Here is a 57,063-nt window from a genome sequence, read left to right on the forward strand (position 1 = left end):
CTGCGGTTTTTGTGTCGCAGGCTCATACCGCTGTCGCGCAGGATCATGCTGCGGGTGATCTGGACATGGTGGTTTCCGGGGCCGAGTTCACCTTGTCACTGGCAGTCCCCGCCGCCGGCATTCTTGGCACCGAAAAGCCTGCGCAAAACGATGAAGGGCGGGATTCTATTGCCGTCGCCATTTCCGACCTGTCCAAACCTCTGGAGTTGTTTGTTGTGCCCGAAGAGGCCGAGTGTTTCGCCGCGATGGCCAATGTCACACTTTCGGCCATAGGTTTGGGGCAAGACACAGACACCACGCGGACGGATGGTGATGACACCAACGAATTTCAAGCTGAATACCTGATAAGATGCAAGAATATCGACGTAATTGAGGCCATCCACTTTGCATATTTCGAACGATTCCCGACGGCCGAAAAGCTGGCCGTGCGTGTTGATCAAGCTGGTAAAAGCCGCACGCAAAACGTCACGCGCGACGCACCTGATCTGACGTTCAAGTAAGGTGGGTTACGTCAAAACGCCCTGACTTAACCTAATCTTCGAACCGCAGGGACAGCTCCTTTTGTGTTGCGACGCTTTGACAGCACAGGATCAACCCCTTCTCGACGTCACGATCCTCCAGAGCCATCCGATTGCGCATATGAACGGTGCCGCCCTCAAGCTGGGCGGCACAAGCACCGCACACACCAGATTGACAACTGAACGGTGGGTTCAGTCCGGCCGCAATCGCCGCGTCAAGGAGGGTTTGCCCAGCAGCAACAGGCACCTCCGAGACCTTGCCGTCAAGCCTGATCCGGGCGGTTGCGGCCATGCCGGGTTCGCTCAGGTCGTCTTGGGCGTCTCCGCCGAAGCTTTCCTTGTGGATGCGATCGTCTGGCACATCCAGATTCCGCAACGCCTCCCGGATATCCGTATTCATACTGCCGGGGCCGCAAATCCAATAATGAGTGTCTTGCGCCACGGGGGGCGTTTCAGTGATTGCCGCCTGAATGGTATCTGCGTCCAACCGCCCCGTGCGCCACGGTGAAAACCAGCTGAGCATGGAGGGGTGCGACAGGACATGGCGTAGGGTGAACTGGTTCGGATGTTGTTCCAGCAACTGCTCAAGCTCATCCTGGAAAATAATGCTGTTCGCATTGGTATTGCCAAAGACCAGATGGGTCACGGAATGGGGCTCAGCTGCCAGAACGGTCTTGATCATTGCATAAAGCGGCGTGATGCCGCTGCCCGCCCCAAAGAAATAGTGGGTGCGGCGTTTCAGGGCTCCGGGCTGTAAGGTGAAATGCCCGAATGGAGGCATGACCTCGACCGTGCCACCGGGCGACAGGGTGTCGCCTATGTGGTTGGAAACGATCCCATCCTTTACGCGCTTGACCGTGATACGCAGCGCCGATCCCGGCGGGTTCGAGATGGTATAGCTGCGCCTTTGCTCCGCACCGGCAATCTGAAACCTGAGCGTCAGATGTTGCCCGGCCGTCCATTGAAACAGATCGGTCAGATCGGGCGGGACGTCGATAGTTACACTGGTGGCCGCGCCGCCGATCTCTCGGCGAGTGTCGGACACGGTCAGGGTATGAAAGTCACGTTGCATAACAAGGTCCCGTCATCGGTAATCATAGGTCGTGGTCAAGGACTGGATCACCGTCCCGCCAAGATAAGGCGCAAAGACAAAGTTGTCTGTCTGACGCATTCTGCCGCTGTATCCCTGCCAATCATAATCGACATCGGTCACGGCTGTGACGTGCGACACGCCATCCTCGGTGTGCGATGAAATCACGGGCGCTGATCGGGCTGTTTCTGAGTAACCTTCCAACGCCTTCGCGATCTCGGGGTCTTCCGCGTCGGTGTCATCCCCGACACGGTACGAGAACACGTTGTCCGGCTGCCCCATCCCGTATTTGAGGATGATCTGATGCGTGGCATCGGGGTGCCAATCGCTCCAGGTGGCAAGCAGGCTTTGTTCATCCTGCGCTTGTAGGATACGCGTGGCAATGTCTTCCGGTGCGTCAGCTTGCGCCGTCAGCACCAGAGCCGATGCAAGCGCAACTCCGATCAGGGTGGCTTGGATTGGTTTCATGATCAATCTCCAGGGCATTCAGCTGTCTTGCATGAAATCCAGCACCACTTTCTGGTGCAGCGTGATCGGGCTTTCGCCAATCCCAGCGGGGCCGATTTCCAGATACGGACTTTTCAGCGATTTCTGCTGCTGTTCGCAGGCATAGATATCTTCGGTCGTGAAATCGCCCGATGCCATCGGATCATCTGCGCCTGCTGCATCGTCGCCTTGATATTTTGGGCCGCCAAAATCTCTCCAAAAGCCCGCGCTTTTCCACTGTTGCTTCTGGAACTCCCAGTTCGAAGCGTTGGCAACCTTTGTGCGGTTCTCGATCCGTGTCAGATCGGGGGCCAACGGTGTGATGATGAACAGATTCCAGCTTTCTTCGCTGGCCCCGATACCAATGCCGGGAAACAGCATAGGAACCCACGCACCGGTATGAGGTTCAGCGATCACACGCGGCATAGGAAGTTTGGCTTCGTGGTCCTTCGCGTAGGCCTCGGACGGGGGTTCCCAAAAGTGGTAATGCGGCCCCTTCCATCCGTATTCCGCCTTGGCATGGTCATACATATGCAGCGTATTCGAATGCAGATGGCTCAAGTGGTAGACGTCGATGTAATTCTCGACAACGATCTTCCAGTTGGCCTTGATCTCATAGGTGTTGCGCCCGTCGGTATACTCGACCAGTTCCTCGGGCTTGTGCGGGCCCAACAGGGGATCGACCTCTCCGAACCATTCGGCAAGGGTGGGGGCGTCAGGGTCCGGATGCACGAACAGCATCCCGCGCCAGACATCCACGCTGGCCGGTTTGAGGCCAAGGCAGGATTTGTCGACGCCGCCGGGAAATTCAGAGGCCTCATCCGGGACCGAGATCAGGTTGCCCTCAAGATCATAGGTCCAGTCGTGATAAGGGCAGGTCAGCGCTTTTTGTGTCTTGCCGACCGCGCGGATCAACTGGGTACCCCGATGCCGGCAGATGTTGTGAAAGGCGCGCAGCCGGTGATCGCGCCCCATGACGATGAACAGATTGTTCAGCCCGGCCTGAACCGACAGGTAGTGGCCCGGTCCTTCGATATCTTCGACCAGCCCGGCAAAACGCCAAGTGCGCGAGAAAATCTGGCGCTGTTCGCGGTCGAACCAGTCCTGCGAGGTGTAAGCCTCGACCGGTAGATGGTGATACATTTTGGTCATCATAGTACCTCAGGCAAGAAGATGGGCATATTGGGGAAACAGGCTGGCGGCGATCATCATCAGACCCAGCACAGCCCAGAGGCCGACGATGGCCCAGTACAGAATCGGGTCATCATCGCGGTTAATTTCGAACACCAGAAAGGCTTGTCTGTTCATGATGGTTGGGACGATCCACCAGACAAAGAGCAGCCCCCAAACCCAGTAGAGACCAAGCACAGTGGCCACCAGCAGGATGGGCAGGGCAATGTAGTTCACCGTTCGCGTCGGGGTCATACTTTAGCCTCCAGTGTCGATGCCAGTAGAGAGGCGGCCAGTTTCAATTCGGCGCGCCATGCTTCGGGCGGGTCCAGCGGGGACAGGGCGTCCATGCTGACAAAGATTGCCGAAATGCCCTGTGTTGCTGCGCGTAAGGTTGCGTCTGATGTCATTGGGGCCGCGCGCCGCAGGATTGCTTCGACCACGTCGAAGAAATCCGTGAGGCTGTCCATCAGACCTTGGCGCAGATCGGGGCGATCGGGCACTGTGGTGACCAGTGCCTGATAGGCCAGCATCAGCCGTGGATCGGTTCCGCTATCTTCGGAAAACAAGGTGTCCACTAGGTCCGAAGGTGTCGCCGTGTCTGGCAAAGCCTGACGCAAACCGTCCAATGACGCGGTAAATCCGGCAATCACGTATTCGGCCAGCGCGGTTATCATTTCGTCCTTGTTTCCAAGGTAATGGCGTAAGAGCGGTCGCTTGACGCCGGCTTCATCGGCGATCCGCGCCTGGGTCGCGCCTTCCAGCCCGAACCGCGCCACGCAGGTTAGATAGGCGTCGAGTATTTCGTGCGATCTTTGGTCTTTTAGCGAAGGTCTGGGCATCAGGATCTCGTTTATTGTCACGAATGACAAATAATCGAGAAATATACTTTGTCAACCATGACAATTTATTTTTCGAACTGAGAGCGGTGAAAACCCGATCTCGGTTAGTAATGATGAAAAGCGGAAAGGATCGTTAGTTGCGCCGGGCCGCATCGGGCTGCACCGGCAGTTCGTTGAAATGCTTGGCCGTTAACCGGTCACGGAACGGCCAAACACAGGTCAGATATCATTTACGCGGGATCGAACGCAAAGTTGGTTTCGGAGGTTTGGCCGGTCACAGATTTGCTGGGCGCACCCGATACATAGACCTCTTCAACAGCGCGATCGTCTCCCATCATCTGCAGGACGAACAATTCTTCTGCAAGACTGCCAACGCGATCCATACGCAGGGCCATGGCGGGGGTGCTGCGGGCGTTCAGAACAACGACATCGGCCTCGGTTCCGGGGTCGAGGTTTCCGATTTTGTCTACCAGACCCAGAACGCAGGCATTACCGCGCGTAGCCCAGTGGAAGGCCTGCAGGGGATGCAGAGCCAGCCCTTGCAATTGCAGAATCTTGTACCCTTCGTTCAAGGTTTGCAGCATCGAGTAGCTGGTGCCAGCACCGACATCCGTTGCGATCCCGTTTGAGATACCGCGCGCGCTCAGCCCGCCATGATCAAAGAGGCCGCTGCCCAGGAACAGGTTCGAGGTCGGGCAAAACACGGGATGTGCACCGGTTTCTGCAAGCGCGTCGATCTCGCGTGCCTCCAGATGGATCGAGTGCCCCAACAGAGTCTTTTGCCCCAGCAGACCAAAGGATTGGTAGACATCCAGATAATCGCGCGCCTGCGGATAAAGCTGCTTGGTAAAGGCAATCTCATCTTTGTTTTCCGACAGATGCGTCTGGACGTGACAATCCGGATGCTCCTGCGCCAAGGCCTGCGCCATGGCCATCTGTTCCGGCGTCGATGTGATCGCGAACCGAGGTGTGATGACATAGCCGTTGCGGCCCTTGCCATGCCAGTCGGTGATCAAGGCTTTGGTGTCATCGTACCCGGTTTGCGGCGTGTCCTGCAGACCTTCTGGCGCATTGCGGTCCATCAGGACCTTACCACCAAGCATGCGCATGTTTCGTCTGGTTGCTTCTGTAAAGAACGCATCCGCCGAGGTTTTGTGGACCGAGCAATAGGCCACGGCGGTCGTGGTGCCGTGGGTGATGAGCTGATCGTAGAATGCCCGCGCCATATTCGCGCTGTGTGCATCCGAGGCAAAACGGGTTTCTTCCGGGAAGGTGTAATTGTTGAGCCAGTCCAAAAGCTGAGCGCCCCATGAGGCGATCACCTGCACTTGGGGGAAGTGAATATGCGTGTCGATAAAACCGGCCATCATCAGGTGCGGGCGGTGGTCTGTCACAGGCACATCCCCGGCTTTGGCGCTGATCTCGGCGAAGGGTCCGGTATCCTGAATGATTCCGCCATGGATTAGCAGAGCGCCGTCCTCAAGATAGGTATACGCGCCGGAATCTTCGCCGCTTAGGGGTTCGCGATGAAAGGTCAGCAGACGACCGCGAAGCAATCTCTGTGTCATGAAAGGTCTCGTTTGTAGGATAGGGAAAGAGTAGGGGGCAGCCCTGCGACTGCCCCGCTATGGATTAGGCCTGTTGTGCAGGTGAGTCGTCGTCGATCAGATCAGGCTCATCCGGTACGATCACACGATGCTCAAGATCCTCTTTGGGTGCGAACATCGGATAGACGTAGAGGAACGCGCCGATGATCAAGTAACCAATGGTGATCCCGTCGAACTGAGGCACCTGCAACGTGTAGGAATGGATGATCCCGACAGAGGACATCAGCCCACCAGCGACAGCAAACGCGCCCGCCATCCGGAACCGACCGTCGATTACGTCGGCCACAATGGCACCCCAGACCAGACCAGTGATGATCGCGCCTTGGCTCAGGGCAAGGTGTCCTTCGTAATGGGCACCTTCCATCAGTAGTGCTGCGGTCAGGCCTTCGTCACCCAGTGAGGGCAGTCCCTCGACACCGGTGCTGCGCAGAGCGTTCATCAGAGACCCCCACTTGACCATCAGGAAGGCTGAGATGTGAGGCAGGATCGCAAAGGATACGGCAGCCATGTGCATTGGCTTTACAGCCCAGGCCGTGTTGGTGATCAGGCTGACCGAAACAAAGACCAGGACCGGAGCCGCGGCGGCAATCGGGATCAGGCCCGCAAGGAAGGACAAGAAACCCAGGAAAGCGGCGGCAGCGATCACAACAGCCACACCAACGATGTAACCGGCATGTGCATCAAGCCGCTTGTAGGCAGGGTGCCCGATGTAAACGGTTGTCGGGAAGGGCGAACCAAAAAGCGCACCCAACATTGTGCCTGCGCCGTCCGTTACTTGGCACAGTCCAACCGGGTAGTGGTCGCCTGCGGCCTCGGCCGATTCCACGTTGTTCATGGTTTCGATGAAGTTGTAGATCTGTACCGGGATCAGCACCAGGAACAGCTCGGGGTTGGCGAACAGGTATTGCACACCGGCGATGAGGTCACCGAAATAGGGGACCGGCGGGTAAAAGCCGATGCCGCTGACGTCGATTTTGGATTCACCAAGGATGATAGCAATCACCGTACCGGCAGCAATTGCGACCAGACCGGCCGGAACATTGCCCGGCAGGCGAAAACGCCCGATCAGACCCCACAGGATAAACAGCAGCGACGTGAAGCCGATGATGGGGTTTTCGAACACCTCGGCCAACGGAACGGAACCGATAAAGACCAGCGCAATACCGCACAGCGTGCCCAGCATCCCGGCGCGCGGCGTGATCCGCTTCAGATAAGGCCCGACAATGGCACCCAAGGCCGCAACGATGCCGCCCATGAACCCGGCGCCAATGCCCACTTGCCATGCCAGCATGGGATCATTGGTTGCCCAGTAGATGGGTCCGATCACACCGAACAAGTAGACGAACATAACCGGCGTCGAGATGCCGTAGGGCAAGGCGGTGACGTCTTCACCCCGTTTGTTTGCGGCCCATTTGGCGAGGTACGTATAAACGGCAACACCGGCCAAAATCGCGACGGCGGCACCGGGAACAATGCGGCCAAACACGATTTCGGCGGGCATCTGAAACACGAACTGGCAGACCCCGGAAAGGATCAGCAGATTCACGAGGTTGTCAGTAAACAGCGCCCAGAAAGCGCTGAAGTCGCTGCGGGTAAACAGCTTGTATTCGTAGGTCCTCCCGTCCATGACGGTCTCCTCCTCTGATGTGACCGGAATGGCCCGACAGATGTCAGGCCGATCTCCCTTTCCGGTCGTGATGGTGGCCCCGCAGGGGCGCCTGGTTTGCCCCGGTCGGGGCGGTCGCGGCAGTTTCAGAGGTCAATTCAGCCATCACCTCGGCCACCACGAAGGTGGCGATGACGCTGGGCCGCTTGTCGCGGCTACCGCTTGCCCCGATAGGGCATTTCAAGTGTTCGATAGACTGTCCGTCACAGTGTTTGTGCGCCCAGTTCCTGAGCTTTACCCGCTTGGTGGCGGACCCGATCATCCCCACATAAGCGGCGTCCTGACGTTCCAGTGCGGCGGATGTCAGCAGGAAATCCAATCCATGATCGTGAGTCAGAACGATAAAGGCGCTGCCCGCAGGCGCACCCCAGATATCCGTCTCGGGGATCGCGCTGACGCGGGTTTCGACATTGGCTGTGCAAAGCTCGACCTCTTCGGGTCGGGTGTCGACGAGGATGCAGCGCACCGGCAGATGCTGAAACTGATTGGCCAAAGCGCGCCCCACGTGACCTGCGCCCATGACATAGACGTGTGGCAAAGCCTCGTCGCGCTGGGTCGCGCGTTCTGTGGCGGCCCATTTGTCGGACGCACGCATGCGGGTCAGTTTCATCTCGACCCGCCCACCGCAGCACTGGCCGATTTCCGGGCCAAGCGGCACATCCAGATCCTGATGCAACACCCCGTCGCGCAGCATGTCGCGGGCGGCGTTGATGGCCATGAACTCCAATTGGCCACCACCGATGGTTCCCCACAGCGCCCCGGGTGCCACGAACATCTCTGTCCCTTCATTGCGCGGCGACGACCCGCGCACACGCGTCAGTGCTACGCGGATCACGCTGTGCTGCGTGGACAGGAATTCGCTAAGGGAACCGGGGGCAGTCATGGCTCAGGGCCCCGCTTGCAGCCGCGCAACTGCCATCAGCACACGTTCGGGGGTGGCTGGCGCGTCAAGGCGCGGGCATTCGCGGTAATCAGCGACAGAGGCCACGGCCATCGACAGCGCCTCGAACACCGAAATGCCCAGCATGAACGGCGGTTCTCCGACAGCTTTGGAGCGTTTGATGGTCAGCTCGCGGTTTTCCGACCAGTCGGCGAGGTTCACATTGAAGATGCGCGGACGGTCGGACGCGAGCGGAATTTTGTAGGTCGACGGCGCATGGGTGCGCAGACGGCCCGCGTCGTCCCACCAAAGCTCTTCGGTGGTCAGCCACCCCAAGCCCTGTATAAACGCGCCTTCGACCTGGCCCTTGTCCAGCACAGGGTTCAACGAGCGTCCAACGTCGTGCAAAAGATCAGTACGCTCTACCCGGTACTCACCGGTCAGGGTGTCAATTGTCACTTCCGAACAGGACGCGCCATAGGAGTAATAGTAGAACGGGCGGCCTTGTCCTTTGGCCCGATCCCAGTGGATTTTCGGCGTCTTGTAGAACCCGGCCGCCGAAAGTTGCACGCGTGCTAGATAGGCCTGTTTGACGAACGTGTCGAAAGGCAGAACTTCGTCGCCGATATGCACCTGATTGGCGTGGAAGGCCACGTTCTCGGGTGTAACATCCCAGTTCTCAGCGGCGAATTTCACCAGACGCGCTTTGATCTGCTCGACCGCGTTCAACGCAGCCATGCCGTTCAGATCAGTCCCGCTCGAGGCAGCCGTGGCTGAGGTGTTGGGAACCTTCTCGGTGGTCGTTTTGGTGATCTTGATCCGGCTGAAATCGACCTGAAAGGCTTCGGCCACGACCTGCGCGACCTTGGTGTTCAGGCCTTGCCCCATTTCGGTGCCACCGTGGTTTAGGTGGATCGAACCGTCATTGTAGACATGCACCAGTGCGCCAGCCTGATTGTACCAAGTCGCTGTAAAGGAAATGCCGAACTTGACTGGTGTCAGCGCGATGCCTTTTTTCAGGATCGGCGACGTCTTGTTGAATTCGATGATCTCCCGACGGCGCTTGCGATATTCCGATGTCTCTTCCAGCTCTCCGATTAACCGGTCGAGAATGCTGTCTTCGACCTCTTGGTGGTAGGGGGTGATGTTGCGGTCCGTGGTGCCGTAGAAGTTGGCCTTGCGTACATCCAGCGGGTCTTGCCCGGTGGCATAGGCGATCTCTTCGATCATCCGCTCTGCCGCGATCACGCCTTGGGGGCCGCCAAACCCACGGAATGCGGTATTCGAAACCGTGTTGGTTTTCATCGGATGGCTGTTCAGGCGCACGTTCGGATAGAAATAGGCGTTGTCCGCGTGGAATAGCGCCCGGTCGGTCACGGGCCCCGAAAGGTCTGCTGAAAACCCGCAGCGCGCGGCAAAGCTGCCTTCGACAGCCTGAATGCGGCCATCATCGTCAAAGGCGACGTCATAATCGATCACAAAGTCATGGCGTTTGCCGGTCGCCGTCATGTCCTGATCCCGGTCGGGGCGGATTTTCACGGCGCGGTTCCACTTTTTGGCAGCCATGGCAGCAACCGCGCAGAACAGGTTCATCTGGCTTTCCTTGCCGCCAAAGCCACCGCCCATACGGCGCACGTTGACCACAACGGCGTTGGATGGCACGCCCAGGACATGCGCCACCATATGCTGCGCCTCGGACGGGTGTTGGGTTGAGCAATGCACGACCACATCGTCGTCTTCGCCCGGAATGGCAAAGGCGATGTGACCCTCGAGGTACATGTGATCCTGGCCGCCAACGCTCATGCGGCCCTTGATCCGGTTGGGGGCGGTAGCCTGCGCCGGGGCGACATCTCCGCGCTCCAGCTTGAGCGGTGCCGTGACATGCGGGTAACCGGCCTCCTGCGCGGCAATCGGGTCCAGCGCATGGGGCAGAGTTTCGTAGTTGATTTTTGCCAGTTCTGCGGCCCGGCGCGCGATGTCGCGGGTTTCGGCAACAACGGCAAACAAAGGCTGCCCATGAAACTGAATGGCATCGGTCGGGAAAACCGGTTCATCGTTCAGATGGGTCGGGCTGATATCATTGGCCCCCGGCACATCATCCGCGGTCAACACTCCGACAACGCCGGGCGTGGCCAGAACGTCGGTGAAGTCGATGCCCAATAGCTTGGCGTGCGCTACGTCCGAGACGCCGAGATACGCGTGCAGCGTGCCTTCGGGCTGGGCAATATCGTCGGTGTAATCGGCCCGTCCGGTGACATGCTTGATCGCGCTGTCATGTTTGACATTGGTGTGGGCCGCCCCGGTGATGGAAACGTTATCTTTCATTTTTTGTCTCCTTATCAGGCGCAAGCCAGTTGAACGGGGGCGTCGGTTTGGGCGTCGTTTTCAAGGTAGAAGCGACGCAGCAGGTTTTGGGCGGATAGCATTCTGTAGTCAGACGATGCGCGCCAATCGGTGAGAGGGCTGAAATCTTCAGCCAGCGCCTCGGCGGCGGCCTCAAAGCTTTCCCGCGACCAGGATTGACCGTTCAGCGCCGCCTCGGCAGCAGCGGCTCGCTTGGGCGTGGCAGCCATACCGCCGAATGCGATGCGCGCATTGCTGATGGTGCCGTCCGTGACCGTCATGTGAATGCCAGCAGCGACCGAGGAGATGTCCTCGTCACGACGTTTGGAAATCTTGTAGGCTGCATTCAGATCATCGGGTCCGGGCAGGGGCACATGGATGCTTGCGACGAACTCATCGGGTTGGCGGTCTTGCTTTCCGTAGTCGATGAAGAATTCAGCGAGAGGCAGCGTCCGGCTTTCAGAACCGCGCCGCAGCGTGATTTCCGCTCCAAGCGCGATAAGAACCGGCGGCGTATCCCCGATGGGCGAGCCATTGGCGATATTTCCGCCGACGGTTCCCATATTCCGCACCTGCCACCCTGCGATGCGATCCCAGTAGGAGGACAGGTGTGGCAGGTGTTCAGACAGAAGTTCCTGGCAATCGGTGTAGCTGGCGCCAGCACCGATCAGGAGGAGGGAACCCTGTCTTTCGACTGTTTTCAGGTCTTCGAGATGACCGGTGAAGATGGCAGGCCCGATGTTACGCAGGAATTTGGTGACCCAAAGACCCACATCCGTGGCACCGGCCACGATCGTGGCCTTGGGATAGGTCTGCAGGCAATCGGCAAGGTCATCAACGCTGGAGGGGATAATGCTCAGGTTGTTTTCCGGTCCGGATACAACGCGCCGATCGTCCTTGAGCGCGGCCAGACGTGCGGTCATGGTTTTACGTTCGGTATTCAGGTGGTCCGATGCCGGGGTGCCATAGCGGCTGACGGCAACGGCGGCACGGATGATTGGCTCATACCCGGTGCAGCGACACAGGTTGCCCTGGAGCGCGGTTTCAACCTGCGCTTTGGTCGGCTCGGGCGTTTGCATCCACAGTGCATACAGCGCCATGACGAAGCCCGGCGTGCAGAACCCGCACTGGCTGCCGTGGTGATCAATCATCGCCTGTTGTACCGGGTGCAGACGACCGTCCGGGCCGGACAGGTGTTCAACCGTCACGACATGGCAGCCATCGACCGAGGCAAGAAACCGGATGCAGGCATTCACGGGAACATAGGCCAGCCCTTCACCACCAAGCCGTCCAACAAGAACGGTGCACGCGCCACAGTCGCCCTCGGCGCAGCCTTCTTTTGTGCCTGTCAGCCGACGCTCCAACCGCAGGAAATCCAGAAGCGTCTGGTCTGCGGATACGTTTGGAACGGACACATCCTTGCCATTCAGGACAAATTGGATGTCGGTGCGATGCGTCATGGTATTCTCCCTATGCCCCTGCCTTTCAGGTGGGTGATCGGGGGGACCATAGGCGCAACGATTGAGTCTTAAAATCGCCGGAAACGGCAAATACTTTCAACAGATCGTTGAAAAAGAAGACGCCATGGCGCAGTCTTTCCGCAAGGAGAGGATCGAATGTCGTACATCGAAAGCCTGCGTGTTTTTGTCAGAGTGATGGAACTGGGCAGCATTACATCCGGCGGGCGCGACCTGCGGTTAACCCCGGCGGTGGCCAGCAAGCGATTGAAAGAGCTTGAGAACCATTTGGGTGTGCGGCTGTTCAACAGAACAACCCGGTCGATGACCCCAACCGAAGTTGGATCGGTTTTCTACGACGAGGCCAAAGCCGTACTGCTGGCGATTGATCACGCCGAAGCGCGCGTTGCCAGCTTTTCAGACGCCCCGCGAGGTGCCATTCGCATCACCGCGCCGCTGGGTGTCGGGCGTAGAATCGTCGCGCCTCTGGTGCCGGAATTCTCGGAACTCTACCCCGAAACAGAGATTCGCATGCGTCTTTCGGACCGCAAGGTGGACATGATGGCCGACGGTTTGGACATAGCGTTCTTTATCGGTGAGCCCGGCGATTCCACCATGAAACTGCGAAAGTTTGCGGATTGCGATCGCGTGCTGTGTGCGTCTCCGGAATATCTGTCGAACTTTGGCGTGCCCAATACGCCGGATGACCTTCTGCATACGCCCCATAACTGCCTTTTGCTGCGGTACCCCAGATCGCCCGAATACTTCTGGACCCTCAACACCGACATGGGACCGCGAAAGCTGGAAGTTCACGGTAAATACGATGCGGATGATGGGGACGTGCTGACGGACTGGGCGCTGGCGGGCAAAGGGATCGTTAACAAACCACGCTTTGACGTGCGGGACTATCTTGAGGACGGTCGACTGGTCGAGGTCCTACCGAAGACACCCCCCGTGCCGACGATTTTCGGGTGCCTTTATCCGCATAAAAAGCTTCAGGACCCCAAGGTGCGCCTGTTCGTCGAACATATCGCGCAGCACAGCAAACGCTTTTTCGCGCCGGGCTGAAAAACAAAAAAAACTGGGTATGAAAACCCAGTTTGCCTGTCACTTATTTCTCTGTTGGTGCTATTGATCTCTGACTTCGTTGATCCACGCAACAATGGTCTGGCGTGCTTCTTCATCCATCTGAACCGCCGATGGTGGCGGCATCGCGTGGCTGATCCCGGCCTGCAGATAAATCTGGTCGGCCTGCCGGGCCACGTCACCGGGGGTTTCAAGGTAAACCTTCTTGGGGGCCCATTTCATGGTGCCATAGACCGGCTCGCGCGCATGACACATGGAGCAATTGCCCAGCACCGTGTCATACGCGGCCTCAAAACCGGCGGCTGACGCATATTTCTGTTCATATGGCGTCAACTCGCGGGCTTCGGCGTCTTCCCATGTTTCTGTTGGCCTGACCGAAGACAGCCAAGCGATTATAACCATGAGAATGACCGTGACAGCCCAGGTCCAGTGCGGGCCTTTCCCGGTCGAGTGCATGGTGTTGAAGTAATGCCGGATGGTCACGCCTGTCAGGAAGATCAGGCTGGCAATGATCCACGAATACTCGGTTCCGAAAGCCAGCGGGTAGTGGTTCGACAACATCAGGAACACGACCGGCAAGGTCAGATAGTTGTTGTGCGTCGAACGCACCTTGGCGATCTTGCCGTATTTGGCGTCGGGCGTCCGACCAGCCTTGAGGTCTTCGACCACGATCCGCTGGTTGGGCATAATCTGAAAGAACACGTTGGCCGTCATGATCGTTGCCGTGAACGCACCAAGGTGCAAGAGCGCAGCGCGGCCAGTGAAGATCTGGTTATAACCCCAAGACATGATCACCAGGATCACGAACAGCAACAGCATCAACACGGTCGGGTGGTCGCTGAGCTTGGATTTGCACATCTGATCGTACAGCAACCATCCGATAGTCAGCGAACCGCCAGAGATCAGGATGCCTTGCCACAGCGCCAAATCCACCTTGGTTGGATCAAGCAGGAACAGCTCACCGCCGACCCAGTAGATGATCATCAGAAGGGCCGCTCCAGATAGCCAGGTCGTATAGCTCTGCCATTTGTGCCAGGTCAGATGTTCCGGCATCTGGGCAGGCGCCACAAGGTATTTGACGGTGTGATAGAACCCGCCGCCATGTACTTCCCATTCCTCGCCATAAGCCCCGTCCGGTAGGGTAGGGTTCGGCTTAAGCATGAGGTCCAGCGCGATAAAATAGAATGACGCGCCAATCCACGCCATCGCGGTGATCACATGCAGCCAGCGGACAGAAAAGGCGATCCACTCCCACATTACGGCCAAGTCGTACATGGCATTGCTCCTAAGATTCTAAGTTCTTCGGCACTCTATGCGATAGAGTTTTCCTCTGGTATTGCTACGAAAGACCAAGCAGTATCAAAAAATGCAAAAAAATGTCCTACTTCGATAACATCCGCACTTTTGTCCGTGTCTATGAATTAGGCAGCATGTCTGCCGCGGGCCGCGATTTGCGGGTTTCACCGGCGGTAACCTCGGCTAGGATTTCCCAGCTTGAAGAACATCTTGGTGTACGTCTGTTTCAACGTACAACGCGCAGCCTGACGCCGACAGAACAGGGAAAATCGTTTTATCGGGGGGCGACGGAAATTCTTGAAGCCGTCCAGAACGCCGAAGCGCAAATCGTCAATATCACCGAGAACCTCAAGGGATCGCTGTATATCGCCGCCCCCTTGGGGGTTGGTCGGCGTCTGATAGCACCGCAGGTGCCAAAATTTCTGGCTGAATACCCTGAGGTGAATGTTCGGCTAAGGCTGACTGATCGAAATGTGGATATCACGACCGAAGGCCTGGATTTGGCTTTCTTCCTTGGTCAGCCCGAAGACAGCAATTTGCGCATTCGAAAGATTGCTGACGTGGAACGGGTTCTGTGTGCTTCCCCGAAATACGTCAAGAAACATGGGATGCCAGAAAGTGGCGACGATATTGTCGCCAACGGGCATGAATGCCTCAGCCTGCGGTTTCCCGGTGCAACTGAATTCCAGTGGCTTTTGAGAACCGAAACCGGACCAAAGCGATTCCGTGTTTCAGGGCGGTACGAGTCAGACGATGGCGACGTGTTGACGGATTGGGCCCTGGCCGGGCACGGCATCGCGTTGAAGCCGGTATTTGAGATTTCAAAGTACCTCAACGCCGGTACCTTGGTTCCGGTCGCGGTTAAAACACCACCGGAACCGATTCAAATGGCGTGTTTGTTTACCCACCGTCGTATGCAGGACCCCAAGACACGCCTGTTCATGGAGTTCATAATCGAGCGTATTGGTTCAACGATTGCTGAGACGAACACGCCTTAGAAGGACACTTAGCTGCCGCGATATGTCGAATAGCCGAAGGGCGAAAGAAGCAACGGCACATGATAGTGCGAGCGTTCGGACATTCCGAAGCGGATTGGGATGACGTTCAGAAACCGCGGGTCTTCGAGCGGGGTCCCACAGGCGTCGAGGTAGTCTCCGGCGTAAAAGATCAGTTCGTATTCGCCCAATGAAAACTCGGCTTCGGGCAGGATTTGTTCATCCGTGCGGCCGTCGTCATTGGTGAACAGGGTTTTCAGCAATGTACGGCCAGTCCCCTCAATTCGAAAAAGTTCGATTTTCAGACCCTCGGCAGGGCACCCCCGCGCCGTGTCCAGAACATGTGTAGTTAGGTAACCTGACATTTGCGCCTCTCTATAAAACTTGGAAATTACTAATCCGAATACTCCCCAAGAGGCAAAGGCTGACTGGCCGAAACTCTTTGTTGTATTTTTTGAAAAACATCGTCGATTATCTGGGGTATTCATCATTTCAAGAAGAAGGAAATTGATGTGACGCGTTATCCACGAGATATGACCGGCTATGGTGGGCAAGTGCCCACAGCCAATTGGCCCAATGATGCCAAAATCGCGGTTCAGATTGTGCTGAACTACGAAGAGGGCGGTGAAAATAACATCTTACATGGTGATGCCGCGTCCGAGGCTTTTTTGTCCGAGGTCACCGGTGCCGCCCCTTGGCCGGGCCAAAGACACTGGAACATGGAGACGATCTATGAATACGGCAGCCGTGCCGGATTCTGGCGCGTTCACCAGCTTCTGCAAGACCTCCCCATAACTGTTTATGGCGTGGCCACTGCGTTGGCCCGCGCACCGGCACAAGTTGCGGCGATGCAGCACGCAGGGTGGGAAATCGCCAGCCATGGCTTGAAGTGGATCGAACACAAAGACATGAGCCCAGACGAAGAACGCGCGCAAATCCGCGAAGCGATCCGTCTGCATACCGAGGTCACGGGCCGGCCGCCGCGCGGTTGGTACACGGGCCGTTGCTCGATGAATACAGTCGATCTGGCTGCCGAGGAAGGCGACTTTGCCTATATCGCAGACAGCTATGCCGACGATTTGCCCTATTGGACAAAGGCCAGTGGCAAAGATCAGTTGATCATGCCCTATACGCTGGATTGCAACGACATGCGCTTTGCGATTCAGGCGGGGTTCACCACTGGCGACCAGTTCGAAAGCTATCTGAAAGACAGTTTCGACATGCTGTATGCCGAAGGCGAAGCCGGTGAGCCCAAGATGCTCTCAATTGGTCTGCATTGTCGGTTGATTGGTCGGCCGGGCCGCGCCATGGCGCTGAAACGCGCGTTGGAGCATTTCATGAAACATGACGGTGTCTGGTTCGCGACGCGCGAACAGATTGCCGATCACTGGGCAAAGGAACACCCCCCGATGCAACGCCTCACCCCGTCCGAAATGGACCAGCCCACCTTTGTTGCCGAATTCGGCGGCATATTCGAACACAGCCCGTGGATTGCCGAAGGTGCGTATGATCTGGAGCTTGGGCCGACCCATGACAATGCTGCCGGAGTTCACAACGCGCTGGCGCGGGTGTTCCGTACGGCCTCTGCCGAAAAACGTCTGGGTGTTCTGACTGCCCACCCGGATCTGGCGGGCAAGCTTGCCGCGGCAGGTCGTCTGACCAAGGAAAGCACGGCTGAACAGGCCGGGGCCGGTCTGGATATGCTGACGGACGAAGAACGCGCGAATTTCACAGCGCTGAACGAGGCATACACAACCAAGTTCGGCTTTCCCTTCATCATTGCGGTCAAGGACAACACGAAAGCCAGCATTCTAGACGCCTTCCACCGCCGTATCGATAGCGACCGCGACACCGAATTTGCCGAAGCCTGCCGCCAGGTAGAACGGATCGCGGAACTGCGCCTGATCGAGAAGTTCGCGGGATGACGACTGTCCTGAATCTTCTGCCCCTGACGTCCGAGGCCTTTGCGCCATTCGGCGATGTCATCGAAGTGGCTGGTGACGTGGACAAATACATCAATCAGGGCAAGTGCGCGCGGTATCATGACCGCGCCGCGCTGGATTTCCATGACGGGCGCGCCGGGATCAGCGTGTTTCAGTCCGAGTCGTTCAGCCTGCCGATCAAACTGGACATGGTCGAACGTCACCCGGATGGAAGTCAGGCCTTCCTGCCCTTGTCGGACAAACCCTTTGTTGTGGTCGTGGCGCCCGACGAAGATGGAGTCCCCGGACAGCCTATCGCATTCAAAACAGCACCGGGGCAGGGCGTGAATTACCACCGCAACACGTGGCATGGGGTTTTGACCCCTCTTCAAGCGCCCGGGCTTTTTGCAGTGGTCGACCGAATTGGAACCGGGCCCAACCTTGAGGAGCATTGGTTCGAGGAGCCCTTCACAATCACAGAATGAGAAACCTAGCCGGAAGAGGAGCCGGTTGACGTCTCTCAAGGGAGGAAAGACAAAATGTCAGATGCAACCATCGGAACGCCGGAGCAGCTCCGCGATCCGAATTACTCACCACCACTTATCAAAGCGGTCCCACTGGGCATTCAGCACGTGCTGGCGATGTTCGTCTCGAACGTTACGCCAGCCATTATCGTTTGCGGCGCGGCCGGATTTGGGTTCGGCTCGAACAGTCCTGATTTTCCGCAGATGATCTATATGATCCAGATGTCGATGTTCTTTGCGGGCGTCGCCACGTTGTTCCAGTCCATTGGTGTGGGTCCTGTCGGAGCCCGTTTGCCCATCGTGCAGGGGACATCGTTCGCCTTTATCCCGATCATGATCCCGCTGGTGGTTGGAAAGGGCGTTGATGCCATTGCTGTCCTGATGGGCGGCGTTGTTGTTGGTGGGCTGTTCCATGCGTTCTTAGGGCTGTTCATCGGACGTCTTCGATTTGCGCTGCCGCCACTGGTGACAGGTCTAGTGGTGACCATGATTGGTTTGGCGCTTGTGAAGGTCGGCGTTCAATACGCCGCTGGCGGTGTGCCCGCCATCGGTACCGAAGAATACGGCTCGGGCCTTAACTGGTTCATGGCAAGCACCGTGATCGTGGTCACGCTTGGTCTGAAGTTCTTTGCGCGGGGTATGTTGTCTGTGTCGGCGGTGCTGATCGGCCTGTTGGTCGGGTACGCGGTGGCATTTGCACTTGGTCAGGTGAATCTGGGCAATGTTGGCAACGCGGCTTCCTTCGCACTGCCGAACCCGCTGCATTTCGGCATTGAATTTTCGGTCGCGGCGATCATTGGCTTCTGCGCGATGTCCTTTGTATCAGCGGTCGAAACGGTGGGCGACGTGTCTGGTATCACCAAGGGCGGCGCTGGACGAGAAGCGACCGACAAGGAAATTCAGGGCGCGACCTATGCCGATGGTGTCGGCACCGCAATCTCGGGCCTTTTTGGCGCGTTGCCAAATACGTCGTTCAGCCAGAACGTCGGTCTGATCGCCATGACCGGTGTCATGAGCCGCATGGTTGTCACCATCGGTGCGCTTTTCTTGATCATTTGTGGTCTGATCCCGAAAATTGGTGCGATTATCTCATCCATCCCGATCGAAGTGCTTGGCGGTGGCGTAATCGTTATGTTCGGCATGGTGGTCGCGGCGGGTGTCTCGATGTTGTCGGACGTGAACTGGAACCGTCGCAACATGGTGATCTTTGCGATTGCGCTGAGCCTTGGCCTTGGATTGCAGCTTGAGCCCGGTGCTTTGCAGTATCTGCCCGGCACATTAAAGGTTCTGGCCACCTCGGGTATCCTTCCCGCCGCCGTCATCGCGATTGTTTTGAACCTGGTTCTGCCCGAGGAACTTTCGGACGAGGCAACCGAAGAGGTTTCAGGTGGTATGGCGGGTCACGGTCAGGGGTCGATTGGACATGACGATCACGTCTAATGATGCCTGAAATGGCATTCCACGCGACACAGTAAAAAAGCGGCGTGCCGAGGTGCGCCGCTTTTGTTTGTTCCTAAATCCTACTGTCAGGATCAGATTTGAGGAACCAGAGGCCGAACGACCAAGCCGCCCCGAAATCGAGGCGGCCCATCGTATGTTCCTGGCTAAATAGTTGCTATTTAGCCGCCGTACTGAGGCGCTTTTGCTGAGGGTAGGCAACCGATCCCGGTCTCAGTGCCATGTGTCGATTTACATCCTTGTAAAGAAGATACCGGAACTTGCCCGGACCACCAGCGTAACAGGCCTGGGGGCAAAACGCGCGCAACCACATGTAATCGCCGGCCTCAACCTCGACCCAGTCATTGTTCAACCGGTAAACAGCTTTTCCTTCGAGGACATAGAGCCCGTGCTCCATTACATGCGTCTCGAGGAATGGGATGACTGCACCCGGCTCAAACGTGACAATCGTGACATGCATGTCGTGACGCAGGTCACTTGGGTCGACAAACCGTGTTGTGGCCCATTTGCCGTCTGTGCCGGGCATGGTTGTCGGCTCAATATCGTTTTCGTTAAGGATCAGAACATCGGGCTTATCCAGCCCTTCGACCGCCTCATAGGCTTTTCTGATCCAGTGGAACCGCAGCGTTTCTTTAGCGTGGTTGTGCAGCGTCCATTCACTTGCACAAGGCAAATAGGCATAGCCACCAGGGGTCAATTCGTAGGTTTCGCCTTCGACGTTCAACGTCGCTGTTCCTTCGACAACGAACAAAACGCCTTCGGCCTCGGGGTCGACCTCAGGCCGGTCAGAACCCCCGCCCGGCTGCACCTCCATTATGTATTGCGAGAATGTTTCGGCAAAGCCGCTCAGCGGGCGCGAGATTACCCACAAGCGCGTGTCGTCCCAAAACGGCAAAAAGCTGGTCACGATGTCCCGCATTGTGCCTTTGGGAATGACGGCATAAGCGTCCGTAAAAACAGCGCGGTCAGTCAACAGTTGGTCCTGCGCGGGATGGCCCCCGTGCGGCGCGAAATACTTGGTGTTCATGTATGCTCCTGAAGAATAACCGTTTGCTCTAAAATATGCGCCAGTGACATCCATCGACCACCCGCAAAGAGGCGACAGCTCTATTCGAAAAGATTTGAAAGTGCCCGTTGATGCACTGCCCGGACCAAGCAGTATTGCTGAGCGACCCTGAAGGGTTGGCTATTCTGGCGGCCATGACAATTGATCTTCCGGTTGGGGTAGGTCCAACCCGCAACCGTTTCATGGTTATCATCACGGTTGTTATCTTTCTGAACAAAATGGACAAAGTTATGCCAGAAGCCTTCATGCAAAAAATTCAGACGTCACAGCCATTCGATTTGCAAAAAAGCGAAACTAACCTACGATAATGTCGTATTAAGGAATTTGTCGCGCGAAGCTCTTGATGGGCGGCGTGCTGGCATGTTTGAATTTTCGGGCAATCCCGGAGTAGCAAGTTGTTTACCTAAGAAGACAGGTAATTCGGCTTTCCGGCATTTGTTCGAAAGGTGCGTCTCGGTCAGACCGGGGACAACAATAAGCACTAAAGACGACCAACATGGAGATATCAGATGAAAAAATTTGCAACGCTACTGGGAGGCGCATCAATGGCGATCGCCGGGCCTGCTATGGCCGCGGACATCGTGATCGGTGTGCCGAACTGGCCATCGGTGAATGCGACAGCGCATATCCTGAAGGTAGCGATTGAACAGAACCTCGGGCTTGAGGTCGAACTGCAGAACGGTACCAACCCAATCGTTTTCGAGGCGATGGATTCCGGTGCGATGCATGTTCACCCCGAGGTTTGGATGCCGAACCAGCAGAATCTGCACGACACTTATGTGACCGACAAAGGCACCGTTGCGTTTAACCCCAATGGTGTTGAAGCGTTCCAGGGCATGTGTGTCGACAAGGCGACAGCGGATGCCAACGACATCCGTTCGATCGACGATCTGACCAACCCCGACATTGCCGCGCTGTTTGACAGTAATGGTGACGGCCAGGGTGAAGTATGGATCGGTGCGCCGGGTTGGGCCTCGACCAATGTCGAGAAAATCCGGGCCAAGTCATACGGCTACGATCAGGTTATGGAGCTGACCGAGATTGACGAGACCGTCGCCTATGCGAACCTCGACAATGCGATCAAGGCAGGCGACCCATGGGTCGGGTTCTGCTACACGCCGCACTACGTGTTTGCCCTGCACGATATGCAGATTCTGGAAGAGCCGGCCTATGACGCGTCCAAGTGGAATGTGCTTCAGCCAACCGACGATCCGGATTGGCTTGAAAAGTCCGAGGCCGGTGTAGCCTGGGATCTGGCCTATTTGCACCTGCACTATGCAAAGGCGCTTGAGGATGAATATCCCGAGGTTGCCCAATTGCTGGCCAACATGAAGCTGGATACCGATTCGGTTTCCGCCATGACCTATGCGCTGGTGATCGAAGGCAAAGAGCCTGCTGCCTATGCGGAAGAGTGGGTGGCAGCCAACGAAGATGCCGTTTTGGACTGGATGTCACAGTGAGTGACGCCAATCAGGGCTGAAACTCGGACAGGCCGCCGGAGTTGCCCGGCGGCCTGTTCTGCATCGAAGGGACAAAAATGACAGAAACAGTCGTGAAACTGACGGATGTCTGGAAGATCTTTGGCGCACGGGCCGAAGAAGCCATGACCGCAGTGCGGAACGAGGGCATAGGAAAGCCCGAAGTTCTGGAAAGATTCAATTGTGTCGTGGGTGTGCAGGGTGCCACCTTCGAAGTGCCTCGGGGAGAGATTTTCTGCATCATGGGCCTATCGGGCTCGGGCAAGTCGACGCTAGTGCGGCACGTGAACCGCCTGATCGAGCCGACCGCAGGCAAGATCGAAATTCTGGGGCACGACGTGTCCAAGATTTCCGAAAATGAACTGCGGCGCATTCGGGCACAGCAGATCGGGATGGTGTTCCAACATATGGCGCTGATGCCGCACCGTTCGGTGCGCGACAACGTGGCCTATCCGCTGGAAATTCGAAAGGTTTCCAAATCGAAACGCTGGGCGGTTTCCGATCACGCGCTGGGTCTGGTGGACCTGACTGGATATGAGGATCGCCTGCCCAAAGAACTGTCGGGCGGTATGCAGCAGCGGGTGGGGATCGCCCGCGCGTTGGCTTCGGACCCGGAAATTCTGCTGATGGACGAACCGTTTTCGGCCCTTGACCCGCTGATCCGCTTGCAATTGCAGGATCAGTTCAAGGCGTTGGTGGCGCAGTTGCAGAAGACGACATTGTTTATCACTCACGATCTGGATGAGGCCATTCGCATCGGTCACCGGATTGCAATCATGAAAGACGGCGTGATCGTTCAGATCGGCACGCCGGAAGACATCGTCATGAACCCGGCGGACGACTATGTGCGCGAGTTTGTGCAGGGCATCTCCAAGCTCAAACTGGTCAAGGCGCATTCGATCATGGAACCCATGGAAAGCTATTCCGGCCCGACCGAGGGCGCGCCACGTGCAGACGAAGGGGCGGATCTGGATCAGTTGATCGACCTGGCCGTCAATACGGATATGCCAGTGATCATCACTGACGCGGGTGCCGATGTGGGCGTTGTGACCAAACCACGCCTGCTGCGCGGAATTCAGGGGGGCAAAAATGACTGATGCAACCACAGAGGTCAAAGTAACGGCGGCCTCAGATATCGAGGTCGACCGCGAGGCGCTGGACCAGTCCATTCACGATTTCGTCGGGCCGAGCGGTGATTACTATGTCAACGCGTTCCACAAAATCCATGATGCGACCAGCCCGGTTCCGAACACGTTCAACCTGTGGGCAGCGGTGCTTGGGCCTTTCTGGTCGGCGTCGCGTGCAATCTGGGGCATGTTCTGGACCTTCCTGATCCTGGAAATCATCGCGTGGGTTCAGATCGGACGTGGGGCCTGGGGCAATCCCGGGGCCGACCTGGCCGAGCGGGCCGAGCGCCAGCAGGCCCGCGCGAACGAGTTGCTGGAACGGGCTGGGGAAGCCACGGAAAAGGCCGACATAGACCGATTCACCAAACTGGCTGAAAACATCCAAAAGGCCGCCGATTCCAGCTTTGAAAAGGCTGCTGCTGCACAGTCCGAGGCTGTGGGTATTATGGTCACTGGCCTGCTGATGCTGCTGGTGTTCAAACTGGTGCAGGGATTTTACGCAGATCGGGTCTATGAAAAGCAGTATTCCAAATGGCGGACGGATCCGGCCAGTACGGAAAGCGGCCGTTCCACGCGCAACACAGTGATGGGTGCCATTCTGGTGGCCGCGATTGCGCCATTGATCGTCTATAAGTTCACGGTGAACGCTTCGTTGCCCTTGTTGGATGCCTTCCCCGAGGAACAGGTGTCCGAGATCATTTTGGGCCCGGGCGAGGGAACGCTGTTTTCTAACCTGGCCAGTTGGATGGAGGCGAGGATTGACGCCGCTGCCGCTGCTGGGGGAGACGTCTTTGACGGGATTGTCGCCGGTGTCCGTTCGGTTCTGGATGCGTTGACGGTGGCGTTGATCGGGTCGCCGTGGCCGGTTGTGATGCTGGTCATCTGCGTGACCGCATGGCGTGCGGCGGGTCCGCGCGTGGCGATCTTCACCGCGTCTTCGCTGGCCTATATCGCCTTGCTGGGCTACTGGGATGTGGCGATGGAGACAGTGGCCCTGGTTGGGGCTGCGGTGCTGCTGTGTGTTGTGTTCGGCATCCCGCTGGGCATCTGGTTTGGCAAGTCCAAACGCGCCTATCGAGCAGCGGAACCTGTGCTGGACTTGATGCAGACGCTTCCGGCCTTCGTCTATCTGATCCCGATCATTGCCTTCTTTGGCACGGGTAACCCGCCGGGCATTCTGGCCACGATAATCTTTGGCATGCCACCGGTGATCCGTCTGACTGCGCTGGGTATGCGCGGGGTTCCGGAAAGCATCAAGGAAGCGGCCGTCGCCTTTGGCGCGTCTAAATGGCAGTTGCTGAAAGATGTGGAAATCCCGCTGGCCTTGCCGTCCATCATGACCGGGGTGAACCAGACCATCCTGATGTGTCTGTCGATGGTGGTGATCATCTCGCTGATCGGCGGTGGTGGTTTGGGCAAGGAAATTCTTGAGGCGCTGCAATACGCCGCCAAGGGTCCGGGCCTGCTGGGCGGCTTTGCAATCCTGTTCCTGGCCATGGTCATGGACCGGATCGTGCAAGGGGCCTTCCGGCGAGAAGACGAGAAACTCTGAACATTCTCGCCCCCGGTTTCCGCCGGGGGCGTTTTTCTTTTACCGGGGACAACAATGACAGACCGTTATGAACAATCCATGATGGAAAACCTTTACTGGTGGGGGGTGCCCACCCTGTTCCGCTGCCCGAATGTCGGGCCTGAAGGGCAGGATATCGCGCTGGCTGGCGTGCCCCATTCCACCGGCAATGGCACGACCGAGCGGGATCAGCATCTCGGTCCGCGCGCCTTGCGCCATGTCTCGGCCGTGCAGCGCCGTGTTCATTCGCTGTTTGGGATCGATCCCTGGAACACTGCGCGGATTGCCGATGTGGGCGACGTGCCGTTCCCCAGGGCCAATGACAACGAGGACTGCATCGAGCGCATCACGCAGTTTTACAAAGATATCGATGCAGCTGGTGCGCGGCCTGTTTCGGTCGGTGGCGATCACTCCATTACGGGCGGGATCGTGCAAGCGCTGGGCCGGGGCAAGCTAGCGGGCGGTGAGCCGATTAGCTTTCTGCATCTGGACGCCCACACGGATGTGTTCACCAAGGTCGATCACTTTCTGGGTGCCAAGAAATCGGCGGCGCATTGGGGGGCTTATCTGGCCGATCAGGGGCAGGTCGACCCGACACGATCCATGCAGATCGGTCTTCGTGGCCATCCGCGCAGTCTGGATTGGCTGCAACCCTCATACGACTATGGGTATAACATCGTCACCATGCGCGAATTCCGCCAGCGCGGGCTTGCAGATGTGGTGGCACAGACCAAAGAGGTTCTGGGTGATCGCCCGGTCTATATCACCTTTGATCTGGATTGCCTCGACCCGACAGTTGCGCCTGCGGTGTCCAATCTGGAACCCGGCGAAAAGGGGTTCGACATTGACGAAGCCGTCGGCATTCTGCACGCCGCGCGAGGGTTGAACATTGTGGGCGGAGACGTCGTCTGCATGATGCCCACCAAGGACAGCCCCAACAACATCACCGCCCTGACAGCAGCAGCGGTGATGTTCGAGATGATCTCGATGATCGCTGAGAACGTCAGTGGGGCCTAAGGTCGCCGCGCATCCACTGCCTGCGCTAGCACGCAGAGCAGTTCGAACATCAGCGAAATACCAAGCCAGGCTGTGCCGCCCTCGGGATCGAAGGGCGGCGCGACCTCGACCAGATCGGCTCCGACCAGATTGACGCCAGCCATCTTGCGAATAACCTGCTGCGCCTGAAAACTGTTCGGTCCGCCGATTTCGGGCGTGCCGGTGCCGGGCGCGTAGGTCGGGTCGACGAAGTCGATGTCATAAGTGCAATAGGTCGGTGCCGTTCCGACAATACTACGCACTTCGGTCATGACGTCGTCGATGCCGCGATCGAACAGTTCCTCGATGCGGATGATGCGGATGCCCTGCGCCTCGCCCCATTCGATGTCTTCCGTGTTATAGGCGGTACCGCGAATGCCGACCTGAACAAAGCGCTTCGGATCAACCAGCCCTTCTTCGACAGCGCGGCGGAAGGGTGTGCCGTGGGTGAACTTGTGACCACCGAAATAGGTGTCGAACAGGTCGGTATGGCTGTCGAACTGGATCAGGCCAAGCGGGCCGGATATGGCCAGCGCGCGCAGGACGGGCAGGGTGGTCAGGTGATCCCCTCCAGCGGTCAGAGGGGTGATGCCGCGATCCTGCAAATCCGAGTAGAACGCGGTCACCCGCTCCAGCGTATCCCCGATATCCACCGGGTTCGGCGCGACGTCGCCGAGATCGGCGCAATTGACCATTGAGAATGGCGCGACCCCGGTCACCGGGTTCATCGCGCGGATCATTGTCGAGAAATCCCGCAGCTGACGCGGACCATGCCGCGCGCCTGGGCGGTTGGTGGTGCCGCCATCCCAAGGAATGCCAACAAGACCCAGTTCAACCTCGGCAATGCGGTCGTGATCCAGTGTCATGCTGGGCAGCCGCATGAAGGTGGGAATGCCGGCGAACCGGGCAAGCTCCATCGCCGAGACCGGCTGGAAAAACGAATTGGTCATGAGGTCCCCATTCTCTGTCGGTTGTGGGTGAGCCTAGCGGCAGAATTGTCGATTGAAAATGGTCTGGCGCGATCAGATCAGAATGCGAAAGCGTTTGCGGATTTCGGCATCCTGAGCGTCGGTCAGATACTTCGGATGATGCGTGGCCAACACCTCTTTGGCCTTTTCGCGTGCCGCCGACCAAGCGTCTGGTGCGCCTTCTTCCTGCCACGTGCGCGGCTCGTTCCTATCGGCCAGGTCCGGGTAGAAGTAATCCCGCTCCATCGCCGCGTACGTATGCGAACTGCCCAGAAAATGACCGTCTCCCAGAACCGAATGGCAGATCGCGTCGAAGCCCAGGTTTTCCTCAGTCACTTCGATCCCACGCAACGCCCGGTAGGTGTGCGAGTGCATTTCGTTATCCAACACAAAAGCCTCGAAACTGACACCCAATAGCGAGGCAGTCATGCCCGAGCTTTCATAGATCAGGTTGCCCCCGGCCAGTGCGGCAGCCAGCGATGTCATCCCCTTTTCCGCGCCGTATTGCGCGTCGATGGCCTTTGCGTCGGCCATCGACGCCGCGACACCCGAGGGCAGACCCAGCCAGTTTGTGATCTGCGCCGAAGCGGCGTTCAGGATGGCGGTTTCACCGCTGCCCCCGGCAAACGAGCCGGTGCGCAGGTCCACGATGAAGGGCCAGTTGGAGAACACCATGGGAAAGCCGGGTTGGATCGCGTTGACCATTACTAGGCTGGCCAATGTCTCAGCTAATGATTGCGCCAGAAACCCCGCGAGGGTTGCTGGCGCCGTTGCACCCGCTTGTGCTGCGGTGATGCAGGACATGGGGATGTTGTTGGCGATACATTCGTAGACCACGTCCACAGCATCTTCGCCGTAACGCAGCGGAGATATTACCGGGCTGATATGGGCCTTCAGAAAGGGGCGTTTTGCGAACTCACCCGGCCCGCCGGCCACGATATCCAGCATCTCGACAATCGGGGCGACATTCTCGGCCAGCGTGAATGAAGTTGCCACTGGTTTGGTCGTGTTGCGCACCAGTGCATAGACTGTGTTGATGTCCAGATCGCGCACATCCGGCAGGTCGGTTGCCACACAACAGCGAGTGAACCAGCTGACATTGGCCAACGTGTCCTGCAACCGCGCGAAATCATGCAGATCAGCCAATGTCGACGGGCGGTACAGACTGGTATCCATGTCCAGGGTCTGTACGGCGGCCCCTCCGGTGCCAAAGAACACGCGGTCGCCGCCAACCTGAATGGATCGGGTTTCGTCCCGACCGTGGAAGGTGAATGTCTTGGCAGCGCCCTGGATTACGCGCTCTACCATTTCACGTGGAAACACCAACCGACCCTGTTCACCCGGCTGCGCGCCAGCCGCCCGCAGATCTGTGGCCAGCCGATCCGGCACCTCGCCCATGCCCAATGTTTCCAGCAGGCGCAGGGCGGTGTCGTAGATTTGTGTGATCTCGGGCTGCGTCAATGGCTTGAACGCGCCGCCTTTTTGACCGGGCGGACAGGGATCGATCAGAGGCTTGGCCGCGCGCTGCGCATGCCGGGCCCGCCGACCGCTTCGTTTGGCACCTTCCGAGGACATCCCTTTCCTTTCCCGCGCGTCTTTCGGAAACCCTAATCGGCAAATCCAGTTTGCAGCAAAGGGGAATTGCGAATTTCAAAATCCTCAATCGCAGTTTCGATTTTTCAATACAGTCGATGCCTCTGTTGTCGGCTCAGCCCTTTTTTCCGCAAAACTTGTCGTGGACAAGAGGGAGCAGAGCCATGAAGTCGCGCACCAAGGTCGTTGTCATCGGCGGCGGGATCGCCGGATGTTCAACGCTGTACCACCTGACGCAAGAAGGTTGGGCGGACGTGGTTTTGGTCGAGCGGAACGAGCTGACCTCGGGCACGACATGGCATTCGGCGGCACAGGTGACGAATTTCGGCATGAACCAGACAATGGTTGGTCTGAAATCTCATTCGATCCGGTTGTACAAGGAACTGGCCGAGGACCCGGATTATCCGATCAACTATCATCATGGCGATGGTGGTATCCGTCTGGCCAACACGCAGGCGCAGATGCATGGCTATCGCCATTTCGCATCGATGGCACGCGGGATGGATGTGGAATTCGAAGTGATCGACGCCGAGGAATGCGCCCGCCGCCACCCTTTGATCTCGACCGAGAACCTGATTGGCGGGCTGTGGGATCCCATGGATGGAGACATCGACCCGGCCCAGCTGTGTCAGGCGCTGGCGCGCCGGGCGCGCAAAGCCGGGGCTGAGGTCTATCGCAACACCCCCGTTACGGCCTTGACACAACACAGCGACGACACTTGGACCGTGCATACCGAACATGGCGACATCGACTGCGATGTTGTGGTGAATGCCTGCGGCTACAGGGTTAACGAGGTTGGCGCGATGATGGGGGTTCACCATCCGGTCGCGTCGATGGAGCATCAGTATTTCCTGACCGAAGAAATCCCCGCCATCCGGGACGCAGGACACCGTATGCCTCTGCTGCGCTGCCCGATCAGCGACTATTACTGCCGACAGGAAAAAAACGGACTGCTGCTGGGGTTTTATGAGCAGGGTTGCAAGACCTGGGGGATGGACGGGATCGACCCAAACTTTGTCAACGCCTTGTGCCCGGATGATCTGGACCGGGTGACTGACGTGCTCGAAGGCGCGTTTGCCCGAATGCCCGCACTGATGGAGGTCGGGGTCCACACGATTGTCAACGGGCCGATCACTTATACCATTGACGGCGCGCCTTTAGTTGGGCCGATCCCCGGCAAACGCAATGCGTTCTGTATCATCGGGTTGCGTGCGGGGTTGGGCGAAGGCGGTGGCCATGGCTGGTTGCTGGCCCAGCAGATCGTGCATGGAGAGGCCTGTTATGACACTTGGTGTCTGGACCCGCGCCGGTTCACGGGTCATGCGAATGTGGAACTCACGGCGCTGAAAGCAATTGAAGACTATCAGAACGAATTCCGGTTTCACTTCCCCCATGAACACCGCCCTGCCGGACGACCGGCCAAGACGACGCCGTTAACGCCGGTGTTGGCGGCAGAAGGGGCGGAATTCACCGTGGTCAACGGGTGGGAAAGGGTGGAGTACATCAAGCCTTCCCCCAGCTTTTCTCCGACGCTTAGTTTCGATTTTGACGAAACCTTTGATCTGGTCGCGGCTGAGGTGGCAAATGTGCAAACCGGCGTCGGGTTGGCCGAGGTGAATGGTTTCAACCGGATCGAAATCACGGGTGCGGATCGGCATGCCTTTCTGGACCGGATGTTCTGCGGCGCCGTCACCCGGCGCGAGGGCCGGGTGGGGCTGGGGTATTTGTTGAACCATCACGGCATGGTCAAGGCCGAGGCGACCGTTACCAACCTGCCCGCCAGCGATCGGGGCCCCGCCCGTCTGTGGTATGGCTCGGCCGCCGCCAGTGAATTTCACGATATGGATTGGCTGGCACAGCATGTTAGGGCTAGCGAGGACGTTCAGCTGCGCAGCCTGACTAGTGATCAGACCATTCTGGTGCTTGCTGGCCCGAAAGCCCGCGATGTACTGTCTGCCTGCGCACGTGGCGATTGGTCCGCTTCGGCGTTTCCGTGGCTCAGCGTGCGGGAATGTTTTGTCGGAATCGCCCCGGCGATGGTTATGGGTATCAGTTTCTCGGGTGAGCTGGCCTATGAAATCCACGTGCCCAACGCCTCGCTTTATGCAGCCTATCTGGCATTGCGTCAGGCCGGGGACGCGTACGGGTTGAAACTGTTCGGCGCGCGGGCAGTGGAATCCATGCGCATGGAGAAGAGCTTTCTACATTGGAAGGCCGATCTGATCACCGAATTTGATCCGTTTGAGACGGGGCTGGATCGCTTTGTGAAGCTGAACAAGGGTGAATTTATCGGGCGCGACGCATTACTAAAACGGCAGGCAGAGGGCGCGCGCAAAAAACTGGTTGCTCTGCAGGTCCACGCAACACAACAGCCTGCGCATCCCGGCGCGTCATTGATGCAAGGTGAGCGTGTTGTGGGCACAATTACCTCGGGCGATTGGGGGCACCGCACCGGGCTCAATCTGGCACATGGGTTTGTCGATCCCGAACTGGCCGATTTCGGGGCTGAAATGGAGCTGGATTCCTGCGGTCATCGCGTGCGCGCTACGGTCATACCGCCGTCACCTTACGATCCGGGATTCGAGCGGATGCGAGAGTAATTCCAGCCCGTCAGTCGACTTCACCATTGCCGCCAGCGCAAAACTTTGCTTGGGTTCGTTTCGAAGAAATCGAAACAATGGGTGTTTGCGGTGTCGAAATCTCTGAGCCTTCGTTGGCTGGAAGTCTTCCGGCTGGTGGCCAAATCAGGGTCGATCCAACAGGTCGCATCCGAGACGGGGCTGTCGATCAGCACCGTCTCGAACCACCTGCGTAGCCTTGAGGGCGCGCTGGGCGTCGATCTGGTCGATCACGGGCGTCGCCCAATGGGTCTGACTCCTGCGGGTGAGGTTTTTGCGCGATATGTTCGCGATGGGCTGACTGTGCTGAAACGGGGCGAGGCTGAAATCCGATCCGGCAACTGGCAGCATGCAACAGACCTGCGGCTGGCCCTGATCGACGATTTCGACAATCAGATCGCGCCTGATTTATTCCGCTTTCTGGCTCAGGCCCTGCCGCGATGCAGTTTCCGCCATTATACGCGCCCTAGTCACGAGATCATCGCCAACCTGCAAGAGCATAAACTGGACGCTGGCGTCGCGACGCGGCCTTCGGAACGGACGGAAGGGCTGATCGAATACCCGCTGATGCGCGATCCGTTTATTGTGATCCTGCCCATTGGATATCAGGGTACACCCGAAGATCTGCTTACGCCTGATGCAGAGTTGCCTCTGCTGCGCTATTCACGCGACCTTATGATCGGCAAACAGATCGAGATTCAGCTGACCCGCAGCAAATACAACCTGCCCAACCGGTTCGAATTGGAATGCAATCACTCGATCATCGGGCTGGTTGCCGAGGGTAGCGGCTGGGCAATTACGACCGCCGCCTGTTTCCATCGCGCTCAGAGGTTCCACGACAGTCTTAGGGCGATCCCGTTTCCGGGGCGGAACTTTGTGCGCACCGTGTCGCTGTTCACAACCGAGGTGTATCCCGAAACAACCTCGAAACTTATCCAAAAGGTAATGGCTACGCTGATACGGCAGCATTTCACCGACCCCATGAGTGCGAGCCATGCCTGGCTAAAAGACGATTTCCGCACCATGGAGGCCGAAGCCGCCTAGCTGTCAGCAGGCGGCCCGAGGGATTGGCCCACTACGATATGTGTGTCCAGCCGCTTACCGCTGCCACCTGCCTTGTTTTCAAGCATTCCGATCAGCTCTGATGCTGCCCTGCGGCCCATTTCCCGGTGCGGGACGTGTACGGTTGTCAGGCGGGGCGTGACAATCCGGGCCAGCTCGATATCGTCAAATCCGGTGATGGAGACGTCCCCGGGCACACTCAATCCCATTTCCTGCGCCCGATGCAGGGCGCCCACGGCCAAAACATCGTTGCCGCACAGGATCGCGGTGGGCGGCATATCCTGCGCCATCAAGCCCGAGAAAGCCGCGGCCCCGTTTTCAATCTCATAAGGGGTTTCGATGATAGTCAGGTCTGACAATGTCAGATCATTCTGTCTGACCGCATCCTGTACACCTTCGATCCGCAGGCGAGCGCGATCATTGCCTGCGCTGATGCCTGAAATCACGCCGATCCTTCTGTGGCCCAAACCGATCACACGGTTTGCCAGTTCGGCCATTGCCGCACGGTTGTCAAAGCCGATACAGGGAAGCTGCCCATCGGGCAGGTATGACCAAGCGACCAAAGTTGGAATTTTCCATCGCTCAAGGTTTTCGTAAATCTGCGGTTTGCGATCATGTCCGATCAACAGCAAGCCGTCCGCGCCACGCGCGACCAGCGTTCGGATCTGCTCTTCCTCGATCTCCGGTTTGTAGGCCGAACTTGAGACCAGCAGCGTATATCCGTGCTGGTGCAATTCTTCCTGAAACGCCTGCAGGCCACGGGCGAAGATGGCGTTCTCCATCGTCGGAATAATCGCACCAATCGTCGAGGACCGCTTGGCTGCCATCACGCGCGCAGCAAAGTTTGGCACGTAACCCAGCGCGTCTACAGCTGACTGAACGCGCTGGCGCGTCGCCTTGACCACCTGATCTGGGTTATTGAGGCAACGTGATACGGTTGCGGTCGAAACGCCAGCCAGTTTGGCCACATCATCCAATGTTGGCGCCGATCCAAGTTTCGACATTTTCAAATCCGCCATTCACTTTTGCCAATAAGTCTAAACTTAACCGGGTCGCAAGGAAAGCTGTTATGTAAGCGCTTGCATTTTTCATGTAAGCGCTTACAAATGAGGCCGGACCGATTCCAAAGGGAGTCCTGAGAAATGTTTCTGACCGCATCCATCATCGTGTTCGTCATCTATTTTGCGAACGTTGCCATGGGGGCATTTGCGGGCAGCGCGTTTCTTGGGGACGTAGGAGAGATGTTGGTCCTGTTCGCGGCGTCGATCCTGTTCGTTGTCGCAATTCTGAAAAGGGAAGCTGACCGCGACGCAGAAAGCGACGGCTGACTTTTTTGCTTGGGAGGGCAATTGATGAACAACGACAGAAAAGAACTGGCCTCGGCAGAGCGCCGCAATTTCCTAAAGCTTAGCGCAGGTGGTGCCTTCACCGCCGCACTGGTCGCTGGTGCGGGTGGCGTCCTGTGGTCGTCCGAGGCCGCAGCGCAGACCGCCAAAGAGGAGAAAGATCGCGAGAACGCGGCAGAGCATGTGATGACAATCGCCACGGCCTACGTGCTGGGCGCATCACGCAGCTATCCGATCATGCAGCTGGACCTGAAGGAAAACATCCAGAATGCGACCAATGGCAAGGTTTATGTGAAACTGGCGCCGGGTGGTCAGCTGGGTGCGGGCGGATCACTGGTGCAGAAAGTGCAAGGCGGCACCATTCAGGCCGCGCAGCATTCGCTGTCGAACTTCGCGCCTTTTGCGTCCACGGTTGACCTGATCAACATGCCCTATCTGTGCGGCTCGAACCAACGCTTCACCAATCTGGTGCATTCCGACACCTGGAAAAATGAGGTTCACCCAAAGGTCGAGGCCGCAGGTTTCAAGGCGCTGTTCTATGTGGTGATCGACCCGCGCGTCGTTGCGGTGCGTCAGGGCGGCAATCCAATCGTCACGCCGGGCGATATGAGCGGTGTCAAGTTCCGCGTGCCGGGCTCGAAGATGTTGCAGCAATATTACCGGATGGTTGGCGCGAATCCGACGCCGGTGGCTTGGGGTGAAACGCCGTCGGCGATCAAACAGGGCGTGGCCGATGCGCTCGATCCGTCGGTTGGGGCGCTTTACGTATTTGGGTTCAAGGACATCCTCAGCAACGTGACCTTTACGCAGGCAGTGCCGGACAGTCAGGTTTATTCCTGTAACCTGGAATGGTTCAACTCGATGCCTGCGGATGTGCAGGAAGGCATCATGTGGGGGGCGGAAATGACCAGCCACCAGAACCTGTCCAAAGTACCCTCGGCCCGCGCCTTTGCCATGGCTGAACTGAACAAGGCCGGTGTGCAATTCCAGTCGCTGACAGATGATCAGTTGGCCGAGTGGAAAGATGTCGGTGGCTATCAGCGGTCGGAATGGGATCCGTTCAAGACCGAGTTGGCCGGATCAATGGACAATTTTGAAAAGCTGGTCGAAGCGGCCGGAACGCAGGGCAAATACTACGTCCACGACGCGTAATACCAAGCCGACGGGCGCAGCCAACGTGCCCGCTATCATCCTTAGCAGTCAGGCCGAAACCGGCCCGTAACAGAAGGCCAACGCCTGACTGCTCTTTTGTCGAGGGATACGATGACCGTTCTTCAAAACATAGACCGCAACGCCGAACGCTGGCTGCTGCTGGTGTTCTACGTGATGCTGGTGATTACGATGGCCATCGAGGTTCTGCGGCGAGAGATTTTCGCGTTTTCCTCGATCTGGGGTGAGGAAATCGTTCGCTATTCCTTCATTTACCTTGCGTGGATCGGGGCTGCGGCTGCGGTCCGGGAACGCGCCCATATCCGCATCGACGTAATCATGCATTACTTGCCGCAACGACCCAAAGCGCTGTTGTATATATTCGGCGACCTGGTGATGTTCGTCGTGGCGATCATTGCACTTTACTGGTCGTTCGAGGCGGTCCACGTTTCGGCCAAGTTCGGCTCGGTGACGGACGGGCTGCGAGTGTCCAAGGTGTGGTTCCTGATGGCGGTGCCCACCGGATTCGCGCTGATGATCTGGCGTCTGATCCAATCCTTCCTGCGTGATTTGAAATCCCTTCGTGACGGCACGCCCGTTTTCGAAGGCGACAAGCTGTTTGACTGAGGAGAAACAGGATGCTCTGGAATTCCCTCAATCAAACCGTTGAGCTGGGCTGGGATTTTTATCTGCCTGTAATCATGTTCGTGGGCCTGATCGCGCTTGCGGTTCCGGTATGGGCCGCGATTGGTACGGCTGCGATTGTCATGCTGATTATGTCGGGCGACCTGCCGCTCAGCCTTGTTGGCGAAAGCCTGTTCACCGGCATCGACGCTTTTGCGCTGACCGCCGTGCCGCTGTTTATCCTGACCGGCGACGTGCTGGTGCGCACTGGGCTATCGCGCAAGTTTCTGGATGTAGCCGAGGCGCTGACCTGTTTCGCCAAGGGCGGTTTCGGATCCGCCACCGTTTTGGTCTGCGGCATGTTCGCGGCCATTTCCGGCTCGGACGCGGCGGGGGCTGCCGCAGTGGGCCGCATGACCATCAACCGGCTGGTCGAAAGTGGTTATCCGCGCCCCTATGCCTGCGCGCTGGTGGCCGCCGGTGCCTGTACTGGGATCCTGATCCCGCCGTCCATCGCCTATATCATCATCGGCCTTGTTCTGGGTATTTCTGCCTCGACCCTGTTCTTGGCGGCGTTGATCCCCGGTTTGGCCATTCTGGTGTCGATTCTGGTCACCAACATCATCATGAATCGCCTCTATGCCTATGAGGGCGGCGGCATGATGACTATGGGCGAATGGCTGGCCAATCTAGGCAAAGCGCTGAAATCCGGCTGGTACGCCTTTATCGTGCCAGGCATTATCTTTTATGGTATCTTCTCGGGGCGTCTGACTCCGACGGAGGCCGGCGCCACCGCCGTTGTTGTCACTATCATCATGGGCTTTATCCTGCGTACGCTGACGCTGGCCGATTTCCCCTCAATGCTGGTCAGTTCCGCCAAGGTGAACGGCGTTATCCTGCCCATCATCGCCTTCTCCGCTCCCTTAGCCGAGGCGCTGGCGATCATGGGTGTGCCGCAGGGGTTCGTGGCCTCGATCACATCGTTGACCGATGACCCCTATCTGCTGATCCTGCTGATGATCGGCATCCTGATTGCCGCTGGATGTGTCATGGAAACGACACCGAATATCGTCATCCTTGCCCCCATCCTCAAGCCGTTGGCGGACAATATCGGCATGAACGAAATTCAGTTCTGTATCATGATGATCACCGCGTTGGGTGTGGGTTTCATTACCCCGCCTCTGGGCCTGAACCTGTTTGTCGTATCTGGCATTACAGGCGAGTCCATTCTGAAGATTGCCGCCCGTGCTGTGCCTTTCGTATTAACGATGCTTATCGTGGTTTTGCTGATCGCGTATGTCCCGGCGGTGTCGACCACTTTGCTACCTGAAATCTACCAATAGGACTTGCTGACTATGCCTCGTGACTATCTGAAAAAGGCGACGCTGACCCCTGAATCTCATGCGTCCGAAGTGCATGAAACGGTCAAGACCATCCTTGCCGATATCGAGGCAGGTGGCGACGCCAAGGCCATGGAATATGCCGCCAAGTTCGACAAATTCGACGGCAATGTCCTAATGACTCAAGACGAGATTGACGCCGCCATCGCGCTGGTGCCGGAAAAACTGAAGGCTGACATCCGATTTGCCCATGATAACGTGCGCCGCTTTGCGGAAACGCAAAAGGCAACCGTGTCCGATGTTCAGATGGAGATCGTGCCGGGTTTCGTCGCTGGCCAAAAGGCGATCCCGGTGGATGCGGCGGGATGCTATGTGCCTGGTGGCCGGTACAGCCATATCGCCAGCGCGATCATGACGGTCACGACGGCCAAGGTTGCCGGGTGCCGCCATATCACGGCCTGTTCCCCTCCGCGTCCCGGCGCAGGGGTTGCCCCGGCGATTGTTTATGCGGCGCATATCTGCGGGGCCGACAGCATTCTGGCCATGGGCGGCGTGCAGGGTGTGGCCGCGATGACCTATGGCCTGTTCGGATTGCCGCGCGCCAATATCCTGGTTGGTCCTGGCAATCAGTTTGTCGCCGAAGCCAAACGTATCTTGTACGGCAAGGTCGGCATCGACATGATCGCAGGGCCTACTGACAGCCTGATCCTTGCCGACAGTTCATCCGATGCGCATGTGGTTGCGACCGATTTGGTCTCTCAGGCTGAACACGGCTACAACTCGCCGGTTTGGTTGGTCACTGATGATCGTGCCTTGGCCGAAAAAGTGATGGAACTGGTGCCAACGCTTATCGAAGACCTGCCGGAACTGAATCGCGAAAACGCCTCGGCCGCGTGGCGTGACTATGCCGAGGTGATCGTTTGTTCGGATCGTGAAGAAATGGCGGCCTGTTCGGACGAATACGCGCCCGAGCATCTGACCGTTCAGGCTGAAGATCTGGATTGGTGGCTGAATCGGCTGACCTGCTATGGCTCGTTGTTTCTGGGTGAGGAAACGACGGTTTCTTACGGCGATAAAGCGACCGGAACCAACCATGTGCTACCGACATCCGGCGCGGCCAGCTATACCGGCGGGCTGAGTGTTCACAAGTACATGAAAATCGTCACCTGGCAGAGGGCCACGCGCGAAGGTTCAAAGCCCATTGCTGTGGCAACTGCCCGGATTTCCCGCCTGGAAGGGATGGAGGGGCACGCCCGGGCGGCAGATGTTCGTCTGGCCAAGTATTTTCCTGATGAACAGTTTGACCTGACCTCAGATGGATGACCCCCGATCTCTCTTTGATCTGACGGGGCAGGTGGCCTGCGTGACCGGGGCCAGTTCGGGGCTTGGTCGCCGGGTGGCGGTTGTTCTGGCTGCTGCCGGTGCTCAGGTGGTTGGCGTGGCCCGCCGGGCCGAGGCACTGTCAGATTTGAAACGCGAAATCGGTGAGCGTGCCGAAACCGTGGTTGCCGATGTGGCCGATCGATCGGTAACAGGGGCGTTGGTGGAACAGATAGGCTCGAAATTCGGATCGCCGGACATTGTTATTCACGCGGCCGGGGTAAACACGCGCGAAGCAGCGGATGATGTCACCGCCGAAGGTTGGGATGCCACGCTCGCGCTGAACCTCAGCGCGCCGTTTTTCCTGAGCCAGGCGATGGTGCCTGCCATGAAGAAACGCGGTTGGGGACGGATTGTGAATTTCGCCTCGCTGCAAACCACACGGGCTTTTCCGGGGGGCATTGGTTATGGTGCAACCAAGGCCGGGATCGGGCAACTGACCCGCGCCATGGCCGAGGCCTGGTCGCCGCACGGGATCACCGCCAACGCCATCGGGCCGGGATTCTTCCCGACCGAACTGACCCAAGCCGTGTTCGATGATCCCGAACGTGCCGCTCGCAACGCGGCTCAGACTTGTACCCAGCGCAACGGGCGGGTTGAGGATATCGACGGGCCGATCCTGTTTTTGTGCTCGAAGGCCTCGGATTACGTCACCGGGCAGGTGCTGATGGTTGACGGAGGGTTTACGGCGAAATGAAAGCTCTGGTCTATGAAGGTGTAGAACAAGTGGCCTTTCGGGATGTCCCGGATGCTGCGCCGCGGGAAGCCGAACATCTTATCCGGATCGAGGCCGCCGGCATCTGCGGATCGGACATGCACGCCTATCTGGGCCACGATGCACGCCGCCCGGCACCCTTGATCCTTGGGCACGAGGCCGCAGGCACGATTGTAGGCGGCCCACGCGATGGCGCGCGCGTCACCATCAACCCGCTGGTGAGTTGTAGCAAGTGCAGCGCGTGCAAGTCGGGGCGCGAGAACCTGTGCGCCAACCGTCAGATCATTTCAATGCCACCGCGTGAAGGGGCCTTTGCCCAATATGTCGCCATGCCCGCCAGCAATCTGGTCGAAGTACCGGCACATGTGAGCTTTGCAATGGCTGCGCTGGCCGAGCCTCTGGCGGTCAGTTGGCACGCGGTCCGGCTGGGCCTTGAGGCGCTGCATCCCACGATGGATCGCAAAGCGTTGGTGATTGGCGGCGGCGCCATCGGTGTGGCCGCAGCGCTGGCATTGTCTGCGATGGATGTTGATGATGTGGTTATCGTTGAACCCAGCGACGGACGGCGCGCATATTTGCAGAGCACTGGTGCGTTCAACGTGGTCAAAGAGACGATGCAAGACTTCCCCCTTGTGATCGACGCGGTCGGTTTTGCTGCCACTAGGTCCATGGCCTCAACGATAGTTCAGCCGGGCGGGGTAATTGCCCATGTCGGGCTGGGCGAAGACGCCGGAGGGCTGGATATACGCCGCATGACCTTGCAGGAAATCACTTTTATCGGCACCTATACATATACGGCCGAGGATTTCCGGCAAACCGCGCAGGCCATTTTTGATGGCCGATTGGGTGGTTTGGATTGGGTTGAAGAACGGGCTCTTTCTGAAGGCGCCGAGGCGTTTCGTGACTTGCGCAATGGGGTCGTTGCGGCACCGAAAATCATCCTCATGCCGTGGGCATAGGCCCGGAAGAAACGGAGGGATTCATGTATAAGAAAATTCTGGTTCCAATGGCGTTGGATCACGATATTTCGCAACACACGCTAGAGGTCGCCCGCGCGCTGACCGCCGAGGGTGGCGAGATCGTCGCGCTGCACGTCTATGAGATGCCACAGGGTTCGGTCAGTGCCTATCTGGACAAAGAGATGGTCGCGGAAGGCTTTCGGGCCGCTGCCAGAGTATTGAAAGAAAAGACTGAGGATCTTGAGGGCATCCAGCCCGAGATCGTCAAGGGCCACACCGCCCGGAGCATCATTGACTATGCCAACAGCAATAATTTTGACTGCATCGTCATCGGTTCGCACAAGCCGGGCCTCAGCGACTATTTTCTGGGATCGACCGCGTCGCGCGTCGTCCGTCATGCCGGATGTGCGGTGCATGTGCATCGTGGCATCTGAACCATCAATCGCGCCCCGGGCGCCCCAAACAGGACTGACAGACCGGAAATGAACATAGACAAGAAGATCACTGACGATCTGGTGGCGAACGATATTTCGTTTGTAACCACCGTCCCGTGTAAGCAGCTTGCTGGCGTGATCGAGGAGATCGACGCGCGGGACGAGATTTTCCACATCCCGTCAAACAAGGAAGACGAAGGGATGGGCCTGTGCGCAGGCGCGTGGATGGGCGGTAAGCGTCCGGCCATCATCATGCAGAACACGGCGATTGGAGTGACCATCAACACGCTGGCAACGCTGATCCAGTATTATCGCATGCCGCTGCCCATGCTGATCTCGTATCGTGGAGAGCTGCGCGAGCCCGTGGCCTGCCAGGTCGAGATGGCTGTGCACACCAAAGCCTTGCTGGCGCAGATGAACATCCCGACCTACCACTTTCACCATCAGGCGGATGTCGAGGAACTGGATGCGATCCTGAAATACACCTTCATGTGCAACAAGCCGGTCGCAATCCTGACCGATGCCAATTTCTGGGGAGGCTACGGCGACCAATGATCCGTTCTGAGATTCTGAAAGAAATCGCCCCGATCCTGCGTGATCAACTGGTTGTCTGCAACATCGGTATCCCCAGCCAGGAACTGCACGCCATCGATGATCAGCCGACCAATTTCTATATGCTGGGCACGATGGGGCTGGCCTCATCCATCGGTCTTGGGCTGTCGCTGTCGCAGCCGAAGCCGGTGATCGTTATTGACGGGGATGGTTCGATACTGACCAATCTTGGCACGCTGCCGACCATCGCCAACAACGTGGCCGATAACTATATCCTGCTGATCGTCGACAATGGCTCTTATGGCTCAACCGGGGATCAACCGACCTATGCGGGGCAGAAAACTTCTCTGGCGAAAATGGCCGAGGCTGCCGGGTGCGAACGTGTGATCGAATGCCAGGCCGAAGATACAGGCCGTGTGCTGCAAGAGGCGCTGGATGCCAAACAGATGACCATCATTGTCAGCAAATGCGAAAGCGGGAATGCCAAGATGCCTGTCATCACAATGGATCCGGTAGTCATCCGTGACCGCTTTATGAAGGCCGTTCAGGCTTGATCCCAAGCAACGCGATCCACAGCGCAGAAGACGCCCGCCGCATTTCGCGGCGGCGTCTGCCGTGGATGGTATTCGACTACATTGACGGCGCGGCGGGGCTTGGAACCGGCGCGGCTCGCAACCGTGCCGCCCTGGACGCTATGACAATACGCCCGCGGGTGTTGCGGGACGTCAGCGAACGGTCTCTGGCGACCGAAGTCTTCGGCCAGCCCACACAACGCCCCTTCGGCATCGCGCCAATGGGCATGTGTAACCTGTCCGCACCCGGGGCTGATCTGATGCTGGCCCGCCTGGCTGCGCAGTATTCGGTACCGTTGGGCGTGTCCACGGTCGCTTCGACGTCGATGGAGGAGATTGTTGTCGAAGCCGAAGGCAACGCCTGGTTCCAGCTTTATTTCAGCGGCGACGGCTCGGGCACTTTCAAGCTGGTCGATCGCGCCCGAGCTGCAGGTTACGAGACGCTGGTGCTGACCGTGGATGTTCCCGAGGTCGGGCGGCGCCCGCGCGAGCTGCGCCATGGGTTCAAGATGCCCTTTCGGATCGGCCCACGCCAATTCGTGGACTTTGCCCTGCATCCGAAGTGGTCCCTTTCAACCCTGATGGCAGGTAAACCTCAGATGGCGAACTTTCTGACTGAGGGTTACGAGTTCGACCGCACCGAAAGCCGCGCAAAGGCAACATGGGAGACGCTGGCCCGTCTGCGCGATCAATGGGAGGGCAAGCTGGTCGTCAAAGGGGTGCTAGACCCCGAGGATGCGCTGGCCGTGAAAGCAGCGGGCGCTGATGCCCTTCAGGTCTCAAGCCATGGCGCGCGGCAGCTGGACAGCGCCCCGGCGGCGATTGAAGCGCTGCGAGAGATCCGCACCGCCGTGGGCGACGAATACCCGTTGTTCTATGACAGCGGGTTGCAGTCCGGTGAGGACGCCATAAAGGCCCTATCCGCGGGTGCGGATTATGTGTTCTTTGGCCGCATCCTGCAATTTGCCATGGCCGCCGCAGGCGAGGCGGGCCTGCAGCAGCTTTGGGATGTGTTGAGCGAAGAATTCAGCATCACCATGGCCCAAATCGGAGTGACATCCGTTGGTGAACTGAAGGATTGACCGCTCGGATCACCTTTCGCGTTCCAATAGCTGTCCGTACCCGGGGATGGGTTCATCGATATTCAACAGTTGCAACGCCTGAAACAGCATCGCCTGGTTTGAGCTGATCACCGGTTTCCCAACCACGTCTTCCAGCCGGGCTATGACCTCGACGCTGCGCATGTCGGTGCAGGACAGAACCAGCGCGTCGGCCTCGGGGTGATCAGCCCCGCGGCCCAGTTCGAATACGGCATCCGGCTCTAACGCCCCCTGGCCTTCATTGCCAAGCGGTTCAGACACTTCCGAGCGTTGGATCGTGTCCACCCCCAGCTTGCCCAGAAAAGCAATCGCCATGTCGTTGATCGCCGGAACATAGGGCGAGGCGAAACCGATACGCTTGGCCCCCAGGGTGGACAACGCATGCACCAACGCCCCCGCTGCGGTCACCGTCTTGGCCCCGCTATCGGCGCTGATGCGGTTGGCCAGATCTCGGTCGAACTCGGGGCCATGAGTCAGTGTGGCCGAGGTGCATCCATAAAAGACAACGTCCGGCTTGGTTCCCATCAACAGGCGCAAAGGCTCATCCAAGTCGGCGGCCCCTAGATCGTGCATCTGGGATTCGTCGGGGATTTCATCCTCGTCATACCCACCCAATCGGGCTACGTGCAGTGAAACGCCTGCCGGGGACATCAGGGCCAGGTCAGGCTCAAAATTGGTGTTGGTGAAGGGCACCAGCAGACCGAACCGGGCCCGCCCTCTGGAAGCTGTCATATCTGTTCTTCCTGTTTCCATTGCGTCAGGATTTCTATCGCTTTGACCATCGCCGCCTGCGGACCGACGGTCATGCGCAGGGTATGAGGCAGGCCCGCGCCGCCTTGTGGGCGCAGGAATACGCCCTCGGACCGCAACCTTTGGTCCGCGCTTGCTGCGGCTTCGGTGCTGCCCATGTTGAGCAGCACAAAGTTGGTGAAACTGGGATAAGGCGCGAACCCAGCCTGTTTCAACTGGGCCGTTGCCTGATCCCGCAAGCTTGCGGTGATCTCGCAGGTTTCGCGCATATAGGCATCGTCCCGCGCGGCTGCCGCGGCAGCTATTTGGGCGCTGGCCGGGACGTTGTTCGGGTTCATCACTTTACGCAACTCTCCGGCGATGGCAGGTGGGAACAGACCCCACCCGACGCGATACCCCGCCATGCCGTATGCTTTTGAAAACGTGCGTAAAACAACTGTGTTTCCGCCCTGAACCAGATCGAAACACCGCTCGCCCAGGTGATCAGAAAATTCGCCATACGCTTCATCGATCACCAACACGATGTCAGGCCGCAGGCCCTGACGCAGGTGGACAAGTTCGGCTTTCGGAATGCGCGTGCCGGTCGGGTTGCCGGGGTTTGCGACAAAGACGATCCCGGTATCCGGTTGGACCGCGGCAAGCATGGCGTCGACACTGACGACGGCATCTACTTCGGCGGCAGGGTCGAACCGCGCGTTTGTCACCTGCGCCGCCGTTTGAAAGAACGGATAGGCATGGGCGGGCGCCAGCACCGCCCGGTCTGGCCCTGCGAACACACGCGCCAGGCATCCGATCAGGTCGAGCGATCCGTTGCCGCACAAAATACCATCGGGATCTATCCCGTGCAGTTCGGCCAGTGCGTGCCGCAGGTCCGTCCAGTCCGGATCGGGATAGAGCATTGAGCTGCCCAACGCCTGCGCCGCCGCCTCGGTCGCCTTGGGGCTGGGCGGGCGCAGGCTTTCATTTTGCGACAGCGAGATCAGGGTTTTGCCCTCGGGCGCGTCAAGGTTGGCCAGCGCATAGGGGGACATGCACGCAATATGCGGGTGCGGTTGGGTCATGTTTGCCTCCGATACTGGGTTTGGGCCATCGCCTCGCTGACAAGGCCCGCGCGGACGTCGCTTTGCACCGCCTCCTCCGAGCGTTCCTCGGGCAGGCCAAAGCCACCCCCACCCGGAGTTTCAAAGATCAGCGTTTCACCGGCCTTGATCCGAACCTCACCTTTGCCCGGCAGTTGGCGGTTTTCCGGCATCACGGTGATGCGACCGGGCGCGCCGTCCAACCCACCTTCTCGGCCGTTGGCAGGGTTTTTGATCCGCTCGACCGACAGGAACAGCATCAAATCCTGATCCTTGGACGCGCTGAGTTCGATATGCTGCCCCAGACCGCCGCGCAGACGCCCGGCGCCACCGGAATCGGGCCGCAGTTCACGATGGTGAAAAAGCACAGGGGCAACCGCCTCGGTGGTTTCGACCTGACTGCCCCAAACGCCGCTGGGAAAGGCCGTGGCCGACAGACCGTCCAGCCCGGGGCGTGCGCCTGTGCCGCCATTGAACACCAATTCCAACGCAAACTGGTTATCGCCCCGGTCGATCGCTTCAGGCGCGTGGCGCAGGGGCAGATCGTACATGCATGATGCCCCCTCGGCCGGAACCTTTTCAGGCAGGGCCTGCGACAGGCAGCCATAGACCAGGTCGGGGGTCATCTGCCCCAACGTGTGCCGCATCGCCACCGGTGCCGGAGGTTGCGCGTTCAGGATACAACCCTTGGGGCCGGTCACCCGAAACGGATCGAGCGAACCCGCATTGTTCGGGATATCCGCCCCGATGATGCAACGCAGGGCAAAGACGGAATAGGCGGTTGCATAGTTCAGTGGCACGTTGATCCCTTTACCCACACAGGCCGCTGTGCCGTCGAAGTCCAGCAACAGGTGATCATCGGCGATGGTCAGCGCTGCGTGCAGCTCGATCTCTTCGTCGTAACCATCTACTTTCAGCACATGTTGCCATGTGCCCTTGGGAAGGCCGGCGATAGCATCTAGCGTACCGCGACGTGACGTTTCGATGATGTATTCGGACAGCGCGCTCAGGTCGGTGATGCCAAATTCCTGCATCATCTGAACCAGCCTTGTTGACCCGGCCTCGCAACAGGCGATCAGGGCATAAATGTCGCCCTCGTTGGCGATGGGTTCGCGAGAGTTGGCTTTGACGATCTCAAGCACCAGCGCGTTGACCTCGCCTTGGCTGACCAGTTTGCAGGGCGGGATCAGCAGCCCTTCGTCATAGATATCCGACCCTTCCGGCCCCATGCCCAACCCGCCGAGGTCGACCAGATGCGAGGTACAGGCCGTATAGCCGATGACGGTATCGCCGTGGAACACGGGCATCATCAGCAAAAAGTCGTTCAGGTGACCCGAGGCGATCCACGGATCGTTGGTCATATAGATGTCGCCGGGTTTCATATCGGTCTGGGCAAATCTGGCGCGCAGAGTTTTGACCGCCTCGGCCATGGTGTTGATATGTCCGGGCGTGCCGGTGACAGCTTGTGCCAGCATCCGGCCCTGCATGTCGAATATCCCGGCCGAGATATCGCCGCATTCGCGCACAATGGGGCTGAAGGCCGCGCGGATCAGCGCCTGACCCTGTTCCTCGACCACGGCCAGAAGTCGGTTCCACATCACTTGCAGGCGTGTATCTGACTGGATCATCCCTGGGCCTCCTCTTGCCGCGTCAGCCAGATATTGCCCTGGCCATCCACGGTTGCGCTGAAATCTGCGCTAACAAATGTGGTCGTTTGTGCCTCGACAATCAGCGCCGGACCGCTGAGCGCGGCTCCGGATGTCAGGTCGGTGCGGTTGTAGACGCCTGCGGCGCGCCATTCTCCGGTGACGTCGCACAGGATCTGGCGCTGTTCGGTGGTTTCTGCCTGTTGATGGACCGGGTTGTCGGGATAAGGTTCATGCGCAGTTGCGGGCGATGAAACAGACAGCCCCCAGTTCAGAATCTCGATCGTCATGCCGGGCACGATCCGGCTGAACTGTCGGCTGTATTCCGTCTCAAACGCTTGCCTCAGCGCATCTAAATCTGAGGTCGCCAAAGCCCGGTCGGGCAGGCGGATTTCGATCTCATGCCCCTGACCGTGATATCGCATATAGGCGATCCGGCGTTGCAGCAGTGCCCCGTCGGGCGCACCGGCGCGAACAACCTGTTCAGCCTCGGCCTGCATACTGTCGAAGAACTGGTTCAACCCGTCGATATCCAGACTGTCCAACCGGGCATAGCGTGACCGGATGACCTCATAAGAGACCGGTGCAAACAGGAACCCGACGGCCGACCCGACGCCCGGATCACGCGGGATCAGTACGCGCCGCATCTGGGCACGCCGAGCCACACGAGTGGCGTGCAACGGACCGTTGCCGCCAAACGCGATCATCAACCGGTGGCCAAGAACCTTGCCGGATTCGACCGCGTGCATACGACCTGCGCTGGCCATGCTTTCGTCGACAATCTCACTGACCGCAAAGGCGGCCTGATCGGGGTTAAGGCTCAAAGGGTCGCCCACATCTTTCGCCATCGCCTGTTGCGCTGCGCTCTGATCGATCTGCAGCCGTCCTTCGGCAAAATGCCCAGGCTCGATCAAGCCCAGCGTCAGATCGGAATCGGTGACCGTCGGGTTTTCCCCGCCCTTTCCAAAGGCTGCCGGCCCGGGATCTGATCCGGCACTGTGGGGGCCAACCTGAATGCGGCCCAGGCGGTCTACACTGGCGATGGAACCGCCCCCGGCACCGATCTCGATCATCTCGATTACCGGTATCCGAACCGGCATGCCCGAGCCTTTGATAAAGCGTTCGGCCCGTGAGATTTCAAATTTGCGAGCGGTCTGAGGGCGATATTCGTCGATCAGGCACAGCTTGGCGGTGGTGCCGCCCATGTCAAAGGACAACACGTCGGTTTCGCCCGTGGCCTCGGCGATGCGGGCGGCCAGAATGGCGCCCCCGGCGGGGCCAGATTCCACCAATCGGATCGGCAGCCGGGCGGCGGTGTCCAGCGTGGTCATGCCGCCGCCTGCTGTCATCATCAGGATCGGGCAGGTTAATCCCATCTGCCGAAAGCGCGCCTCAAAATCCTGCAGATATCCGGCCATGAGCGGCTGCACGTAGGCATTGGCAATGGTGGTACACAGCCGGTCGAACTCGCGCGCTTCGGGGCTGACCTCGTGGCTGAGAGAGATGACCAGATCGGGCATATGCAGCGCCAGCAGATCGCGCAGGGCCAGTTCATGTGCAGGGTTGGCATAGGCGTGCAGCAGGCAGATGGCGACGGCCTCGACCTCAAGCGCCGTCAGTTGGTCCACCAAAGGCCCGATGGCCGCCGCGTCCAACGGTTCCAGTTCCTGCCCGTTGACGTCCATGCGCCCACCGATGGTCAGCGAATGGGTACGCGGTACGATCAGGTCGGGTTTGACCAGATCAATCGCATATTGGCTGTAGCGCCGCTCATAAGCAATCTCGAGGATATCCCGGAACCCACGCGTGGTGATGGTGGCGGTCGTGGCCCCGCGTCGTTCGATCAACGCGTTGGTGGCCAGCGTGGTGCCATGAATGAAACCGGTTACCCGATGCCAATCGGCACCAGCGGCTTCAAGCACATGCGTGGCACCCGCAACGGCACCAAGGGCAGGGCGATGTGGAGTGGTGGGAGTTTTGGTGGTTGCCACCACCTGCGATGCGCTGTTCAGCAGGACGGTATCAGTGAACGTACCGCCGATATCGATTGCCATGCGCAATCCATCTGGTTGGATCATTTGGGTATCAGCCTGAAAAGGTGGAACAAACCCGAAGCCGGGTCAGATGATAACGGTCTGTCCCCGCGGGTTAGACGACCAGATCGCACCCGGTGTCGCGACGCATCATCGGTTGTCGAAGGGTGGCTGTCACAGCTTCGGTTCCTTATCCTCTGATGCCTAGAACATTGAGTGAGGAATGCCCCATCCGTCAACAAATCTTTCGGCCCCCATGAATTTGGTTCCATTCCAGTATTGTGATATGACGTCGGGTAAGGTGCATCTTATTCACAAGTATTCCTAAATTTCATCTCAGGGGGGGAAGTTATGAAATTCAGCCATACTACACGTAGTGTTCTGATCGGTGCGGGCCTGATACTGGCAGGTCTGTCGCCCGCATTGTCGCAGGACCGCGAGGAAAGCCAGGGCATGGTGCTGCTGCGCGGGCTGCCGACGCTGGATACGAGTCACAGTATCGCAATCATTGAGCTGGACCCGGAGTCGGATCGGTTCGGAGAAATCCTCAGCGAAGTAGAACAGCCTGAGATGGAGCATCCCTTGCACCATCTGTATTACAGCCCGAATGGCAGGCTCTATGCCACGGGGCTTGATCCCTCGTGCAGTCTGGCCGAGGTCGGGTTGGCCCGCGATGCGGGCGGTGCGCCGGTAATTTCGGGCTTTACCTGTCTGGATACGCAGGGACAGATGGTGGGTGAAGACATCATGTGGGCCAATTCGAACGGTCAGGAATACATGTTCGTGACCTTCATGGGCGGAACCGGCGGCGATGATGGCGGTTCGGTGGGCGTTTTTGATCCACAGACGAATGAAGTCGTAAAAGTGATCGAAGCCCGCAAAAGCCAGGTGGGCGAAGGCGCGCCCTATATCATGTATCCGCATGGTATCTCGGCTTTTGAGGACCGCATGGTCGTGACGTCGACCGTGCATCCGGATCTGGCCACCGGTGTTGGCAACATGCTGACAGTCATTGATCTGAACGCGCTGGAGCCCATTGAAAACATCGTGGTTGAGAAAGAAAAGCCGCTGGACTTTCCGTCCTCTCCGGTCGAGGTGCTGTTTGCCCGCCCGGGCATCCATCCAGATATCGAACCGGCCATTCTGGCCAATACAATGTTCGGGTTCGAGACGTGGAAAGTACCTTATGACGCCAGTTCCAAGAGTTTTGGTGAGGCCGAAGTGATCTATAGCGGTGTTGCCAATGAAACGGCTGTACCTCTGGAATTCTACGGCACCGAGGATGAGCTGTTCATCTCGCATGCCCTGCCGGGTGTGGTGAAACGCTATGAATTGGCCGCGTTGCCCGAGCTGGTGCCCAGCGGGCCGGATATCGTCGCCGATCCGGGGGCGCATCATATGATCTTTTTCACCTCGGCTTCGGGGCGCGATTTGATTGCCGTTCAGAACAATCTGCTGAATCTGGGCAACGGGGCTGAAGATGATCCGACCGATGTGGATTTCATCGCCGATCTGGCCAGCCATACGATCTCGGTTCATGATCTGGAGACCGGAGAGCGTCTGGCCACGATTGATTTCAAAGAGCGTTACAACAAGGGAGTGGATAACCTCGAAGGACTGTTCGGCTCGGGGTTTGTTCACCACCACTGACGGCCGTTGGGGGGCGGAATGCGTTGGGTTGTGTTGATCCTGGCCGCCGCAGGGATTGCGGTGGCTGGTTGGATGGTCTGGGATCGGATGCGCGGCCCGACGGCAACGCCCATTGCCGATTTCTCAGCCCCTTTTGTGTTCGGGCGGTTTGCCGTTCCGCCCGACAACCCGCTGACGCAAGAGGCGTTCACGTTGGGCCGGCACCTGTTCTATGACCCCATCCTGTCGGGCAACAATGAGGTGTCCTGCGCAACCTGTCACGTGCAGGAATTGGCGTTTACCGATGGGCTGGCAAAGTCGCCGACATTGTCCGGGGGTGAGCTGGACTTTAGTTCGATGAGCCTCGCCAATTTGCTTTGGGGGCAGGAGAGGTTTTTCTGGAACGGCCGTGCGACCTCGTTGGAAGAGCAGGCTTTGATGCCGATCCAACATCCGGATGAGATGGGGCAGGATATCGATGCGCTGATGGAAGAGCTTCAGGCCTCAGGGTCTTATCGCAAGATGTTTCGTCAAGCCTATGGTGCGGTCACGCCCGAAAATACGGCCAAGGCGCTGGCGACTTTCATGCGGCTTTTGATCTCGTCAAACTCGAAATACGATCAATACCTACGGGGTGAGGTCCGGCTGACCGCGCAGGAAGAACATGGGCGCAAGCTGTTCATGGCGCATCCCGATACCAAGGTGTCCCTGAGGGGCGGCAATTGCATCGATTGCCACAGTCAGTTCCTGACCTCGGGCTTTCGCGATGCGCTGGACGGGTTTTCCAACAACGGGCTGGATCCGGATGAGACCTTGCCCGACGGTCTGATGGCGGTGACGGGCAACCCGGCGCATAAGGGGTTTTTCAAGGTTCCGACCCTGCGCAACATCGCCGTCACAGCTCCCTACATGCATGACGGTCGGTTCGACACGCTGGAGGATGTAATGGACCATTACAACGATGGTATCGTGGTCAGCGATACACTCAGCCCGTTGATCCTTGAGGCCGACAACGCGCCCGAGGCGGGGCAGGAAACGGTGGGCCTGCGCATGACGCCCGATGAAATCCAGGCCATCATCGCCTTCCTGCACACTCTGACGGATGAGGCGTTTCTGACCAACCCGCAGTTTTCCAACCCGTTCGAGGGAGGGTCGTGATGCGTCCGATCATTGTAGTTTCAGCCTTGGTGGTCCTGATCGCGGGGTGGTTCGTGCTGAACCCGGGGCAAAACAAAGCCACGCCGATCACGCTGACATTCCACGCCCAGATGGGGGATGAGCCTCTGATCTATGATCAATTCATCTATGATAATCCGGGCGGGCAGGGTCTTTTCAGGGTGCGCGACTTCAGGTTTTACCTCAGCAACCTGTCTTTCGGGCACGGGGATGAAACCTATCCCGAACCCGAAAGTTATCATTTGCTGCGCTTTGACAATGCGGACAGCGCGCATTCGATCACCTTGCCTGCCGTGCCATTGCCATCGATTGAAACTGTGCGGTTTCTGATCGGTGTCGATCCGGTTGCGAACAGCTCGATTGAGGTGCGCGGGGACCTGGACCCCAACAGTCAGATGGCCTGGAATTGGGAGGTCGGGTACAAATTTGTCGTATTCGAAGGGGCGCTGCAAGTGGGTGGGGACGTGTCCCCCCTGGTCTATCACGTGGGGTTTTCCGAGAACGCGCGCGAGGTCGAGTTTTCAGTTCCGGCAGTGGTTTTGGCAGACGGAAAGCAAGAGGTTCATCTGACCGTCGATCTGGCGAAACTATTCGACAATGCGGCACAGATCGACATGCAGGCGCTGCCCTCGGTCAAGTTCAACCGCACTGATGCCGAGGTGCTGGCCAACAACTATGCCAACATGATCGCGCCGAGTTTCTGAGGGTGTTTAATCCACCTAAGGGTGGTGTTTCAGGAACATCGGGCCGCCGCGCCAGCGTGGAAACCCATAACCGTTGACCATGACCACGTCGATATCCTCGGGGCGGCGTGCTATGCCTTCCGCCAAAAGAGCCTGCGCCTCGGTGTGCATAGTGGACAGAATGCGCTGGATGATCTCGGTGTCGGATATCGGAGTGCGCGCGATCTTTTTGCGCGCGGATTCCGCGAGAACAAGGTTTTCCACCCATTGCGATGGGGTCGCTTTGTCGTCCGCGTAATCGTACCAACCTTGGCTAGCCTTGCGCCCGAAACGTCCCGCCTCACACAGCTTGTCGGCAATGTGAACATAGCGCTGGGCGGGGTCGCGGGTCGCGGCTCGGCTTTTGCGCTTGGCCCATCTGATGTCGAGGCCCGCAAGGTCCTGCATCTCAAACACGCCCATGGGAAAACCAAAATCGCGCATCGCCTGATCAACGTCCCATGGAAGGGCACCGTCTTCGACTATGTATTCGCATTCACGTCGATAGGCAGACATGATGCGGTTGCCGATAAACCCGTCACATACACCGGCGGGCACGGCGATCTTTCCAAGCTTACGCGACAGTGCCAACCCTGTGGCCACAACGGATAGGGCGGCACTGTCTGGGATGATGACCTCAACCAGTTTCATGATGTGGGCGGGTGAGAAAAAGTGCAGGCCGATCACACGTTCGGGGTGTCTGGTTTGGGCGGCCATGGCGCTGATATTCAGATAAGACGTGTTGCTGGCTAGAATGGCGTCGCGCCGGATATGTTTATCAAGCTCCTGAAAAACCTGCGCTTTCAGCTCCATGTCCTCGAATACAGCCTCGATGATCAGATCGGTTTCGGTCAGAGCCTTGAATGTGGTCGTGGTTGATAAAGCGGCGGTCAGAGCCTCCTGCTTGCCTTGGTCAATCAGGCCGCGCTTTCTGCTGTTGTCTAGGATGGCTGTGATGCGACCTTGCCCGGCTGCACGGGTAGCTTCGTCCCGTTCAGCCAAGGTCACTGACAGCCCTGCCAGCAGGCAGGCGGCGGCGATCCCGGCCCCCATGGTGCCCCCACCAATCACGCCGATGCTTGTGAGCGGATGGGGTTCCATGTCCTTCAGTTCGGACAGTTTTGACGCTGATCTTTCAGCAAAGAAGATGTATCGCAAGGCCGCGCTTTGCGGGTCGGATTTCAGGGTCAAAAACGTCTCACGCTCTTGAACCAGAGCTTGATCCGCGGGCAGATCGAGCGCGGTTTGCACTGCCCTTGCTGCTGCGACAGGCGCATGTGCGCCGCGCGCTTTTGAGATGACGCGGGCCTTTGCCGCGTCCCAAGCTGTTGGGTCCGTAACTGGTTTGGCGTTCCGGTGCCGCAATGCAGTTCTAGGCCGAGCGTTTGCGGCCGACCGGGCCAGCGTACTGGCACAGGCCATCAGGTCACCGTCGGCGATATCGTCAATCAGACCTAGGTTCAGCGCCGTCGTAGCAGAGATCGGTTTACCGCTGGTCACCATGTTCAGCGCCTCAAGCGGGTCGATCAGGCGCGGTAGTCGAACGGTGCCGCCCGCGCCAGGGATCAGGCCCAGCGTTACCTCGGGCAGGCCAAACCTGGTACTGCGCAGCGCCACGCGGTGACTGCACCCAAGCGCGATCTCAAGTCCACCGCCAAGGACAGAACCGTGCAGTGCCGCGACCCAGGGCTTTATTGTGTCTTCAATCGCCTGGATGACGTCCGGCAGGTGGGGTTCCATTGGCGACTTGTCAAACTCGCGTACATCCGCACCAGCAGTGAATGTCCGACCTTCAGCGCACAGTATGACGGCCTTGGCAGAGGTGTTCGCTTCGGTCTCAGCAATGGCTGCCAACAGCCCCGCGCGCACTGCCTGACTGGCCGCGTTCACAGGCGGGTTGTCGATCGTCACAACCGCCAAATCGTCCTTTGTTTCGACACGCACCACCATCCGGCCACCCGACGTTTTGGAGAATAATTGAAAGCGTAACTTCCCGCAAAAAAACTTCAAGCATAAAATATTTTAGCTTGAAGGGATAAGCGACTCGGTCTAGCGTTTAAGGTATTCAGACGGATGAAGGGAAGTTTAGCGATGCGCATTGCTTGCCTTGGCGGCGGACCGGCGGGTCTTTATTTCGGGATTTCGATGAAGCTTCGAAATCCGGCGGCCGAGATTGAGGTGATCGAGCGCAACCGACCCGATGACACCTTTGGCTGGGGCGTCGTTCTGTCCGATGAAACGTTGGACAATCTGGCGGTCAACGATCCGATCAGCGCTGAGAGAATTCGGGAACAGTTTGCCTATTGGGACGATGTGGCGCTGGTTCACAAAGGCCAGCGCACTGTGTCTGGCGGGCATGGGTTCTGCGGCATCGGGCGCAAGCAGCTGTTGCTGATCCTGCAGGCCCGCGCCCGCGAATTGGATGTGAAGATGCGGTTCGAAACCGAGGCTGCATCCGCCTTGGACTATATGGCCAACTATGACGTCGTCATTGCGTCGGACGGGTTGAATTCGAAAACCCGCGCCGAGTTTTCAGAAGTGTTCAAACCGGATATCGACCAGCGCCTGTGTCAGTTTGTGTGGCTGGGAACGCACCAGAAATTCGACGACGCATTTACCTTTATCTTCGAGAAGACCGATAAGGGCTGGGTTTGGGCCCATGCCTATCAATTCGATCCAGACACCGCGACTTTCATTGTCGAATGCACACAAGAGACATTCGATGCCTATGGCTTTGACAAGATGAGCCAGCAGGACTCGATTGCCGTTTGCCAAGACATCTTCAAGGATCATCTGGGCGGGCATGCTCTGATGACCAATGCCAACCATATCCGTGGCTCAGCCTGGCTGCGGTTTCCGCGCGTGCTGTGTGAGAAATGGAGCCACGACAACGTCGTTTTGCTGGGGGATGCTGCGGCTACGGCGCATTTCTCGATCGGGTCGGGAACCAAATTGGCGTTGGAAAGCGCGATTGCGCTGGCCGAGTATATCCACAGCGAAGACACGCTTGAGGCTGCCTTTGCCCGTTATGAAGACGAACGGCGGCTCGAAGTACTGCGACTGCAATCGGCGGCGCGGAACTCGGTTGAGTGGTTCGAGGATGTTGAACGCTATCTGGATCTGGATTCCGTGCAGCTGAACTATTCCATGCTGACCCGGTCGCAACGGATCAGCCATGAAAACCTGCGCGAACGCGATGCCGGGTGGCTGGGCCGGGCCGAGGCCTGGTTCATGGCGCAAGCGGGGGTCGGGATCAACGCTCCCGCCCGCGCGCCCATGTTTGCGCCATTCCGTCTGCGTGGGATGGAGTTGAAGAACCGGATCGTGGTCTCACCCATGGCACAGTACAAGGCCGTGGATGGCTGCCCGACCGACTGGCATCTGATCCACTATGGCGAGCGCGCCAAGGGCGGGGCAGGGCTGGTCTATACCGAGATGACTTGTGTCAGTGCCGATGGTCGCATCTCGCCAGGTTGTCCCGGTCTGTATGCGCCCGAGCATGAGGCGGCATGGCGCCGCCTGACCGATTTCGTCCACACCGAGACCGACGCCAAGATTTGCTGCCAGATCGGTCATGCAGGGCGCAAGGGATCGACGCGCATCGGTTGGGAGGGCATGGATCAGCCGTTGGAGGAAAGCAACTGGCCCCTGATCTCCGCCTCGGCCATTGCGTGGTCAGACGACAACGCCACACCCAAAGCGATGGATCGGTGGGATATGGATCGCGTCATGGCTGAGTTCGCAGCAGCCGCCCAAATGGCTGATCGCGCCGGGTTCGACATGATAGAACTCCACGCGGCGCATGGGTATCTGATCTCGTCCTTCATCTCTCCGCTTTCAAATACACGAGACGACGACTATGGCGGCAGTTTGGAAAACCGCATGCGTTACCCGCTTGAGGTGTTCGCGGCCATGCGCGCGGTCTGGCCCGAGGCCAAGCCGATGGCAGTGCGTATATCGGCCAGTGACTGGGCGGGTGAAAACGGCATCACACCGGAAGAGGCCGTTGAGATCGCGGCGATGTTCGATGCGGCGGGGGTGGATATCGTGGATGTGTCCGCAGGCCAGACCTCGACACAGGCGCAGCCGATTTATGGGCGGATGTTCCAGACCCCATTCTCGGACCGTATCCGCAATGAACGTGGCATCAAGACAATGGCAGTTGGCAACATCTACGAGGCCGACCACGTCAATTCGATCTTGATGGCCGGGCGCGCTGATCTGGTCTGTCTGGCCAGACCGCATCTGAACGACCCCTATTGGACCTTGCACGCAGCCACGGCGCTGGGCGACAGGCAGGAGATCTGGCCAAAACCCTATGAGGCTGGGCGCGATCAGGCCTGGCGTCTGGCCGACCGCGACGCGGAAATGGCAGGTAAGGTATGAGTCATGTGGTCATATCAGGCGGTGGCACCGGGGTCGGTGCAGCGATTGCGAAGACGTTTGCAGAGGATGGCGTGGCGATCACTCTTTTGGGTCGGACCGAGGTCACCTTGCAGCAGCAGAGGCTACCTTTCGAAGTCTGCGATGTGACCGACACGGTGCAAGTACAGGCCGCTTTCGAGTCCGCCCGCGCCCAACGCGGCCCGGTCACGGCGGTCATCGCCAATGCAGGCGCGGCGCATTCGGTGCCGTTTGCCAAAATGACGGCGGATGACCTGCGCGGCATGACCGAGGTCAACTTGATCGGTGTGTTCAACGTCTGGCAGGCCGGGCTGGCAGACATGCAGAGGGCGGGCGCCGGGCGTCTGGTCGCCATCGCCTCGACAGCGGGATTGAAAGGCTATCCTTACGTCTCTGGTTATTGCGCCGCGAAACACGGGGTTATCGGCCTGACCCGCTCGCTGGCAGTTGAACTGGCCCCGACCGGGATCACCGTCAACGCCGTGTGCCCCGGTTTTGTAGACACGCCGATGCTGGAACGTTCGATCGAAACCATCGTCGAAAAAACGGGGATGAGCGCAGAGGACGCCGCCGCCTCGCTTCACCGGGGCAACCCCCAACGCCGGTTTATCGAAACGGATGAGGTCGCCAGCGCAGTGAAATGGCTGTGCTCGGACGCTGCGAAATCCGTGAACGGACACATGCTCAGCCTTTCGGGAGGTGAAATATGACCCCGACCCTTGCACACCCCCCGCTTGAGGATGCCTCGAAAGAACGGCTACGCCTGTGGTTGCGTCTGTTGAAAACCACCCGAGGTATCGAGGCCAAACTGCGTGAGAATTTCCGGGCCGAGTTCGACACGACCTTGCCCCGGTTCGACGTGATGGCAGCGCTCTCGCGCTTTGAGGGCGGCCTGAAAATGAGCGAGATTTCGGGCGTGCTGCGCGTCTCCAATGGCAACGTGACCGGGATCGTGGACCGGCTGGCTGACGATGGCCTGCTGGTGCGGGTGCCGGTGCCTGGAGACCGCCGCGCCCATCGTGTGTGTATGACCCAAAAGGGCCGCGCGGAATTCGCCCGCCAGGCCGCCGCGCATGAGGCATGGATCGCCGATATGCTGGGTCAATTCTCGGCCGAGGATGCAAGGACGCTCACCACTGAATTCAGCCTGCCGGAGGAGCCTAATGATCCGTGACGTCAAACATTTCCAGTGTGAGGTGCAAGACCGCGTTGCCACGGTCAGCTTGGACCGGCCTGAGCGGAAAAACCCGCTGACCTTCGACAGCTATGCCGAGTTGCGCGACTGGTTTCGCGATCTGGTCTATGTCGATGATGTGGACGCCGTGGTCTTTGCGTCGAATGGTGGCAATTTCAGCTCGGGTGGCGATGTGCATGACATCATCGGCCCGCTGACCCGCATGAATATGAAAGAGTTGTTGGCCTTTACCCGCATGACCGGAGATCTGGTCAAGGCGATGGTGAATTGCGGCAAGCCGGTGATTGCGGCGGTGGACGGTATCTGCGTTGGGGCTGGAGCGATCATCGCCATGGCATCCGATCTGCGTATCGCCACACCACAGGCGAAATGCGCCTTTCTGTTCACACGGGTTGGGCTGG

Annotated in this window: 52 protein-coding genes (2 of these 52 running past the window's edge); 31 read left to right on the top strand and 21 right to left on the bottom strand. The window is 58.5% G+C overall.

Features of this window, described 5'->3' with window-relative positions; genetic code table 11:
- Positions 1-500 carry the 3' portion of a ZrgA family zinc uptake protein gene (locus tag ACR0DL_RS15815; RefSeq protein ID WP_480690099.1) on the top strand. 34 nt of this gene lie to the left of the window's left edge, so only the last 500 of its 534 coding nucleotides appear in the window; its start codon lies beyond the left edge, outside the window; its stop codon occupies positions 498-500.
- 31 nt (positions 501-531) lie between these two features.
- Here ACR0DL_RS15815 and ACR0DL_RS15820 read toward each other — a convergent pair whose 3' ends face one another.
- The 10 genes from ACR0DL_RS15820 to xdhA form a co-directional block, all read right to left on the bottom strand.
- Complete coding sequence (locus tag ACR0DL_RS15820) at positions 532-1,590, bottom strand: 2Fe-2S iron-sulfur cluster-binding protein (RefSeq protein WP_480690101.1); 1,059 nt, start codon at positions 1,588-1,590, stop codon at positions 532-534.
- Positions 1,591-1,602: 12 nt separating this feature from the next.
- Positions 1,603-2,076, bottom strand: coding sequence for a hypothetical protein (locus ACR0DL_RS15825; RefSeq protein WP_480690103.1), 474 nt, complete (start codon positions 2,074-2,076; stop codon positions 1,603-1,605).
- Positions 2,077-2,094: 18 nt separating this feature from the next.
- Positions 2,095-3,249, bottom strand: coding sequence for an aromatic ring-hydroxylating oxygenase subunit alpha (locus ACR0DL_RS15830; RefSeq protein ID WP_480690105.1), 1,155 nt, complete (start codon positions 3,247-3,249; stop codon positions 2,095-2,097).
- A gap of 6 nt (positions 3,250-3,255) precedes the next feature.
- Entirely contained in the window at positions 3,256-3,519 is a 264-nt protein-coding gene (locus ACR0DL_RS15835) for a hypothetical protein (protein WP_425082077.1), read from the bottom strand.
- Positions 3,516-4,106: a TetR/AcrR family transcriptional regulator gene (locus ACR0DL_RS15840; protein WP_425082076.1), complete on the bottom strand. Its 591-nt coding sequence runs from the start codon at positions 4,104-4,106 to the stop codon at positions 3,516-3,518. Before ACR0DL_RS15840 ends, ACR0DL_RS15835 begins: the two co-directional genes overlap by 4 nt.
- Positions 4,107-4,336: 230 nt before the next feature.
- Positions 4,337-5,674, bottom strand: coding sequence for a guanine deaminase (guaD, locus tag ACR0DL_RS15845; RefSeq protein ID WP_480690107.1), 1,338 nt, complete (start codon positions 5,672-5,674; stop codon positions 4,337-4,339).
- A gap of 64 nt (positions 5,675-5,738) precedes the next feature.
- Positions 5,739-7,340, bottom strand: a complete 1,602-nt coding sequence (locus tag ACR0DL_RS15850) for a xanthine/uracil/vitamin C permease (RefSeq protein WP_170350884.1) — start codon at positions 7,338-7,340, stop codon at positions 5,739-5,741.
- Between the two features lie 43 nt (positions 7,341-7,383).
- A complete protein-coding gene (gene xdhC / locus ACR0DL_RS15855; protein ID WP_480690110.1) occupies positions 7,384-8,262 on the bottom strand; it encodes a xanthine dehydrogenase accessory protein XdhC in 879 nt (292 codons plus the stop codon).
- A gap of 3 nt (positions 8,263-8,265) precedes the next feature.
- The gene (xdhB, locus tag ACR0DL_RS15860; protein ID WP_480663702.1) at positions 8,266-10,584 is read right to left on the bottom strand and encodes a xanthine dehydrogenase molybdopterin binding subunit; all 2,319 of its coding nucleotides are present in this window, start codon (positions 10,582-10,584) and stop codon (positions 8,266-8,268) included.
- A 14-nt stretch (positions 10,585-10,598) separates the two neighbouring features.
- On the bottom strand, positions 10,599-12,062 hold the full coding sequence (xdhA, locus tag ACR0DL_RS15865; protein WP_480690112.1) for a xanthine dehydrogenase small subunit: 1,464 nt from the start codon (positions 12,060-12,062) through the stop codon (positions 10,599-10,601).
- 156 nt (positions 12,063-12,218) lie between these two features.
- On the opposite strand from xdhA, the gene ACR0DL_RS15870 reads away from it, so the two are divergent.
- A complete protein-coding gene (locus tag ACR0DL_RS15870; protein ID WP_480690114.1) occupies positions 12,219-13,127 on the top strand; it encodes a LysR family transcriptional regulator in 909 nt (302 codons plus the stop codon).
- A 60-nt stretch (positions 13,128-13,187) separates the two neighbouring features.
- Here ACR0DL_RS15870 and ACR0DL_RS15875 read toward each other — a convergent pair whose 3' ends face one another.
- Positions 13,188-14,420, bottom strand: a complete 1,233-nt coding sequence (locus tag ACR0DL_RS15875) for a urate hydroxylase PuuD (RefSeq protein ID WP_480690116.1) — start codon at positions 14,418-14,420, stop codon at positions 13,188-13,190.
- 101 nt (positions 14,421-14,521) lie between these two features.
- On the opposite strand from ACR0DL_RS15875, the gene ACR0DL_RS15880 reads away from it, so the two are divergent.
- Positions 14,522-15,439: a LysR family transcriptional regulator gene (locus ACR0DL_RS15880; protein WP_480690118.1), complete on the top strand. Its 918-nt coding sequence runs from the start codon at positions 14,522-14,524 to the stop codon at positions 15,437-15,439.
- 8 nt (positions 15,440-15,447) lie between these two features.
- On the opposite strand, the gene uraH is transcribed toward ACR0DL_RS15880, so the two are convergent.
- Positions 15,448-15,801, bottom strand: a complete 354-nt coding sequence (gene uraH / locus ACR0DL_RS15885) for a hydroxyisourate hydrolase (protein WP_480690120.1) — start codon at positions 15,799-15,801, stop codon at positions 15,448-15,450.
- A 147-nt stretch (positions 15,802-15,948) separates the two neighbouring features.
- On the opposite strand from uraH, the gene puuE reads away from it, so the two are divergent.
- Genes puuE through ACR0DL_RS15900 form a run of 3 tightly spaced genes read left to right on the top strand, consistent with a single transcriptional unit; the run spans position 15,949 to position 19,322 of the window.
- Positions 15,949-17,361, top strand: a complete 1,413-nt coding sequence (puuE, locus tag ACR0DL_RS15890; RefSeq protein ID WP_480690122.1) for an allantoinase PuuE — start codon at positions 15,949-15,951, stop codon at positions 17,359-17,361.
- The gene (locus ACR0DL_RS15895) at positions 17,358-17,843 is read left to right on the top strand and encodes an ureidoglycolate lyase (protein ID WP_480690124.1); all 486 of its coding nucleotides are present in this window, start codon (positions 17,358-17,360) and stop codon (positions 17,841-17,843) included. The genes puuE and ACR0DL_RS15895 overlap by 4 nt, the downstream gene beginning before the upstream one ends.
- Before the next feature lie 54 nt (positions 17,844-17,897).
- Positions 17,898-19,322 (top strand): uracil-xanthine permease family protein, encoded by a 1,425-nt coding sequence (locus ACR0DL_RS15900; RefSeq protein WP_170350894.1) that lies wholly within the window; start codon positions 17,898-17,900, stop codon positions 19,320-19,322.
- Between the two features lie 175 nt (positions 19,323-19,497).
- Here ACR0DL_RS15900 and ACR0DL_RS15905 read toward each other — a convergent pair whose 3' ends face one another.
- Positions 19,498-20,367, bottom strand: coding sequence for a bifunctional allantoicase/(S)-ureidoglycine aminohydrolase (locus ACR0DL_RS15905; RefSeq protein ID WP_425082069.1), 870 nt, complete (start codon positions 20,365-20,367; stop codon positions 19,498-19,500).
- Positions 20,368-20,477: 110 nt separating this feature from the next.
- On the opposite strand from ACR0DL_RS15905, the gene ACR0DL_RS15910 reads away from it, so the two are divergent.
- The 5 genes from ACR0DL_RS15910 to ACR0DL_RS15930 all read left to right on the top strand — a co-directional run bounded on the left by ACR0DL_RS15910 (position 20,478) and on the right by ACR0DL_RS15930 (position 25,598).
- Positions 20,478-20,714, top strand: a complete 237-nt coding sequence (locus ACR0DL_RS15910) for a hypothetical protein (protein WP_480690126.1) — start codon at positions 20,478-20,480, stop codon at positions 20,712-20,714.
- A 201-nt stretch (positions 20,715-20,915) separates the two neighbouring features.
- Positions 20,916-21,866 (top strand): ABC transporter substrate-binding protein, encoded by a 951-nt coding sequence (locus tag ACR0DL_RS15915; protein ID WP_170350897.1) that lies wholly within the window; start codon positions 20,916-20,918, stop codon positions 21,864-21,866.
- 77 nt (positions 21,867-21,943) lie between these two features.
- Positions 21,944-22,981: a quaternary amine ABC transporter ATP-binding protein gene (locus ACR0DL_RS15920; protein ID WP_170350898.1), complete on the top strand. Its 1,038-nt coding sequence runs from the start codon at positions 21,944-21,946 to the stop codon at positions 22,979-22,981.
- The gene (locus ACR0DL_RS15925; RefSeq protein WP_170362101.1) at positions 22,974-24,563 is read left to right on the top strand and encodes an ABC transporter permease; all 1,590 of its coding nucleotides are present in this window, start codon (positions 22,974-22,976) and stop codon (positions 24,561-24,563) included. Before ACR0DL_RS15920 ends, ACR0DL_RS15925 begins: the two co-directional genes overlap by 8 nt.
- Before the next feature lie 54 nt (positions 24,564-24,617).
- Entirely contained in the window at positions 24,618-25,598 is a 981-nt protein-coding gene (locus tag ACR0DL_RS15930; RefSeq protein WP_170413465.1) for an arginase family protein, read from the top strand.
- Here ACR0DL_RS15930 and ACR0DL_RS15935 read toward each other — a convergent pair.
- Both ACR0DL_RS15935 and ACR0DL_RS15940 read right to left on the bottom strand, forming a co-directional pair.
- Entirely contained in the window at positions 25,595-26,566 is a 972-nt protein-coding gene (locus tag ACR0DL_RS15935; protein WP_480663694.1) for an agmatinase, read from the bottom strand. The two genes, ACR0DL_RS15930 and ACR0DL_RS15935, sit on opposite strands and share 4 nt — an antisense overlap.
- A gap of 72 nt (positions 26,567-26,638) precedes the next feature.
- The gene (locus ACR0DL_RS15940) at positions 26,639-28,159 is read right to left on the bottom strand and encodes a trimethylamine methyltransferase family protein (RefSeq protein ID WP_480690128.1); all 1,521 of its coding nucleotides are present in this window, start codon (positions 28,157-28,159) and stop codon (positions 26,639-26,641) included.
- A 182-nt stretch (positions 28,160-28,341) separates the two neighbouring features.
- Here ACR0DL_RS15940 and ACR0DL_RS15945 point away from each other — a divergent pair, with 182 nt between their 5' ends.
- Together ACR0DL_RS15945 and ACR0DL_RS15950 are read left to right on the top strand one after the other, a co-directional pair.
- Positions 28,342-30,777 (top strand): GcvT family protein, encoded by a 2,436-nt coding sequence (locus ACR0DL_RS15945; RefSeq protein WP_480690130.1) that lies wholly within the window; start codon positions 28,342-28,344, stop codon positions 30,775-30,777.
- 90 nt (positions 30,778-30,867) lie between these two features.
- Positions 30,868-31,839 carry a LysR family transcriptional regulator gene (locus tag ACR0DL_RS15950; RefSeq protein WP_170350904.1) on the top strand — a complete coding sequence of 324 codons (972 nt, stop codon included), beginning with the start codon at positions 30,868-30,870 and terminating at the stop codon, positions 31,837-31,839.
- Here the strand turns inward: ACR0DL_RS15950 and ACR0DL_RS15955 are convergent.
- Entirely contained in the window at positions 31,836-32,861 is a 1,026-nt protein-coding gene (locus tag ACR0DL_RS15955; RefSeq protein WP_480690132.1) for a LacI family DNA-binding transcriptional regulator, read from the bottom strand. The genes ACR0DL_RS15950 and ACR0DL_RS15955 overlap by 4 nt on opposite strands.
- Before the next feature lie 138 nt (positions 32,862-32,999).
- On the opposite strand from ACR0DL_RS15955, the gene ACR0DL_RS15960 reads away from it, so the two are divergent.
- The 11 genes from ACR0DL_RS15960 (at position 33,000) to ACR0DL_RS16010 (ending at position 42,010) form a co-directional block, all read left to right on the top strand.
- On the top strand, positions 33,000-33,185 hold the full coding sequence (locus ACR0DL_RS15960) for a hypothetical protein (protein ID WP_170350906.1): 186 nt from the start codon (positions 33,000-33,002) through the stop codon (positions 33,183-33,185).
- Positions 33,186-33,209: 24 nt separating this feature from the next.
- The gene (locus ACR0DL_RS15965) at positions 33,210-34,355 is read left to right on the top strand and encodes a TRAP transporter substrate-binding protein (protein ID WP_480648497.1); all 1,146 of its coding nucleotides are present in this window, start codon (positions 33,210-33,212) and stop codon (positions 34,353-34,355) included.
- 111 nt (positions 34,356-34,466) lie between these two features.
- Positions 34,467-34,979, top strand: coding sequence for a TRAP transporter small permease (locus ACR0DL_RS15970; RefSeq protein WP_170350908.1), 513 nt, complete (start codon positions 34,467-34,469; stop codon positions 34,977-34,979).
- An 11-nt stretch (positions 34,980-34,990) separates the two neighbouring features.
- Positions 34,991-36,319, top strand: coding sequence for a TRAP transporter large permease (locus tag ACR0DL_RS15975; protein ID WP_058282850.1), 1,329 nt, complete (start codon positions 34,991-34,993; stop codon positions 36,317-36,319).
- 12 nt (positions 36,320-36,331) lie between these two features.
- Positions 36,332-37,639, top strand: coding sequence for a histidinol dehydrogenase (gene hisD / locus ACR0DL_RS15980; protein WP_170350910.1), 1,308 nt, complete (start codon positions 36,332-36,334; stop codon positions 37,637-37,639).
- Positions 37,632-38,393 (top strand): SDR family NAD(P)-dependent oxidoreductase, encoded by a 762-nt coding sequence (locus ACR0DL_RS15985; RefSeq protein WP_425082063.1) that lies wholly within the window; start codon positions 37,632-37,634, stop codon positions 38,391-38,393. Before hisD ends, ACR0DL_RS15985 begins: the two co-directional genes overlap by 8 nt.
- Entirely contained in the window at positions 38,390-39,370 is a 981-nt protein-coding gene (locus tag ACR0DL_RS15990; RefSeq protein WP_480690135.1) for an alcohol dehydrogenase catalytic domain-containing protein, read from the top strand. Before ACR0DL_RS15985 ends, ACR0DL_RS15990 begins: the two co-directional genes overlap by 4 nt.
- Before the next feature lie 23 nt (positions 39,371-39,393).
- Positions 39,394-39,804, top strand: coding sequence for a universal stress protein (locus ACR0DL_RS15995; protein WP_170350913.1), 411 nt, complete (start codon positions 39,394-39,396; stop codon positions 39,802-39,804).
- Positions 39,805-39,852: 48 nt separating this feature from the next.
- On the top strand, positions 39,853-40,359 hold the full coding sequence (gene comD, locus ACR0DL_RS16000) for a sulfopyruvate decarboxylase subunit alpha (RefSeq protein WP_170362110.1): 507 nt from the start codon (positions 39,853-39,855) through the stop codon (positions 40,357-40,359).
- Positions 40,356-40,910 (top strand): sulfopyruvate decarboxylase subunit beta, encoded by a 555-nt coding sequence (gene comE / locus ACR0DL_RS16005; RefSeq protein ID WP_170350915.1) that lies wholly within the window; start codon positions 40,356-40,358, stop codon positions 40,908-40,910. The genes comD and comE overlap by 4 nt, the downstream gene beginning before the upstream one ends.
- The gene (locus tag ACR0DL_RS16010; RefSeq protein ID WP_480690189.1) at positions 40,910-42,010 is read left to right on the top strand and encodes an alpha-hydroxy acid oxidase; all 1,101 of its coding nucleotides are present in this window, start codon (positions 40,910-40,912) and stop codon (positions 42,008-42,010) included. The genes comE and ACR0DL_RS16010 overlap by 1 nt, the downstream gene beginning before the upstream one ends.
- 9 nt (positions 42,011-42,019) lie before the next feature.
- Here ACR0DL_RS16010 and ACR0DL_RS16015 read toward each other — a convergent pair whose 3' ends face one another.
- From ACR0DL_RS16015 to ACR0DL_RS16030, 4 genes are read right to left on the bottom strand one after another with little or no spacing between them, the layout of a single operon-like run.
- Positions 42,020-42,760, bottom strand: a complete 741-nt coding sequence (locus ACR0DL_RS16015; protein ID WP_170397851.1) for a maleate cis-trans isomerase family protein — start codon at positions 42,758-42,760, stop codon at positions 42,020-42,022.
- The gene (locus tag ACR0DL_RS16020) at positions 42,757-43,839 is read right to left on the bottom strand and encodes a pyridoxal phosphate-dependent aminotransferase (RefSeq protein WP_480690137.1); all 1,083 of its coding nucleotides are present in this window, start codon (positions 43,837-43,839) and stop codon (positions 42,757-42,759) included. Before ACR0DL_RS16020 ends, ACR0DL_RS16015 begins: the two co-directional genes overlap by 4 nt.
- Positions 43,836-45,485, bottom strand: coding sequence for a hydantoinase B/oxoprolinase family protein (locus ACR0DL_RS16025; protein ID WP_480690139.1), 1,650 nt, complete (start codon positions 45,483-45,485; stop codon positions 43,836-43,838). The genes ACR0DL_RS16020 and ACR0DL_RS16025 overlap by 4 nt, the downstream gene beginning before the upstream one ends.
- Positions 45,482-47,581: a hydantoinase/oxoprolinase family protein gene (locus tag ACR0DL_RS16030; protein WP_480690141.1), complete on the bottom strand. Its 2,100-nt coding sequence runs from the start codon at positions 47,579-47,581 to the stop codon at positions 45,482-45,484. Before ACR0DL_RS16030 ends, ACR0DL_RS16025 begins: the two co-directional genes overlap by 4 nt.
- Positions 47,582-47,887: 306 nt before the next feature.
- On the opposite strand from ACR0DL_RS16030, the gene ACR0DL_RS16035 reads away from it, so the two are divergent.
- From ACR0DL_RS16035 to ACR0DL_RS16045, 3 genes are read left to right on the top strand one after another with little or no spacing between them, the layout of a single operon-like run.
- A complete protein-coding gene (locus ACR0DL_RS16035) occupies positions 47,888-49,186 on the top strand; it encodes a hypothetical protein (protein ID WP_480690143.1) in 1,299 nt (432 codons plus the stop codon).
- Positions 49,187-49,204: 18 nt separating this feature from the next.
- A complete protein-coding gene (locus tag ACR0DL_RS16040) occupies positions 49,205-50,323 on the top strand; it encodes a cytochrome-c peroxidase (RefSeq protein ID WP_170350921.1) in 1,119 nt (372 codons plus the stop codon).
- Positions 50,323-51,045, top strand: a complete 723-nt coding sequence (locus tag ACR0DL_RS16045) for an MbnP family protein (RefSeq protein ID WP_480690145.1) — start codon at positions 50,323-50,325, stop codon at positions 51,043-51,045. Before ACR0DL_RS16040 ends, ACR0DL_RS16045 begins: the two co-directional genes overlap by 1 nt.
- A 15-nt stretch (positions 51,046-51,060) precedes the next feature.
- On the opposite strand, the gene ACR0DL_RS16050 is transcribed toward ACR0DL_RS16045, so the two are convergent.
- Positions 51,061-53,013, bottom strand: a complete 1,953-nt coding sequence (locus ACR0DL_RS16050) for a 3-hydroxyacyl-CoA dehydrogenase NAD-binding domain-containing protein (RefSeq protein ID WP_480690147.1) — start codon at positions 53,011-53,013, stop codon at positions 51,061-51,063.
- A gap of 141 nt (positions 53,014-53,154) precedes the next feature.
- Here ACR0DL_RS16050 and ACR0DL_RS16055 point away from each other — a divergent pair, with 141 nt between their 5' ends.
- The 4 genes in view from ACR0DL_RS16055 to ACR0DL_RS16070 are tightly spaced (each overlapping or abutting the next) and all read left to right on the top strand, a layout consistent with a single transcriptional unit that may run on beyond the window.
- Complete coding sequence (locus tag ACR0DL_RS16055) at positions 53,155-55,449, top strand: bifunctional salicylyl-CoA 5-hydroxylase/oxidoreductase (RefSeq protein ID WP_480690191.1); 2,295 nt, start codon at positions 53,155-53,157, stop codon at positions 55,447-55,449.
- On the top strand, positions 55,446-56,177 hold the full coding sequence (locus ACR0DL_RS16060; protein WP_480690149.1) for an SDR family NAD(P)-dependent oxidoreductase: 732 nt from the start codon (positions 55,446-55,448) through the stop codon (positions 56,175-56,177). The genes ACR0DL_RS16055 and ACR0DL_RS16060 overlap by 4 nt, the downstream gene beginning before the upstream one ends.
- Positions 56,174-56,641 carry a MarR family winged helix-turn-helix transcriptional regulator gene (locus ACR0DL_RS16065; protein ID WP_170350925.1) on the top strand — a complete coding sequence of 156 codons (468 nt, stop codon included), beginning with the start codon at positions 56,174-56,176 and terminating at the stop codon, positions 56,639-56,641. The genes ACR0DL_RS16060 and ACR0DL_RS16065 overlap by 4 nt, the downstream gene beginning before the upstream one ends.
- Positions 56,631-57,063, top strand: partial view of an enoyl-CoA hydratase family protein gene (locus ACR0DL_RS16070; protein ID WP_170362121.1) — the 5' portion only. Its footprint extends 368 nt past the window's final position; the window shows 433 of its 801 coding nt (coding positions 1-433); its start codon is at positions 56,631-56,633; its stop codon lies beyond the right edge, outside the window. The genes ACR0DL_RS16065 and ACR0DL_RS16070 overlap by 11 nt, the downstream gene beginning before the upstream one ends.

It is taken from the genome of Ruegeria sp. BB5, from assembly GCF_056539405.1.

Coding starts and splice junctions, on each gene's coding strand:
- ACR0DL_RS16045 (WP_480690145.1), top strand. CDS start 50,323: ATGCGTCCGATCATTGTAGTTTCAGCCTTGGTGGTCCTGATCGCGGGG.
- ACR0DL_RS16025 (WP_480690139.1), bottom strand. CDS start 45,485: ATGATCCAGTCAGATACACGCCTGCAAGTGATGTGGAACCGACTTCTG.
- ACR0DL_RS15930 (WP_170413465.1), top strand. CDS start 24,618: ATGACAGACCGTTATGAACAATCCATGATGGAAAACCTTTACTGGTGG.
- ACR0DL_RS15975 (WP_058282850.1), top strand. CDS start 34,991: ATGCTCTGGAATTCCCTCAATCAAACCGTTGAGCTGGGCTGGGATTTT.
- ACR0DL_RS15920 (WP_170350898.1), top strand. CDS start 21,944: ATGACAGAAACAGTCGTGAAACTGACGGATGTCTGGAAGATCTTTGGC.
- ACR0DL_RS15945 (WP_480690130.1), top strand. CDS start 28,342: ATGAAGTCGCGCACCAAGGTCGTTGTCATCGGCGGCGGGATCGCCGGA.
- ACR0DL_RS16035 (WP_480690143.1), top strand. CDS start 47,888: ATGAAATTCAGCCATACTACACGTAGTGTTCTGATCGGTGCGGGCCTG.
- ACR0DL_RS15825 (WP_480690103.1), bottom strand. CDS start 2,076: ATGAAACCAATCCAAGCCACCCTGATCGGAGTTGCGCTTGCATCGGCT.
- ACR0DL_RS16055 (WP_480690191.1), top strand. CDS start 53,155: ATGCGCATTGCTTGCCTTGGCGGCGGACCGGCGGGTCTTTATTTCGGG.
- ACR0DL_RS15895 (WP_480690124.1), top strand. CDS start 17,358: ATGACGACTGTCCTGAATCTTCTGCCCCTGACGTCCGAGGCCTTTGCG.
- ACR0DL_RS16020 (WP_480690137.1), bottom strand. CDS start 43,839: ATGACCCAACCGCACCCGCATATTGCGTGCATGTCCCCCTATGCGCTG.
- ACR0DL_RS15985 (WP_425082063.1), top strand. CDS start 37,632: ATGGATGACCCCCGATCTCTCTTTGATCTGACGGGGCAGGTGGCCTGC.
- ACR0DL_RS16060 (WP_480690149.1), top strand. CDS start 55,446: ATGAGTCATGTGGTCATATCAGGCGGTGGCACCGGGGTCGGTGCAGCG.
- ACR0DL_RS16050 (WP_480690147.1), bottom strand. CDS start 53,013: ATGGTGGTGCGTGTCGAAACAAAGGACGATTTGGCGGTTGTGACGATC.
- hisD (WP_170350910.1), top strand. CDS start 36,332: ATGCCTCGTGACTATCTGAAAAAGGCGACGCTGACCCCTGAATCTCAT.
- ACR0DL_RS15935 (WP_480663694.1), bottom strand. CDS start 26,566: ATGACCAATTCGTTTTTCCAGCCGGTCTCGGCGATGGAGCTTGCCCGG.
- ACR0DL_RS15905 (WP_425082069.1), bottom strand. CDS start 20,367: ATGAACACCAAGTATTTCGCGCCGCACGGGGGCCATCCCGCGCAGGAC.
- comE (WP_170350915.1), top strand. CDS start 40,356: ATGATCCGTTCTGAGATTCTGAAAGAAATCGCCCCGATCCTGCGTGAT.
- ACR0DL_RS15880 (WP_480690118.1), top strand. CDS start 14,522: ATGTCCTACTTCGATAACATCCGCACTTTTGTCCGTGTCTATGAATTA.
- ACR0DL_RS15850 (WP_170350884.1), bottom strand. CDS start 7,340: ATGGACGGGAGGACCTACGAATACAAGCTGTTTACCCGCAGCGACTTC.
- ACR0DL_RS15830 (WP_480690105.1), bottom strand. CDS start 3,249: ATGATGACCAAAATGTATCACCATCTACCGGTCGAGGCTTACACCTCG.
- ACR0DL_RS15965 (WP_480648497.1), top strand. CDS start 33,210: ATGAACAACGACAGAAAAGAACTGGCCTCGGCAGAGCGCCGCAATTTC.
- uraH (WP_480690120.1), bottom strand. CDS start 15,801: ATGTCAGGTTACCTAACTACACATGTTCTGGACACGGCGCGGGGGTGC.
- ACR0DL_RS16040 (WP_170350921.1), top strand. CDS start 49,205: ATGCGTTGGGTTGTGTTGATCCTGGCCGCCGCAGGGATTGCGGTGGCT.
- ACR0DL_RS15955 (WP_480690132.1), bottom strand. CDS start 32,861: ATGTCGAAACTTGGATCGGCGCCAACATTGGATGATGTGGCCAAACTG.
- ACR0DL_RS15835 (WP_425082077.1), bottom strand. CDS start 3,519: ATGACCCCGACGCGAACGGTGAACTACATTGCCCTGCCCATCCTGCTG.
- ACR0DL_RS15990 (WP_480690135.1), top strand. CDS start 38,390: ATGAAAGCTCTGGTCTATGAAGGTGTAGAACAAGTGGCCTTTCGGGAT.
- xdhA (WP_480690112.1), bottom strand. CDS start 12,062: ATGACGCATCGCACCGACATCCAATTTGTCCTGAATGGCAAGGATGTG.
- ACR0DL_RS16030 (WP_480690141.1), bottom strand. CDS start 47,581: ATGATCCAACCAGATGGATTGCGCATGGCAATCGATATCGGCGGTACG.
- ACR0DL_RS15925 (WP_170362101.1), top strand. CDS start 22,974: ATGACTGATGCAACCACAGAGGTCAAAGTAACGGCGGCCTCAGATATC.
- xdhB (WP_480663702.1), bottom strand. CDS start 10,584: ATGAAAGATAACGTTTCCATCACCGGGGCGGCCCACACCAATGTCAAA.
- xdhC (WP_480690110.1), bottom strand. CDS start 8,262: ATGACTGCCCCCGGTTCCCTTAGCGAATTCCTGTCCACGCAGCACAGC.
- guaD (WP_480690107.1), bottom strand. CDS start 5,674: ATGACACAGAGATTGCTTCGCGGTCGTCTGCTGACCTTTCATCGCGAA.
- ACR0DL_RS15995 (WP_170350913.1), top strand. CDS start 39,394: ATGTATAAGAAAATTCTGGTTCCAATGGCGTTGGATCACGATATTTCG.
- ACR0DL_RS15820 (WP_480690101.1), bottom strand. CDS start 1,590: ATGCAACGTGACTTTCATACCCTGACCGTGTCCGACACTCGCCGAGAG.
- ACR0DL_RS15900 (WP_170350894.1), top strand. CDS start 17,898: ATGTCAGATGCAACCATCGGAACGCCGGAGCAGCTCCGCGATCCGAAT.
- ACR0DL_RS15870 (WP_480690114.1), top strand. CDS start 12,219: ATGTCGTACATCGAAAGCCTGCGTGTTTTTGTCAGAGTGATGGAACTG.
- comD (WP_170362110.1), top strand. CDS start 39,853: ATGAACATAGACAAGAAGATCACTGACGATCTGGTGGCGAACGATATT.
- ACR0DL_RS15915 (WP_170350897.1), top strand. CDS start 20,916: ATGAAAAAATTTGCAACGCTACTGGGAGGCGCATCAATGGCGATCGCC.
- ACR0DL_RS16015 (WP_170397851.1), bottom strand. CDS start 42,760: ATGACAGCTTCCAGAGGGCGGGCCCGGTTCGGTCTGCTGGTGCCCTTC.
- ACR0DL_RS16065 (WP_170350925.1), top strand. CDS start 56,174: ATGACCCCGACCCTTGCACACCCCCCGCTTGAGGATGCCTCGAAAGAA.
- ACR0DL_RS15940 (WP_480690128.1), bottom strand. CDS start 28,159: ATGTCCTCGGAAGGTGCCAAACGAAGCGGTCGGCGGGCCCGGCATGCG.
- ACR0DL_RS15970 (WP_170350908.1), top strand. CDS start 34,467: ATGACCGTTCTTCAAAACATAGACCGCAACGCCGAACGCTGGCTGCTG.
- ACR0DL_RS15910 (WP_480690126.1), top strand. CDS start 20,478: ATGCACTGCCCGGACCAAGCAGTATTGCTGAGCGACCCTGAAGGGTTG.
- ACR0DL_RS15840 (WP_425082076.1), bottom strand. CDS start 4,106: ATGCCCAGACCTTCGCTAAAAGACCAAAGATCGCACGAAATACTCGAC.
- ACR0DL_RS15960 (WP_170350906.1), top strand. CDS start 33,000: ATGTTTCTGACCGCATCCATCATCGTGTTCGTCATCTATTTTGCGAAC.
- ACR0DL_RS15875 (WP_480690116.1), bottom strand. CDS start 14,420: ATGTACGACTTGGCCGTAATGTGGGAGTGGATCGCCTTTTCTGTCCGC.